The sequence below is a fragment of the Bradyrhizobium sp. Crot121 genome, assembly GCF_059512385.1.
Genome location: NZ_JCAMOR010000044.1, coordinates 1 through 56,441, shown reverse-complemented (window position 1 = coordinate 56,441; position 56,441 = coordinate 1). Strand labels below are relative to the sequence as shown.

Annotated in this window: 50 protein-coding genes, 1 pseudogene and 2 riboswitches (1 of these 53 running past the window's edge); of the genes and pseudogenes, 16 read left to right on the top strand and 35 right to left on the bottom strand. The window is 63.6% G+C overall.

Annotation, left to right across the window (positions count from 1 at the left end):
• Both AC5ZGW_RS29935 and AC5ZGW_RS29930 read right to left on the bottom strand, forming a co-directional pair.
• Positions 1-133, bottom strand: the beginning of a protein-coding gene (locus AC5ZGW_RS29935; protein ID WP_130227430.1) for an ABC transporter permease. Its footprint begins 782 nt before the window's first position; 133 of the gene's 915 nt are visible here — the first part of the coding sequence; the start codon lies at positions 131-133; its stop codon lies off the left edge, out of view.
• Complete coding sequence (locus AC5ZGW_RS29930; RefSeq protein WP_463327158.1) at positions 130-1,302, bottom strand: ABC transporter ATP-binding protein; 1,173 nt, start codon at positions 1,300-1,302, stop codon at positions 130-132. Before AC5ZGW_RS29930 ends, AC5ZGW_RS29935 begins: the two co-directional genes overlap by 4 nt.
• Positions 1,303-1,436: 134 nt before the next feature.
• On the opposite strand from AC5ZGW_RS29930, the gene AC5ZGW_RS29925 reads away from it, so the two are divergent.
• Entirely contained in the window at positions 1,437-2,762 is a 1,326-nt protein-coding gene (locus AC5ZGW_RS29925) for a tetratricopeptide repeat protein (RefSeq protein WP_165435328.1), read from the top strand.
• 14 nt (positions 2,763-2,776) lie between these two features.
• On the opposite strand, the gene AC5ZGW_RS29920 is transcribed toward AC5ZGW_RS29925, so the two are convergent.
• The 3 genes from AC5ZGW_RS29920 to AC5ZGW_RS29910 form a co-directional block, all read right to left on the bottom strand.
• Complete coding sequence (locus AC5ZGW_RS29920) at positions 2,777-3,766, bottom strand: Bug family tripartite tricarboxylate transporter substrate binding protein (protein WP_130227429.1); 990 nt, start codon at positions 3,764-3,766, stop codon at positions 2,777-2,779.
• Positions 3,767-4,023: 257 nt separating this feature from the next.
• Positions 4,024-4,233, bottom strand: coding sequence for a hypothetical protein (locus AC5ZGW_RS29915; RefSeq protein WP_130227428.1), 210 nt, complete (start codon positions 4,231-4,233; stop codon positions 4,024-4,026).
• Positions 4,234-4,417: 184 nt separating this feature from the next.
• A complete protein-coding gene (locus AC5ZGW_RS29910; RefSeq protein WP_130227427.1) occupies positions 4,418-7,108 on the bottom strand; it encodes a sensor domain-containing protein in 2,691 nt (896 codons plus the stop codon).
• Positions 7,109-7,356: 248 nt separating this feature from the next.
• Here AC5ZGW_RS29910 and AC5ZGW_RS29905 point away from each other — a divergent pair, with 248 nt between their 5' ends.
• On the top strand, positions 7,357-8,454 hold the full coding sequence (locus AC5ZGW_RS29905) for an NAD(P)/FAD-dependent oxidoreductase (RefSeq protein ID WP_130227426.1): 1,098 nt from the start codon (positions 7,357-7,359) through the stop codon (positions 8,452-8,454).
• A gap of 87 nt (positions 8,455-8,541) precedes the next feature.
• On the opposite strand, the gene AC5ZGW_RS29900 is transcribed toward AC5ZGW_RS29905, so the two are convergent.
• Positions 8,542-8,727 (bottom strand): YdcH family protein, encoded by a 186-nt coding sequence (locus AC5ZGW_RS29900; protein WP_028167009.1) that lies wholly within the window; start codon positions 8,725-8,727, stop codon positions 8,542-8,544.
• Positions 8,728-8,970: 243 nt separating this feature from the next.
• Between AC5ZGW_RS29900 and AC5ZGW_RS29895 the strand changes: the two genes are divergently transcribed.
• The 3 genes from AC5ZGW_RS29895 to AC5ZGW_RS29885 all read left to right on the top strand — a co-directional run bounded on the left by AC5ZGW_RS29895 (position 8,971) and on the right by AC5ZGW_RS29885 (position 9,986).
• Positions 8,971-9,177, top strand: coding sequence for a YdcH family protein (locus AC5ZGW_RS29895; protein ID WP_028167008.1), 207 nt, complete (start codon positions 8,971-8,973; stop codon positions 9,175-9,177).
• A gap of 352 nt (positions 9,178-9,529) precedes the next feature.
• Complete coding sequence (locus AC5ZGW_RS29890) at positions 9,530-9,721, top strand: hypothetical protein (RefSeq protein ID WP_130227438.1); 192 nt, start codon at positions 9,530-9,532, stop codon at positions 9,719-9,721.
• 16 nt (positions 9,722-9,737) lie between these two features.
• Positions 9,738-9,986 carry a hypothetical protein gene (locus tag AC5ZGW_RS29885; RefSeq protein ID WP_028167006.1) on the top strand — a complete coding sequence of 83 codons (249 nt, stop codon included), beginning with the start codon at positions 9,738-9,740 and terminating at the stop codon, positions 9,984-9,986.
• A 12-nt stretch (positions 9,987-9,998) separates the two neighbouring features.
• Here AC5ZGW_RS29885 and AC5ZGW_RS29880 read toward each other — a convergent pair whose 3' ends face one another.
• Positions 9,999-10,733 (bottom strand): GGDEF domain-containing protein, encoded by a 735-nt coding sequence (locus AC5ZGW_RS29880; RefSeq protein WP_165435327.1) that lies wholly within the window; start codon positions 10,731-10,733, stop codon positions 9,999-10,001.
• 145 nt (positions 10,734-10,878) lie between these two features.
• Between AC5ZGW_RS29880 and purE the strand changes: the two genes are divergently transcribed.
• Both purE and AC5ZGW_RS29870 read left to right on the top strand, forming a co-directional pair.
• On the top strand, positions 10,879-11,367 hold the full coding sequence (gene purE / locus AC5ZGW_RS29875) for a 5-(carboxyamino)imidazole ribonucleotide mutase (protein WP_130227437.1): 489 nt from the start codon (positions 10,879-10,881) through the stop codon (positions 11,365-11,367).
• Positions 11,364-12,461, top strand: coding sequence for a 5-(carboxyamino)imidazole ribonucleotide synthase (locus AC5ZGW_RS29870; protein WP_130227424.1), 1,098 nt, complete (start codon positions 11,364-11,366; stop codon positions 12,459-12,461). The genes purE and AC5ZGW_RS29870 overlap by 4 nt, the downstream gene beginning before the upstream one ends.
• A 54-nt stretch (positions 12,462-12,515) precedes the next feature.
• Here the strand turns inward: AC5ZGW_RS29870 and aqpZ are convergent, their stop codons facing one another.
• On the bottom strand, positions 12,516-13,238 hold the full coding sequence (aqpZ, locus tag AC5ZGW_RS29865) for an aquaporin Z (RefSeq protein WP_028167002.1): 723 nt from the start codon (positions 13,236-13,238) through the stop codon (positions 12,516-12,518).
• A 266-nt stretch (positions 13,239-13,504) separates the two neighbouring features.
• On the opposite strand from aqpZ, the gene rpsU reads away from it, so the two are divergent.
• Together rpsU and AC5ZGW_RS29855 are read left to right on the top strand one after the other, a co-directional pair.
• Entirely contained in the window at positions 13,505-13,804 is a 300-nt protein-coding gene (gene rpsU / locus AC5ZGW_RS29860) for a 30S ribosomal protein S21 (RefSeq protein WP_027579707.1), read from the top strand.
• 199 nt (positions 13,805-14,003) lie between these two features.
• Positions 14,004-14,618, top strand: a complete 615-nt coding sequence (locus AC5ZGW_RS29855) for a tetratricopeptide repeat protein (protein WP_130227423.1) — start codon at positions 14,004-14,006, stop codon at positions 14,616-14,618.
• Between the two features lie 249 nt (positions 14,619-14,867).
• Here the strand turns inward: AC5ZGW_RS29855 and AC5ZGW_RS29850 are convergent, their stop codons facing one another.
• The 12 genes from AC5ZGW_RS29850 to AC5ZGW_RS29795 all read right to left on the bottom strand — a co-directional run bounded on the left by AC5ZGW_RS29850 (position 14,868) and on the right by AC5ZGW_RS29795 (position 25,423).
• The gene (locus AC5ZGW_RS29850; protein ID WP_130227422.1) at positions 14,868-15,755 is read right to left on the bottom strand and encodes a hypothetical protein; all 888 of its coding nucleotides are present in this window, start codon (positions 15,753-15,755) and stop codon (positions 14,868-14,870) included.
• Between the two features lie 108 nt (positions 15,756-15,863).
• Positions 15,864-16,148 carry a cupin domain-containing protein gene (locus AC5ZGW_RS29845; RefSeq protein WP_028166999.1) on the bottom strand — a complete coding sequence of 95 codons (285 nt, stop codon included), beginning with the start codon at positions 16,146-16,148 and terminating at the stop codon, positions 15,864-15,866.
• Positions 16,149-16,161: 13 nt separating this feature from the next.
• Positions 16,162-17,259: a calcium:cation antiporter gene (locus AC5ZGW_RS29840; protein ID WP_130227421.1), complete on the bottom strand. Its 1,098-nt coding sequence runs from the start codon at positions 17,257-17,259 to the stop codon at positions 16,162-16,164.
• Positions 17,260-17,302: 43 nt separating this feature from the next.
• On the bottom strand, positions 17,303-18,634 hold the full coding sequence (locus AC5ZGW_RS29835; RefSeq protein WP_165435329.1) for a sodium:proton antiporter: 1,332 nt from the start codon (positions 18,632-18,634) through the stop codon (positions 17,303-17,305).
• Positions 18,635-18,731: 97 nt separating this feature from the next.
• A complete protein-coding gene (locus AC5ZGW_RS29830) occupies positions 18,732-19,532 on the bottom strand; it encodes an alpha/beta hydrolase (protein ID WP_130227420.1) in 801 nt (266 codons plus the stop codon).
• Positions 19,533-19,550: 18 nt separating this feature from the next.
• The gene (locus tag AC5ZGW_RS29825) at positions 19,551-20,948 is read right to left on the bottom strand and encodes an NAD(P)(+) transhydrogenase (Re/Si-specific) subunit beta (protein WP_028166995.1); all 1,398 of its coding nucleotides are present in this window, start codon (positions 20,946-20,948) and stop codon (positions 19,551-19,553) included.
• Between the two features lie 37 nt (positions 20,949-20,985).
• Positions 20,986-21,303 (bottom strand): proton-translocating transhydrogenase family protein, encoded by a 318-nt coding sequence (locus AC5ZGW_RS29820; protein ID WP_028166994.1) that lies wholly within the window; start codon positions 21,301-21,303, stop codon positions 20,986-20,988.
• A gap of 11 nt (positions 21,304-21,314) precedes the next feature.
• Positions 21,315-22,442 carry a Re/Si-specific NAD(P)(+) transhydrogenase subunit alpha gene (locus tag AC5ZGW_RS29815; RefSeq protein WP_130227419.1) on the bottom strand — a complete coding sequence of 376 codons (1,128 nt, stop codon included), beginning with the start codon at positions 22,440-22,442 and terminating at the stop codon, positions 21,315-21,317.
• Between the two features lie 137 nt (positions 22,443-22,579).
• A complete protein-coding gene (locus tag AC5ZGW_RS29810; protein ID WP_028166992.1) occupies positions 22,580-22,732 on the bottom strand; it encodes an aa3-type cytochrome c oxidase subunit IV in 153 nt (50 codons plus the stop codon).
• 86 nt (positions 22,733-22,818) lie between these two features.
• Entirely contained in the window at positions 22,819-23,205 is a 387-nt protein-coding gene (locus AC5ZGW_RS29805; protein WP_130227418.1) for a type II toxin-antitoxin system death-on-curing family toxin, read from the bottom strand.
• Positions 23,202-23,474 (bottom strand): AbrB/MazE/SpoVT family DNA-binding domain-containing protein, encoded by a 273-nt coding sequence (locus AC5ZGW_RS29800; RefSeq protein ID WP_130227417.1) that lies wholly within the window; start codon positions 23,472-23,474, stop codon positions 23,202-23,204. The genes AC5ZGW_RS29805 and AC5ZGW_RS29800 overlap by 4 nt, the downstream gene beginning before the upstream one ends.
• Before the next feature lie 71 nt (positions 23,475-23,545).
• A complete protein-coding gene (locus tag AC5ZGW_RS29795) occupies positions 23,546-25,423 on the bottom strand; it encodes a M3 family oligoendopeptidase (RefSeq protein ID WP_130227416.1) in 1,878 nt (625 codons plus the stop codon).
• Positions 25,424-25,559: 136 nt separating this feature from the next.
• Between AC5ZGW_RS29795 and AC5ZGW_RS29790 the strand changes: the two genes are divergently transcribed.
• The 3 genes from AC5ZGW_RS29790 to AC5ZGW_RS29780 all read left to right on the top strand — a co-directional run bounded on the left by AC5ZGW_RS29790 (position 25,560) and on the right by AC5ZGW_RS29780 (position 31,590).
• Positions 25,560-27,056 (top strand): sigma-54-dependent transcriptional regulator, encoded by a 1,497-nt coding sequence (locus AC5ZGW_RS29790; protein ID WP_130227415.1) that lies wholly within the window; start codon positions 25,560-25,562, stop codon positions 27,054-27,056.
• Between the two features lie 415 nt (positions 27,057-27,471).
• The gene (locus tag AC5ZGW_RS29785; protein WP_463327155.1) at positions 27,472-29,718 is read left to right on the top strand and encodes a L,D-transpeptidase family protein; all 2,247 of its coding nucleotides are present in this window, start codon (positions 27,472-27,474) and stop codon (positions 29,716-29,718) included.
• A 261-nt stretch (positions 29,719-29,979) separates the two neighbouring features.
• Complete coding sequence (locus AC5ZGW_RS29780) at positions 29,980-31,590, top strand: peptidoglycan L,D-endopeptidase MepK (protein ID WP_245475030.1); 1,611 nt, start codon at positions 29,980-29,982, stop codon at positions 31,588-31,590.
• Positions 31,591-31,834: 244 nt separating this feature from the next.
• Here AC5ZGW_RS29780 and AC5ZGW_RS29775 read toward each other — a convergent pair whose 3' ends face one another.
• Together AC5ZGW_RS29775 and AC5ZGW_RS29770 are read right to left on the bottom strand one after the other, a co-directional pair.
• Positions 31,835-32,104 carry a DUF2312 domain-containing protein gene (locus tag AC5ZGW_RS29775; RefSeq protein ID WP_028163653.1) on the bottom strand — a complete coding sequence of 90 codons (270 nt, stop codon included), beginning with the start codon at positions 32,102-32,104 and terminating at the stop codon, positions 31,835-31,837.
• Positions 32,105-32,396: 292 nt separating this feature from the next.
• The gene (locus AC5ZGW_RS29770; protein WP_028163654.1) at positions 32,397-32,699 is read right to left on the bottom strand and encodes a DUF1244 domain-containing protein; all 303 of its coding nucleotides are present in this window, start codon (positions 32,697-32,699) and stop codon (positions 32,397-32,399) included.
• Between the two features lie 198 nt (positions 32,700-32,897).
• On the opposite strand from AC5ZGW_RS29770, the gene AC5ZGW_RS29765 reads away from it, so the two are divergent.
• Together AC5ZGW_RS29765 and pyk are read left to right on the top strand one after the other, a co-directional pair.
• Positions 32,898-33,488, top strand: coding sequence for a DUF1036 domain-containing protein (locus tag AC5ZGW_RS29765; RefSeq protein ID WP_165435525.1), 591 nt, complete (start codon positions 32,898-32,900; stop codon positions 33,486-33,488).
• Entirely contained in the window at positions 33,485-34,921 is a 1,437-nt protein-coding gene (gene pyk / locus AC5ZGW_RS29760; protein ID WP_028163656.1) for a pyruvate kinase, read from the top strand. The genes AC5ZGW_RS29765 and pyk overlap by 4 nt, the downstream gene beginning before the upstream one ends.
• Before the next feature lie 152 nt (positions 34,922-35,073).
• Here pyk and AC5ZGW_RS29755 read toward each other — a convergent pair whose 3' ends face one another.
• From AC5ZGW_RS29755 to AC5ZGW_RS29745, 3 genes are all read right to left on the bottom strand, one after another.
• Entirely contained in the window at positions 35,074-35,748 is a 675-nt protein-coding gene (locus AC5ZGW_RS29755) for a TetR/AcrR family transcriptional regulator (RefSeq protein ID WP_028163657.1), read from the bottom strand.
• A gap of 180 nt (positions 35,749-35,928) precedes the next feature.
• The gene (locus tag AC5ZGW_RS29750) at positions 35,929-37,053 is read right to left on the bottom strand and encodes a ribonucleotide-diphosphate reductase subunit beta (RefSeq protein ID WP_130229342.1); all 1,125 of its coding nucleotides are present in this window, start codon (positions 37,051-37,053) and stop codon (positions 35,929-35,931) included.
• A 23-nt stretch (positions 37,054-37,076) separates the two neighbouring features.
• Entirely contained in the window at positions 37,077-39,953 is a 2,877-nt protein-coding gene (locus AC5ZGW_RS29745) for a ribonucleoside-diphosphate reductase subunit alpha (protein ID WP_130229341.1), read from the bottom strand.
• Positions 39,954-40,067: 114 nt separating this feature from the next.
• Positions 40,068-40,286: riboswitch (cobalamin riboswitch) on the bottom strand.
• A 132-nt stretch (positions 40,287-40,418) separates the two neighbouring features.
• A riboswitch (cobalamin riboswitch) is annotated at positions 40,419-40,619 on the top strand.
• 107 nt (positions 40,620-40,726) lie between these two features.
• On the opposite strand from AC5ZGW_RS29745, the pseudogene metE reads away from it, so the two are divergent.
• Positions 40,727-43,057, top strand: a pseudogene (gene metE / locus AC5ZGW_RS29740) (5-methyltetrahydropteroyltriglutamate--homocysteine S-methyltransferase).
• A gap of 50 nt (positions 43,058-43,107) precedes the next feature.
• Positions 43,108-43,305, top strand: a complete 198-nt coding sequence (locus tag AC5ZGW_RS29735; RefSeq protein ID WP_130229340.1) for a hypothetical protein — start codon at positions 43,108-43,110, stop codon at positions 43,303-43,305.
• Positions 43,306-43,555: 250 nt separating this feature from the next.
• On the opposite strand, the gene ftsH is transcribed toward AC5ZGW_RS29735, so the two are convergent.
• The 10 genes from ftsH to tolQ all read right to left on the bottom strand — a co-directional run bounded on the left by ftsH (position 43,556) and on the right by tolQ (position 55,871).
• A complete protein-coding gene (ftsH, locus tag AC5ZGW_RS29730; RefSeq protein WP_130229339.1) occupies positions 43,556-45,478 on the bottom strand; it encodes an ATP-dependent zinc metalloprotease FtsH in 1,923 nt (640 codons plus the stop codon).
• Positions 45,479-45,740: 262 nt separating this feature from the next.
• Complete coding sequence (gene tilS / locus AC5ZGW_RS29725) at positions 45,741-46,763, bottom strand: tRNA lysidine(34) synthetase TilS (RefSeq protein WP_130229345.1); 1,023 nt, start codon at positions 46,761-46,763, stop codon at positions 45,741-45,743.
• Positions 46,764-46,809: 46 nt separating this feature from the next.
• The gene (gene ybgF / locus AC5ZGW_RS29720) at positions 46,810-47,874 is read right to left on the bottom strand and encodes a tol-pal system protein YbgF (protein WP_463327150.1); all 1,065 of its coding nucleotides are present in this window, start codon (positions 47,872-47,874) and stop codon (positions 46,810-46,812) included.
• Between the two features lie 137 nt (positions 47,875-48,011).
• Positions 48,012-48,503 (bottom strand): peptidoglycan-associated lipoprotein Pal, encoded by a 492-nt coding sequence (pal, locus tag AC5ZGW_RS29715; RefSeq protein WP_028163665.1) that lies wholly within the window; start codon positions 48,501-48,503, stop codon positions 48,012-48,014.
• A 274-nt stretch (positions 48,504-48,777) separates the two neighbouring features.
• Positions 48,778-49,515 carry an N-acyl amino acid synthase FeeM domain-containing protein gene (locus AC5ZGW_RS29710; RefSeq protein WP_130230745.1) on the bottom strand — a complete coding sequence of 246 codons (738 nt, stop codon included), beginning with the start codon at positions 49,513-49,515 and terminating at the stop codon, positions 48,778-48,780.
• A gap of 192 nt (positions 49,516-49,707) precedes the next feature.
• Positions 49,708-52,035, bottom strand: coding sequence for a putative bifunctional diguanylate cyclase/phosphodiesterase (locus AC5ZGW_RS29705; protein ID WP_463327167.1), 2,328 nt, complete (start codon positions 52,033-52,035; stop codon positions 49,708-49,710).
• A 185-nt stretch (positions 52,036-52,220) separates the two neighbouring features.
• The gene (gene tolB, locus AC5ZGW_RS29700) at positions 52,221-53,510 is read right to left on the bottom strand and encodes a Tol-Pal system beta propeller repeat protein TolB (RefSeq protein ID WP_463327166.1); all 1,290 of its coding nucleotides are present in this window, start codon (positions 53,508-53,510) and stop codon (positions 52,221-52,223) included.
• Positions 53,511-53,620: 110 nt separating this feature from the next.
• The gene (gene tolA, locus AC5ZGW_RS29695) at positions 53,621-54,601 is read right to left on the bottom strand and encodes a cell envelope integrity protein TolA (protein WP_130230747.1); all 981 of its coding nucleotides are present in this window, start codon (positions 54,599-54,601) and stop codon (positions 53,621-53,623) included.
• A 41-nt stretch (positions 54,602-54,642) separates the two neighbouring features.
• A complete protein-coding gene (locus tag AC5ZGW_RS29690) occupies positions 54,643-55,116 on the bottom strand; it encodes a biopolymer transporter ExbD (protein WP_028163670.1) in 474 nt (157 codons plus the stop codon).
• A 41-nt stretch (positions 55,117-55,157) separates the two neighbouring features.
• Positions 55,158-55,871 carry a protein TolQ gene (gene tolQ / locus AC5ZGW_RS29685; protein WP_027579741.1) on the bottom strand — a complete coding sequence of 238 codons (714 nt, stop codon included), beginning with the start codon at positions 55,869-55,871 and terminating at the stop codon, positions 55,158-55,160.
• Positions 55,872-56,441 lie beyond the last annotated feature (570 nt).

The window sequence follows — 56,441 nt, the reverse complement described above, 5'->3', positions numbered from 1 at the left end:
GCGCAATCGCGGTCTGCGACAGGCTGATCTTCAGCACAAAGCCGAACGGCACCAGGAAAAACAGCGCCATCCAGAGATAGGGCGCGATGGCGGCATAGCGCGCCGGACGGGCAAAGATACGGCGCGTGCTCATTGCTCGAGCACCACCCCATCGTCGGGCGTGAACCAGACAGCCACGCGCTCGCTCGAACCATAGCCATCCGCGTCAAGCCGCGCGGTATTGGCCATCACCGAGCGGACCACCGCACCATTGTCGAGCCTGATCCTGTAAGCGGTGAGGCCGCCGAGGTAATTGATCTCCGCGACCTCGCCCTCGAAGCGATTGATTGCTTGCAACGCGTCGGCACCCGACGCCAGTCCACGCCGCGATAATTTGATCTTCTCGGGCCTGATCGCGACGGTCACGATCTCTTTCATCACCGATTGGCGCGGTTCGGCCACCGTGATGATCCCTGCTTCACGCGTCGTGACCTTCAGCCTGCCCTGCTCGCGCGAGATGACCTGCCCCTCGAACAGATTGACGTCGCCGACGAACTCGGCGACCCAGCGCGAGGCCGGCGCCTCATAGAGGTCGCGCGGGGTTGCGACCTGCGCCAGGCGGCCGGCGTCCATCACACCGATCCGGCTCGCCATCGTCATCGCCTCTTCCTGGTCGTGGGTGACGATGATGAAGGTCATGCCAAGGCGGCGCTGCAATTCCATCAATTCTGCCTGCGTGCTCTCGCGCAGTTTTTTGTCGAGCGCGGCCAAGGGCTCATCGAGCAGCAGCATCTGCGGCCGGCGTGCCAGCGAGCGCGCCAAGGCCACGCGCTGCCGCTGGCCGCCGGAAAGCTGGTCGGGCTTGCGTTTCTCCATCCCCTCGAGCTTGACGAGCGCCACCATCTCGGCGACGCGGGCGGCGATCTCGCCGCGCGCCATGCCGGCGCGCCGCAGGCCGAATGCGATGTTGTCACGCACCGAGAGATGCGGAAACAGCGCATAGTTCTGGAACATCATATTGACGGGCCGCTCATGCGGCATCACCTGCGCGATGTCGCGACCAGCAAGCAGGATGCGTCCCTCGTCCGGTGTCTCGAATCCCGCCAGCATGCGCAACAGCGTGGTTTTGCCGCACCCGCTCGGGCCAAGCAGGGCGAAGAATTCACCGGCGCGGATATCGAGTGAGAGCTCGTTGACCGCGGTGAAGTTGCCGAACCTTTTCGTCACGCCCTCGATGCGCAGCAGCGGCATGTCGGTCGCCCTCCGCGGCGCAGTTTTTTCCGTGGTCGAATTATTTGCGGTCTTCGCCAGTTCCTCAGCCATGATTCCCTTTAGCCCGAACGTGACCGCAAGCTAGCGGCGGATCGCCACTGGCTCAACCGCCTCACGCGGCGTCTTCCGCAATATTGTTGTCACAGGCGCCTCTGCTAGATTTCGCCTGCACGTCAGGAGGACGAATGATGAACCGGGACCGCTACGACCTGCCGCTGACGACCGCTTCCGATCGCGCCGCGGCGCTCTACCGTGATGGCATCGACTGTATCCTTGCGGCCTGGCATGGCGCGGATGCGGCCTTTGAGGCGGCCATCGCCGAGGATCCCGATTTTGCGCTTGCCCATGTGGCGCGTGCCCGCGTCCATCAGATCAACATGGAAGGCGCGGCGGCCCGCGACAAGGCGGCAAAAGCCCGGCAATTGGCCGCCGCCGCGAGTCGGCGCGAGCAGCAGCATGTCGAGATCGTAGCCTCGGTGGTTGAAAGCCAGACCAGGCACGCATTGCAAGTGGCCGAACAGCACCTGACGGAATTTCCGCGCGACGCGCTGATCCTGTCGCTGCTGCTCGGCGCCTTCGGCCTCTACGCTTTCTCGGGACGGCCCGACCATGACGCGGCACGGCTTTCGATCTGCGAGCGCTATGCTGCCGACTATGGCGAAGACTGGTGGTTCCTCACCTATCTCGGCTGGTCGCGAACCGAGGCGGGCGACGTCATCACCGGCCGCGATACCACCGAGCGCGCCTATTGGATGAAGCCGGCAAATGCCAGCGCGGCCCACGCTCTGTCGCATGCCCTGTTCGAGCAGGGTGATCCCAAGGAAGGCCGCACCTTCGTGTCCGGCTGGTTGCCGGCACACGACCGTGTGAGCTTCTTGCAGGGACATCTTGCCTGGCACCTGGCACTGATCGCGCTCGAGGACGGTGACACTGACGGCGCGCTCGACATCTACGAGCGGCATATCAGACCGCAGGGGCGGCCCTATCCGCCGCTGAACATTCTGACCGATACCACCTCATTGCTGTGGCGGGTCTCGCTGGCGGGAAGGACCGGGCTTGACTCGCATTGGCAGGAAGTCGCCGCCTACGGCGAGAAATTCTTCCCGAAAGCCGGGGCGCATTTTGCCGATGTCCATCACGCATTGGCTGCCGCGGCGAGCAACGGCGGCGCTCTGGAGCCGCGGCTTGCCGAAATGGAGGCGCGGCACGCCGAGGGCAAGCTGGCGCCCGGCGCTTCCGCGATCGGTCTTTGCCGCGGTATCCAGGCATTTGCCTCGGGCGACAACGAGGGCGCCGTGCGCATCCTCGAGCCGTTGATGCCGGAACTGGTGCGGATCGGCGGCAGTCACGCCCAGCGCGAGCTTTGGGAGGACACATTCATCGTCGCCTGTCTTCGCGCGGGGCGCGGCGAGAAAGCGACAAAGCTGATCGCCGACCGCCTGCACCGGCGGCCATCCCGCCGCGACGAAGCTTGGTCGCAGCAGGCAGATCGAAGCAGGGCGCTCAGCTAGTATCTCCAGATTGTCTAGGATGGTTCCAAGCCGAGCGCTTGCGCGCTCTCCATCCAGACCGGCAATTCCCTCTGATACAAAGCGTTGCTTTCCCTAAAGCCGAGCGCCGGGTCGAGCACGAAGGTGCTGAGAACTTCCTTCACTTTCGCATCGTTATTGGCTGCCACGCAGAGTTCCGCCAACCGGTCGACGATCGGCTGCGGCGTCGCCTTCGGCAACGCCCAGCCCGTGAAGCCGCTCACGGTGAAGAATTTCGCTGTCGCGCCTTGCTCAGGTAAAGTCTTGATGTTCGGGATCGCGTCGACCTTCTTCGAATGCACCGCGAACACAACGCCGCGATTGCTCTGCAGGACGGTTTGCGCAGCCGTGTAGCTGCCCATCGCGACATCGAGCGTGCCTTCCGCCAGCCCCGTCCACATTGGCGCTTCGCCACGGTAATGGATCGGTTCGATGTTGAGACCATACTGTTTGTTGAGCTCATTGATCGTCATGTGCGGGGCCGAGCCCGCACTATAGGTGCCGAAGTTCACCTTGCCGCTCTTGCGCGCGAAAGCGACGAATTCGTCCAACGTCTTGACGCCGGCCTTCGGGCTCGCGACCAGCAGCAGCCCTGCCCCCGGGATGATGCTGACGAGCGTCAGGTCCTTGTCCATGTCGTAGCCGGGGTTCTTCATCATGGCTCTGTTCATCACATAGGTGGTTGAGATGGAGCACAGGATCGTATGGCCATCTGGCTCCGCGCGCGCGACTTCCGCGGCGCCTATCGAGCCCGAGGCCCCCGCTCTGTTCTCTATGACGACAGTCTTTCCCACCTGCCTGGAGATGAATTCGCCGAAGGCGCGCGCGAGCAGGTCGGTCTGGCCGCCGGCCGGATAGCTGCAGATCATACGGATTTGCCGCGACGGCCACGCTTCCTGCGCCGCGGCCCTGCGCAAGAGGAACGGCATCGCTGCCGCTGTCGTACCCGCAGCAATGAATTGACGGCGATCAAGTTTCGCTGACATGGCTCCCTCCCTGAATTTTTCATCAGGGTATCGCATCGTCCGACCTCGGCCAGGGGCGAAAGACGGGACAGATTGGCGCAGAGGCACGTCAGAAGCGAACGTTTACGAACGTCCGCTTTGGTCTCTTTTGAATGTCGGCGTCAGCGTGCGGGCGTCTCTTCGTTCCACCACGCGGCACTGCGTGAGCTTGAACTTTGCCAAGGCGCTTTGGGCCGTCCGTTCGCTCGCACACACCGGATGGGATCGGAAGTCGATGCTCAGGGGCTTTTCCTGCTGACGATTCCGTCGGCTTCGAGGGCCTGAGCGATCTGCTCGAGGATTGCCTCCGTCGAATTCTCGCCCGACGCCAGAGTCTTACTTGCCAAACTGAGCTGCGCTGGCGCAGGCTGCTGGCCCAAGGACGCGTTCGCCTTTGGCACCAATTCGCCGAGTTCCTGCTCGACGCGGCTCCAATCCCGTTGATCCACGGCATCCTCCGCACTGATCAATTGCAAGACTACAGCGGGAGGTCTCGGGCGAAAAAGTAAAAGAAGCGCGATGGTTAAGACTGGCCTAAGCGGCCGCGACGAGAGCACGCCCATGCCGGAAGGTCATAGCGCTCCCACGTGAAGGAGATACAGGCGCGGGTGAAGAAAACCCGTCCAGCAAGACTTACCCGGTCTTGCGGACCAGTTCCACGACATTACCGCCGTTGCCCACCAGCGCCGCGTACTGGCCGACCGGCGCCGGCTTGCCGATCAGATAACCCTGCACCGCGTCGCATCCCTCCTTTGCCAGGAAGCCGAGCTGCTCCTCGGTTTCCACGCCCTCAGCGACGATCGACATCTGCAGGCCGTGACCGAGATCGATGACAGCGCGGACGATCGCCGCCGATTGGGGGTTGCGGCCGAGATTCATGACGAAGGCGCGGTCTATCTTGATCTTGTCGAAGGGAAACGCCTGCAGGTAGCTCAGCGAGGAATAGCCGCTGCCGAAATCGTCCATCGAGATGCGCACGCCGAGCGCCTTCAGCCGCCTGAGCAGCGCCAGGCCGCGATCGAAATCCTCGATCAGCACGCCCTCGGTGATTTCGAGCTCGAGCCTGTCGGGCCGCAAGCCCGTTTCGAGCAGGATCGAATGCACGAGGCTGACAAGGTCGCCGTGCATGAACTGCGCCGGAGAAAGATTGACCGCGATCTGCAGCGGCTGCTTCCAGGAGGCGGCCTCGCGGCAGGCCTCGCGCAGGATCCATTCGCCCATCTCGACGATCAGGCCGCCTTCTTCCGCCAGCGGAATGAAATCCGCGGGCGAAACGAAGCCGCGCACTGGATGCTGCCAGCGCGCCAGGGCCTCGAAACCGATCACCCTGCTCTCGTCCACCGTTGCGCCGGCCGCGGCCAGCGGCTGGTAGTAGAGCGATAATTCGCCGTTCCGGATCGCGGCGGAGAGATCCTGATGCAGCACGCGCCGGTCGCGGATCTGCTGGTCCATTTCCGGCTCGTAGATCGAGATCGTGCCCCGCGACTTCGCCTTCGCGCGGAACAGCGCCGCGCCGGCATTGGCGAGCAGCGAGGCGGCATCCGAGCCATTGTGCGGGAATACCGAAATGCCCGCAGTGACGCCGGTGCGGACCGATTTGCCATCGATCAAGAATTCCTGGGCGAGCGCCTCCGCCACCTGCTCGGCAAGAACGATGCCGGCGGCCGGCTGCTTGCCGTCGATGATCAGGCCGAACTCATCGCCCGAGAGGCGCGCCACCACGCCGCCGCGCGCCGAGGTCTGCAGGCGCCGGGCCACCTCGATCAGCAATTTGTCGCCGATCGCATGGCCAAACACGTCGTTGATCTCTTTCAGGCCGTCGAGGTCGACGCAAAGCACGGCGAATTCCTCGTCGGTGCCGCCACAGGCCTCGATCATCTGCGCCAGCGCCTGCAGGAAAGCGGCGCGGTTCGGCAAATCGGTCAAACCGTCGTGATAGGCCATATGGGCCATGCGGGATTCGGTCTGGCGTCGATCCGTGACGTCCTCATGCGTCTTGATCAGGTATTGCGGCTCGCCATGCTCGTCGAGCACGGTCATGCGGCGGGTCAGGAATAGCCGCAAGCCGTCCTTGGTCGAGATCGGATGCTCCTCGGTGAGCAGGCCGCGTTTCTTGATCGCAGCCTCGTCGCGCGCGATGATCAGCTTGGCCTCGCGCGGATTGAAGATGTCCGTCGCCGTCAGGCCGGTGGCATCCTCGCGCCGGCGGTTCAGGATCGTCTCAGCCGAGCGGTTGGCGAGCAAATATCGGCCGTCGCTGACGCGCTCGACGATCAGCGAGACCGGAATGTTGTCGACCACGAGTTCGAGGAACTTCTTGGCGTTCTCCAATTCCCGCGACAGCGAACGGCGGTCGGTGACATCATCGAACAGCGCGATCAGGAATTCCGGCTCGCCCTTCTCGCTGCGCGCGATCACGCGGTTGGAAGCGAGGATGCGCCGCTCCGGGCCACGTTCGACCCAGAACTCGTTGCGGAAGGAGCCTTCTGGAGCTTGAAGCGCCGCCTTGTCGGCGGCCGCGATGCTCGCGGCGCTCTCGGGACTAAAGATCTCGTCGGCGCGCTTGCCGACGATGCGATCGCGCGAGAAGCGCGAGAACCGCTCGAAGGCACGGTTGGCGAAGATGTAGCGGCCGTCCTCGATGTTCTTCGCGGCCACGCAGACCGGCACGTTGTCGAGCACCGATTCCAGGAACTGGGTGGTGGATGCGAGCTTGCGCGACAGTTGCCGCTGGTCGGTGCAGTCCTCATGCGTCGCGATCGATCCGCCATTGGGCAGCCCGAAATGTCGGACCACGACCGATTTGCCGTTGGGCAATTCCGTCACCATCCCCTCGGGGCTGGCGGCCCGGACATAGAACTCCGCAGGTGTGGCATCCATCAAACCGCGTTTGTGCCGCATTGCCAGCAGTTCGGGCCCGGTCATGTTGCGCGGTATGTCAGAGCGCGACAGGCCATAGATTTCGAGATAGCGGTCGTTGCAGAACACGATCCGCTTTTGCGCATCGGTCATCACCACGCCCTGGTTCAGATGGTTGAGGGCGGAGCTGACGAAGGCATTGCGCCGGAGTTGTATGCGCTGCACCCTTCGCAGCGCCGAAAGCACCGAGAGCGTGATCGCGCCCACGAAGGAGGCGACGACGATGCCGCCGATCAAAAGCTCCCAGACCAGGTTCGGCCCGAGCGAACCGATATCGCTCGATGGGACCAGACCGGCTGACGCTGCGAGAGCCAATGCAGCCGACGCAATGGCCACGACAAGGCAGACGACGGCCGGCGCCGGAATCAGATTCCTCCCGCTTCCCTGCGCTTTCTTGCCAGCCATTCCGTCACCTTGCGGATTTCCGCATTACAGTCTCTGGCCTTGGCAGTTTGGATCGGGTAAACGCCGCGCGATGCAACCGGAAAATGTGACTTAATTTAGGGCAATTGCCCTGACATGATTAATGCCGCACTAATGCCGGTGCGCCACGAAGCCTATTTCGAGGCAATCCGGGGCGTTGCTACCAAGGCGCGGATGGACAACAACACGCAGAACCCTATTCGCGCCGATTTCCGGGGCTTGAAGGATCCATGGACAGAGTTGATTGCGTCGTCATCGGAGCGGGTGTGATCGGGCTCGCCGTCGCACGCCGCCTCGCACAAGCAGGGCGCGAAGTGATCGTGCTGGAAGCCGCCGAGGGGATCGGCACCGTGACCTCCTCGCGTAACAGCGAGGTGATCCATGCCGGCATCTACTACCGTGCCGGCAGCCTGATGGCGCGGATGTGCGTCAGCGGCAAGCATGCGCTTTACCGTTATTGCAAGGAGCACGGCGTCCCCTATCGCAATTGCGGCAAGCTGATCGTCGCGACCACGCCGAAAGAGACCGAAAAGCTGCAATCGATCCGCGCCCATGCCGAGGCCAATGGCGTGCGCGACATGGAGCTGCTTTCGGGCGAATCCGCCCGCGCGATGGAGCCAGCGTTGAACTGCGACGCCGCACTGCTGTCGCCGTCCACCGGGATCATCGACAGCCACGCCTATATGCTGGCGCTCAGGGGCGATGCGGAGGCCGCCGGCGCCGCATTCGCCTTCCATACCCCGCTGCTCCGCGCCAAGGCGGCGGCCGGCCGGATCGAGATCGAGGCCGGTGGCGAAGCGCCGATGACGCTGGAATGCGACCTGCTCGTCAATGCCGCAGGCCTCGGGGCGCCGGCGGTCGCGCGCGGCATCGAGGGTATGCCGCTCGAATTGATCCCATGCGCCTATCTCGCCAAGGGAAACTATTTCAGTTGCAGCGCGCGGGCGCCGTTCTCGCGGCTGATCTACCCGGTGCCCGAGCCCGGCGGGCTCGGCGTGCACCTCACCCTGGACATGGCAGGGCAGGCCCGCTTCGGCCCGGATGTGGAATGGGTGGAGAGCATCGATTACGCCGTCGATCCGGCGCGCGCGGACCGCTTCTATCCGGCAATCCGCAAATATTGGCCCGGGCTGCCGGACGGGGCACTGATGCCAAGCTATTCCGGGATCCGACCGAAGATCGTTCCGCCGGCCGTGGCGACGCAGGATTTCCTGATCCAGGGGCCGCGCGATCACGGCGTCACTGGATTGATCAATCTGTTTGGTATCGAATCGCCCGGGTTGACGTCGTCGCTCGCGATCGCCGATTACGTCGGTGAGTTCGTGTGAGCAGTCGCAACATCGACCACGGATGAGCGCTTCGGCGCCCATCCGGCCTGAAGTGGTGTACGTTGCGATATGTTACCGGGGGACTGGCTAGTGGAATGTCTCGTCGACGGATTGTTTCAACCGTTCGATCTCGTCCTTGACCATCAACTTGCGGCGCTTGAGTTCGGTGATTTGCAGGTCGTCTGTAGAGAGGTGCAGGAGCGCTTCGTGTAGTTCGCTTTCGAGAATTTTGTGCTTGCGTTCCAGTTCAACCAGATGCGCCTGTATCGCCATTACGAAACCTCCTCGGCAGGTTGACCTCAATTTCGATCAGGACACCAAAGTGTACACCAGCCAGATTATCTGTCGACGGAGATTGCGAATCAGCGCTGCGACATTTTCGAATTTATCTGTAACAGAACGTGCGTATGGAACCGTCTTAACTTGCGCGGCGAGCGTGGAGGGAGGATATTTCGGCACGCAGATACCGAGCGATCCGGCCACAACTTCACCGTGCCTATTTTTTAGTACACAGCCATGACCGACGAAGATGAGCGCGAACTCCACGCAGAGCTTGCACGGCTGCAGCAGGAGCACCGCGATCTCGATGCAGCGATCGACGCGCTGCATCAGTCGCCGGCGCCGGATCTGCTGATGGTGCAGCGACTCAAGAAGCGCAAGCTGCACTTGCGCGATCGCATCGCCTTCATCGAGGATCAGATCACGCCCGACATCATCGCGTGACGCGCGCCGTCATTCCGGGGCGATACCAATGGGTCCGCGCGAAGCGCGGCCCGATGATAGGCTCCGCATCGAACCCGGAATCCATCGGGCCGCGCGTGCAAGTGGTAAAACGGATTCCGGGCTCGCGCTTTGCGTGCCTCGGAATGACGAGACGAGAGAATTTGCGCCTGGCTTTGCTGTCAGCGCATGTTGGCTAGCTGTCCCCGACATCCACAGGCAGACATCCACAGGCGCTTGGCGCGATCGGTCACAAGCCGCCGGCAAGGCGCTTCCGCCCTCTTGACTCCTCTAGAACAAAATAAGAACATTACCGCTGCCGCCAGCCAGAACCGGAAGGATCATCGCCATGCCCATGCCGTCAGTGTTCTCCGACAACAACCGCTACGAAGTGGCTTGCGACCAGGCGATCGCGATGTGCGACGGCAATCTGCGCAGCACCATCAAGGCGCTGATCATGGCCAACGAATTCCTCGAGACTGAGGTCGCGGAATTACAGGACGCGCTCGCGACCTGTTTCGCGCGGGCCAAGAACGACGCCGCGTAGGTAAAAGGAGCACGCCATGGCCGATATCACCTATTACGTTGCGCTGCCTTTCGTGCGGGACGACAGCGGTGAATTGGTCGCGGGCAATGCCGAGGAGTGTCAGAGCGCCGCGACCGCGTTGCGGCGCGCCGAGATGATGTCGCGGATGCCGGGCAGCATCGGCGCGGTCGCCTTCAGCCGCACCGGCGATCCCATGATCGGCGAATTCGGCGATGCGCACCTGCTGCGGAAATTCGGCAACCTGCCGGACGATCTCGGCCTGTGAAGCCGCTTGCCATCAACCCACCACTTCATGCCGCCGCTGCGCCTTGCGCACATACATCGCGCTATCAGCCTCTTCCAGCGCGCGGCTCGCCACGGAGTGCGGACCGAGGATCGCAACGCCGGCGGAGGCGCCCGCGCTGACGCTGCGGCCACCGAAATCGAAGGTAAGGCGATCGATCGATTGCTCCAGCGCCGCAGCCTTGGCCTTGGCGTCGGTCTCGGTCAGGTTCCACAGCAGCACCGCGAACTCGTCGCCGCCGAGCCGTCCGACCACGTCCGATGCACGCACCTGCTTCGTTACCGTCTTCACGATCGCCTTCAGCACCGCATCGCCGGCGGCATGGCCATAGGTGTCATTGATCGGCTTCAGGCGATCGACGTCGAGCATGACCAGCGCGCCGCTGGCGTGATAGCGCTTGATATAGGCGATCGAGCGGTTCAGCTCGCGCTCGAAGCCGCGCCGATTGAGGATGTCCAGCAGGAAGTCGGTCTCCGCGGATGCCTGCAGTTCCGCGATCTGCGCTTCCGCCGCGGCCAGTTCCGCCTTGAGGCGGCGAATTGTCGCCTTGGCCTCGGTCAATGCAGCCGATGGCACCTGGACAGGGGTGACTTTGGCGGGGGCGGCTTGGGCAGGCGCGGCTTGGGTGGTTGCGGCTTGGGCGCGGCGCGGCGCAACCTTGCGCGCAGCCGCGCTTTGTCTTTTCGCGGCCCCGGATGCGGCCGCCCTCTTCTTCTTTTTCATAAGCATCCTTGTTGAGGCCCGCTGATGAGGCTTGCCCGCATTCACCAAGACAGGATAGTCCATTCCAGATTCCTTGCCACGCCTTGGATCAGTGACGGGCCGCTCCTATAATCCGGCCCATGCTTCTGGATTCCCGATCAGAATTGACGATATGCCCGCCGCAATAGCCATTATCATGGGAAGCCAGTCGGACTGGGAGACCATGGGCCACGCCGCCGAAACGCTCACTGCCCTCGGGCTCGCGTTTGAGGCGCGGATCATTTCCGCCCACCGTACCCCGGACCGGCTGTACGCGTTCGCCAAGGCGGCAAAAGCGGCCGGTTTCAAGGTCATTATTGCCGGCGCCGGCGGTGCCGCGCATCTGCCCGGCATGACGGCTGCCCTGACGGAACTTCCAGTGTTCGGGGTTCCCGTCGAATCGAAGGCGCTGTCGGGCGTCGATTCGCTGTATTCGATCGTGCAGATGCCGGCCGGTATCCCGGTCGGCACGCTGGCGATCGGAAAATCGGGTGCCATCAACGCGGCGCTGCTCGCAGCGAGCGTGCTGGCGCTGAACGATCCGGCGCTGGCGACGCGTCTGGCCGCCTGGCGCAAGCAACAGACCGATGCGGTCAAGGAGCATCCGGAGGTATCGGCGTGACGGCTTCGACAACAGTGAAGCTGAAGCCGGGTGATACCATCGGAATTCTCGGCGGCGGGCAATTGGGCCGGATGCTGGCGATGGCCGCGGCGCGGCTCGGCCTCAAATGCCAGGTGTTCTCGCCGGATCCGGATTCGCCCGCCTTCGACGTGGTGCAGCACGCGACCTGCGCGGAATTTGCCGACGTCGAGGCGCTCGAACTGTTCGCCAATGACGTCGACGTCATCACCTATGAATTCGAGAACGTGCCGTCCGCGACCGCCTTGGTGCTGGCGGCGCGCCGCCCGGTGCTGCCGTCGCAGAAGATCCTCGAGACCACGCAGGACCGGCTGATCGAAAAGGATTTCATCACCAGGCTCGGCATCGGCACCGCCGACTATGCCGATGTGTCCTCGGTCGAAACGCTGCGCGCCGGCGTCGCGCGCATCGGCCTTCCCGCCGTCATCAAGACGCGCCGCTTCGGCTATGACGGCAAGGGCCAGGCGATGATCCGCGAGGGCGACGACATCGACCAGCTCTGGGAAGACCTCGGCACCAAATCCGCCATCCTCGAAGCCTTCGTGCCATTCGAGCGCGAAATCTCCGTGATCGCCGCGCGCTCCGCGGACGGCCACGTTGAATGTTTCGACGTCACCGAGAACGAGCACCGCGATCACATCCTGAAGATCTCGCGCGCGCCGGCGGCGATCCCGGCCGAGCTCGCCGTGCAGGCGCGATCGGTTGCGGAAAGAATCGCGCATGCGCTGAACTATGTCGGCGTACTCGGGGTCGAAATGTTCGTGGTCGCGGGCAACGACGGGCCGACCGTGCTGGTCAACGAGATCGCGCCGCGGGTTCACAATTCCGGACACTGGACGCTCGACGGCGCCTCGATCTCGCAATTCGAGCAGCACATCCGCGCCATCGCCGGCTGGCCGCTCGGCAAACCGATCCGCCATGGCGCGGTGACCATGACCAACCTGATCGGCGACGACATCCTGAGCTATGAGGAATGGCTGACAGTGCCCGGCGCAACCGTGCATCTCTACGGCAAGGGCCCGCCGCGGCCCGGCCGCAAGATGGGCCATGTCACTGAAGTGGCACCACCGAAGTAGCGCCGGCAGGCCACAAACAGTAGCCCGCCGGCAAAGTCTTAAATTAGAAACTGATCAAGCCTGTCGTACGCCTTCGACGACGCCGGTCGGCTCCTCGCTGAGCCAGCGATAGAGCACCCCGCCGAGCGCGCCGCCGATCAACGGCGCCACCCAGAACAGCCAGAGCTGCGCCAGCGCCCATCCACCAACGAACAATGCCGGCCCGGTGCTGCGCGCCGGATTCACCGAGGTGTTGGTGACGGGAATGCTGACCAGATGGATCAGCGTCAACGCGAGCCCGATCGCGAGCGGCGCAAAGCCCGCAGGCGCCCTGCCATGGGTCGCGCCCATGATGATGAACAGGAACATCATCGTCATCACCACCTCGGTGATGAAGCCGGACAACAGGCTGTACTGCCCGGGCGAATGCGCGTCATAGCCGTTGGAGGCAAAGCCCTTGGCGAGGTCGAAGCCGGGCGCGCCGCTCGCGATCAGATAGAGCACTCCCGCAGCAACGACCGCACCGATCACCTGAGCGATCACATAGGGCAGGATCTGGCCAACGGGGAAACGTCCGCCGGCAGCGAGACCGACGGTGACGGCCGGATTGAGATGGCAGCCGGACACGTGGCCGATCGCATAGGCCATGGTGACGACGCTCAATCCGAACGCCAGCGACACGCCGACCAGGCCGATTCCGACTTGCGGAAAGCCAGCGGCGATCACGGCGCTGCCGCATCCCGTAAATGTGAGCCAGAACGTGCCGATCGCCTCGGCGGCGTATTTTTGTGTCTCCATAGCAATTCTCCTATTATTTTGTTTCCCGGAGCCAGCAAAAGCTGCGGGAGCGGCCAAGCATTTGGCGCCGAATCACCCCAATCAAGGCCGCTAGGTGGCAATTTCGCCCTATTTCGTGGCTTTACTTGGCCCTTGCTCCCGCTTCACCGGTGGACATTTGCGATTTTGTCTGCTACATGCGCGCCCCTAGGGCTGAAGGTCTGGCCTTTTTGCCGACCTTGGCTTTTCCAGATTTCCGAACCGATCAATCGAAAAGAGGATGCCGCGTGCAGGTTCTCGTCCGCGATAACAATGTCGATCAAGCCCTGAAGGCGCTCAAAAAGAAGATGCAGCGCGAGGGCATTTTCCGCGAGATGAAGCTCCGCGGCCACTATGAGAAGCCTTCCGAGAAGAAGGCCCGCGAGAAGGCCGAAGCCGTGCGCCGCGCCCGCAAGTTGGCGCGCAAGAAGCTGCAGCGCGAAGGTCTGTTGCCGATGAAGCCGAAGCCGGTGTTCGGCGCCGGCGCGGGTGGTGACCGTGGCGCCGGTGGACGTGGCGGCCCGGGCGCTGGCCGCGGTCCGCGCTGATCGCACCTTTTTATAAAGGTCAGAAATGACAACGCGGGCCTGAGGGTCCGCGTTTTGCTTTTTGGTCGGTGCATTTTGCACCGCGGCCGGCTACCAATACGGAATTGCAGACGCGAGCATTTCCATTACGCGAGCAGTTCCGTTGATGGTGTTTCCGGCATCCCGCACCCGTTCTGGAATTTTGCCTCTCCCGCGCCTGATGGCACGGCCTGCCATTCTGCTGGCCGTTACACTTGGCATTCCCCTTGGTCTCCCCTTGGGCGGCTGCTCGTTCGATCTGGGATCATTGGGGCCCGGCAACGACAAACCCAAGCAGGCCGCCACCGACAAGCCGACCGGCAGCGTCAGTGCGCAGAACGTCAGCGACGCCAAGGAGCACGCGGCGCGTGGCCAGGAGTTCGCGCGGTCCTTCAAGACCGAACAGGCATTCGCCGAATTCGAACAGGCGCTCGCAGTCGATCCCTACAACACACAGGCGCTCTATGGCCGCGGCCTGATCTATCAGGGCCAGAACCAGCACCAGCAGGCGATCGAGGATTTCACCGCGGCCAGCGGCCTGGCGCCACAGAGCGTAGACCCGTTGCTGGCGCGCGCGAGCAGCTACCTCGCTCTCAACAAGGCCAAGGAAGCGGCCGCCGATCTTGACGAAGCGGTGCAGGCCGATCCGAACAGCGCCCAGGCTTGGACGGTGCGCGGCGAGGCCTATGAGAGGCTCGGCGACAAAGGCAAGGCAGCGATTTCGTACAGCCGAGCGATAGCATTGCGGCCTCGAGACGAGACCGCGCGCAGCGGCCTCGCGCGCACCGGCGGTTAAGATAGACGCACTCTCCTCGCCGTCGTCCCGGGCAAGCCAACGGGTCGCGCGAACGCGCGCCCGATGACAGGCTCCGCGCGACCCAGGACCCATAGCCACAGGGTTTAGTGATGTGTGAAGCTGCAACCACTTGCTCGCGCCACAACAACTCCCTGTGGTTATGCGTCCCCGCGTTCGCGAGGACGACAGCGTGTTTGTGGAGACAGCGAGATGACGCCGGCTATATCCAGCCTGCGCGATCGTACTCAGCTATTTCGGCAGGACGGCGTGGAATACCGATTTCATCGATGACAGCATGTCGTCGCCGATCGTCGGGCGCTCCTTGGCCGGCTCCGCCCCTGCTGCGTCGGCGCGCAGATCCAGCGGCGGACGTGAGGTCGGAATGTCCGCCGGCGGCGTCGGACGGTTCGGATCGTCAGCTGCGCTTGCGGCATAAGGCGGACGCGGCTGGGAGGTCTGGCCGAAGGTCTCGCTCGGCGGCGTCGAGACCATGATCGGCGGCGGCAACGGCCGCACCACTGACGGCGCGGTCGCGACGCGAGGCGCTTCCGGTGCACGTGCCGCCTCCGGCGAACGAGAGCCGCCCTCGGCGGTGCCGCGCAACCGCTCGATCGCGGCGCGCGCAAGGTCGTTGGCGTCACGATGCTCGTCCGGTACAGCCGCAGCTTCGGCTGGCGGCGAGGCGGGTGCAGCGGCGGGCACGGTAGCAGGCTGCTGCACCGGTGCCGGCGTCACCTTGGCGACGGCCTTTTCACGGGGTGCGGGCTGATGGCGACGGGGCTCGGCGGGCGGAATGCTTGCGGTCTCGGCGGGCGCTTCGGCGGCTGGTTTGTTCTCGGTCGCCTTCTCAGCCGGCTTCTCGATCACCGTGGCCTTCTCGGACGCCGTGCGCTCCATCAATGTGCGCTCGGACATGCCCTTGGCCTTCACGCCAGCTTCGGGAAGATTGGAGACCTCGGCAGGCTTTTCGACGGGTTTGCTCGCGACGGCCGCCTTCGGCTGGGCGGTCGAAACAGCGGCGGCGGCCGGTGCCTCCGGCTTGGCTACGATGTAGTGGTTAACGATGTAGGCCCCGATGACCGTCGCAGCCACCGAGGGAAAGATATCGACGACAAATTTCGTCAGGTATTTCAGCATTGCCAACCACTCCCCGCCGCGGCGTTAGATGCGGGAACTTTGAGGCACATTGAGGGATCAACTGCGTCGGATCAATGGCAACCGGCCGGTTCCGGCGATCACGGATGCTTACGGTTTGAGTTCAATCTCGAGGAAGACGATCTCCGTAGAGGTTTCATTAAGTACATCGTGCTCCACCCCCGCCTTCCGGAAATACGACTTGCCTACGCGGAGCTCGGCCTTCGACCGCTCGCCACTGGGCGCCACGATGGTCATCTCGCCGGCGGTCACGGGCACGATCACATAGTCCATCTCATGGACGTGAGGCCCGGTCGCACTGCCCGGCGCCAGCCGCCACTCGGTGACGCGGACTTCGGGGGTGTCGACCTGGACATCGGATTTCGCGGCAAGCATCGTCGTTGTCTCCCTATGGCAGGAATGCCAGGAACAAGAACACGGCAAATACCACCAGATGCACCACGCCGAACAGGATATTGGTGCGGCCTGTGCCGAAGGTCAGCATGCTCAAGAGGAAGGTCAAGAACAACAGCACCGTGCTCTGGGCGTTGAGCCCGAGGACAAGCTCCTTGCCCAGCAGGTAGGTGGCGACGCCGACCGCGGGGATCGTCAACCCGATCGTGGCAAGCGATGACCCGAGCGCAAGATTGATGCTCTTCTGCAAATCATTGTTGCGGGCGGCCGAAGCCGCGGCAACGCCTTCCGGCATGAGGATGAGAAGCGCGACCACGAGACCCGCGAAGGCGGGCGGCGCACCGATCATCGCTGCGGTGGCATCGATGACGAGCGAGAACTTCTTTGACAGCAGCACGACGGCGAGAAGCGAGACCAGCAGCAACGGAATGCTGAGCGCCAGCACGGCGCCCGATGACATCTTCGGCGCCTCAGCATCATTTGCGGACTCGGCCACGAAGTAATCGCGGTGCCGCATGGTCTGGATGTAGAGAAAGACACCGTAGAGGGCGAGCGTGACAATGTCGACAAATCCGAGTTGCATCGCCGAATAGACCGGCCCGGGCGTCGCCAATGTATAATTTGGCATGATCAGCGTTATCGTCGCCAATACGAACAACACGCTGAGATAAACGTTGGCGCCGGTAACCTGGAAATCCTGCTCGCGGTAGTGCAACCCGCCGATGAAGATGCACAGCCCAACGAGACCGTTACAAACGATCATCACAACCGCAAACACAGTGTCACGGGCCAGCGCCGGCTGCGGCTTGTCACCCAGCATGATCGTCGTGATCAGCGCCACTTCAATGATCGTCACCGCGAGCGTCAGCACCAATGTGCCGAAAGGCTCTCCGACCTCTTCGGCGATCACCTCCGCGTGATGAACCGCAGCGAACACCGTGCCGAACAGGATGGCCAGCAGGATCGCGGCCAGCAGCCATCCGCCGAGAGATGGGCTAAACACCCATCCGACGGCTGTCGCCGCAGCGAACAATCCCATCGCCAGCGCGGGGAAAATCCATGCCGTATGGGGCATCGGACCATGTGCGCTCATGAACTCCCCTTCCGCCGCTCAAAGGAGTTCCAGCATATGGCACTCAGTGAACGCTGAGAACAGGGGCGATCGGCAGAAATGTGAGAAGCAGGAACAGTGGTATCAACACGCAACCCGCAAAGAAGAGATAGCCGAAGAAGCTCGGCATCTTGATGCCACGCTCGTTCGCGATCGCCGCCACCATGAAGTTCGGTGCGTTTCCGATGTAGGTGAGCGCCCCCATGTAGACCGCACCCATGGAAATCGCCGCCAGCGTCCCCGACAATTCCCCCATCAACCGCTGCGGGTCGCCGCCGGCGACCTCGAAGAACAGCAGATAGGTCGGAGCATTGTCGAGGAACGCCGACATCAATCCGGTGAACCAGAAATAGGGAACCTCCCGTGGAGCGCCGTTCGGTTCGGTGACCGCGGACAACAGCCAGGCGAACGAGCCGTCACGCCCGGCATGGAGCATCGCCAGCACCGGGATGATCGCGGTGAAGATGGCGGCAAACAATTTCGCGACCTCCCGGATCGGCTCCCAGTTGAAGCCGTTGGCCTCGCGGTGTTCGTCCGGCGTGAGCCATAGCGAAAGCAGCGCGATTGCGATCAGAAGGCCGTCTCGCACCAGATTCTGCAGCTCCAGCCTGGTGCCGAGAACGTCGAAGGCAATTCCTGGCCGCCAGGTCGCCGACATCAGGATGCTGGCAATGATTGCGGCGATCAGCACCAGATTGATCAGGCCGCGAAGGCGGATCGGCGACGCTCCGCCGGGCGGAGCTGATGGCTCTTTGCGGAAGAGCCAGAGATCGAGCACGACAAAGACGAGCAGGAGGATGCCGGCCACGATCGCGGTCTGCAACCAGATGTTCCTCGTGGTCCAGAAGAACTCGACGCCGTGCAGGAAACCGACGAACAGTGGCGGATCGCCGAGCGGGCTGAGCGCGCCGCCGACATTGGCAACGAGAATGATGAAGAACACGATGACGTGCGCGTTATGGGGCCGCAACAGGTTGGCGCGGATCAACGGGCGGATCAGGATCATGGCGGCACCGGTGGTGCCGACGACGCTGGCCATCATCGTACCCACTGCAAGAACGGACGTATTGGTCCACGGCGTGCCCCTCAGGTCGCCGGTCACCAAGATCCCGCCGGCAACCGTATAGAGCGCGAACAGCAGCACGATGAAGCTCAGATACTCCCCGAGCATCGCATGCACGAAGCTCTCCAGCATGGCTGCACCTCCGGCGAACCAGACGAGCGAGGCGAGCGTCAGAAAGGACCAGCCAGCGGCGATCTTGCCGTAATGGTGATGCCAGAATTTCGGAAACAGCAGCGGCCCGAGCGCGATCGACAGCAGCAGACCAGCGAAAGGAAGCGCAAATGGCCAGGTCATCGCCGCGCCGTCGAGCGCTGCCGCTGCGCGCGCCTGTTCCGGCAGCAGCACCAACGTCGACAGGAGGAGCACACCACGCCATTTCTTCATTCCACACCTACGAACCGCCAATGAACTGCCGCACCGTTTCGATCGCGCCATAATAATCGAGATTGTCGTGGCCGCCGCCAGCAAAGCGAACGAGCCGCTTCGGCTCATGCGCGATTGTGAACAGACGCTCTCCGAAGACGATCGGAATCACGGGATCGTCGGTGCCGTGCATGACGAGCAGCGGCGCTGTGACGCGCGCAATGCGTTCGTCGGAACGGAACTGATCCCGCATCAGGCAGCGCACCGGCACGAGCGGGAATGCCGCACCAGCAATGTCGACCGTCGAGGTATAGGGCGCCTCCAGGATCAACTTGCCGATCGGCTGGTCAGAAGCCAGCGCGACCGCAACGCCGGTGCCGAGTGAAAATCCCCAGACGACAATTCGTTCCGCGGCATAGCGCGCCGCGGTGAAGGCGTAAGCTGCAGCGGCGTCCTGCAGAATGCCGCGCTCGCTCGGATACCCGCTCGAGCCGGCATAGCCGCGGTAGGAGAGCGCGACCAGGCCGGTACCGTCAGACGTCATCGCGCGGAAACGGCTGACTCGTCCCGCGAGAAAATCGCCATTGCCGGGAAAGTACAGGATCACGGGACGGCTGGGCTTTGCCGGCACGTGCCAGACGATGACCCTTTCGCCATCGCCTGCGGTGAGGACATGTTCCTCGGCTTCAGGAAAGCCGGCGGCTTCCGGTGAGGTTCGCTCCCGCGTCGGAATCGGAAACAGCATCTCGCGCTGCTTGACGAACAGCAGCGCGAGCGCTCCGAGATAACCGACTGCAGCGAGGATCAGGAGCCATTTCAGGACGAGCATCGCTGCCCGCAAACGGCCTCACATCGCCTTGACGATGCTCTCGGTCACCTTCTTGGCATCGCCGAGCAGCATCATGGTGTTGTCACGATAGAACAGCGGATTGTCGATGCCGGCATAGCCTGAGGCCAGCGAGCGCTTGATGAACATCACCGTGCCGGCCTTCCACACCTGCAGCACCGGCATGCCGTAGATCGGCGAGGTCTTGTCCTCTTCCGCAGCCGGGTTGGTGACGTCATTGGCGCCGATCACGAAAGCGACGTCGGCTTGGGCGAATTCGGAGTTGATGTCCTCCAGTTCGAACACCTCGTCATAGGGCACGTTGGCTTCGGCCAGCAGCACGTTCATGTGGCCGGGCATGCGGCCCGCGACCGGGTGAATCGCATACTTCACCTCGACGCCTTCCTTCTTCAGGATGTCGGCCATTTCGCGCAGCGCGTGCTGGGCCTGCGCCACCGCCATGCCGTAACCGGGCACGATGATGACCTTCGAGGCGTTCTTCATGATGAAGGCGGCATCATCAGCCGAGCCAAGCTTGGCCGGCTTCTGCTCGCCGGTCCCGCCGCCCGCCGCCGCGGTCTCGCCGCCGAAGCCGCCCAGGATGACCGAGATGAAGGACCGGTTCATCGCGTGGCACATGATGTAGGACAGGATCGCGCCGGAGGAGCCGACCAGCGCGCCGGTGATGATCAGCGCCGAATTGCCGAGCGTGAAACCGATGCCGGCCGCGGCCCAGCCGGAATAGGAGTTCAGCATCGAGATCACGACCGGCATGTCGGCGCCGCCGATCGGGATGATCATCAGCACGCCGAGCACCAGCGCGATGATGGTGATCAGCCAGAAGTCGACCGCACTGCCCGACAGCACGAGGCCAACGATGAAGAACACCAGCGCCAAAGCGAGCGCGATGTTGATGAGGTGACGGAACGGCAGGAGGATCGGTGCGCCGCTCATCCGCGCCGACAGTTTCAGGAACGCGATCACCGAGCCGGTGAAGGTCAGCGCGCCGATCGCGACGCCGAGCGACATCTCGATCAGGCTCTGGGTGTGGATGTTGCCGGGCGTGCCGATGTCGAAGGCCTCGGGCGCATAGAACGCGCCGGCGGCGACCAGCACCGCGGCCATGCCGACCAGCGAGTGGAAGGCGGCGACCAGTTCGGGCATCGAGGTCATCGGCACCCGCCGCGCGATCACGGCGCCGATCGCACCGCCAATGGCGACACCAAGTACGACGAGCAGCCAGGCGACGCCGTCCGCCGGCGGATGGCTCGCGAGCGTGGTGCCGATCGCGATCGCCATGCCGATCATGCCGAACAGGTTGCCCTGCCGCGAGGTGGCGGGGCTCGACAGCCCCCTCAGCGACAGGATGAACAGCACACCCGCCACGAGATACAACAATGCAGAGAGATTGGCGTTCATCTCAGGTCCCCGTTTGCCTCTTCCCCGAGGTGGCCGCTTACTTGGACTTCTTCTTGTACATCGCCAGCATGCGCTGGGTGACAAGGAAGCCGCCGAAGATGTTCACGCAGGCGAAGATCAGCGCCACGAAGCCGAAGCCACGCGCCCAACCCGAGCCGCTCGAGATCATGCCGACGCCGACCGCGAGCAGCGCGCCGACCACGATCACCGAGGAGATCGCGTTGGTGACGCTCATCAGCGGCGTATGCAGCGCGGGGGTCACCGACCACACCACGAAATAGCCGACGAACACGGCAAGCACGAAAATGGAAAGCCGGAATACGAAGGGATCGACGGCCTGCGCGATATGCTCCATGGCTTCTCTCCTTAGGCTTTCGGCTGGAAGTTCGGGTGGATGACGGCGCCGTCCTTGGTCAGCGCGGTGGCTTTCACCAGTTCGTCGTCCCAATTGACGGCAAGCGCCTTGTTCGCCTTGTCGACCAGCGTCTCGATGAAGGCGAGCAGGTTGCGGGCATAGAGACCGGAGGCGGAGGCGGCGACGCGGCCGGCAACATTGGTGTAGCCGACGATCTTGATGCCATCGACGTCGACGATCTCACCCGCCTTCGCGCCCTCGACATTGCCGCCACGTTCGACGGCGAGATCGACCAGCACCGAACCGGGCCGCATCGATTTGACCATGTCCGCGGAGACGAGCTTGGGGGCCGGGCGGCCTGGGATCAGCGCCGTCGTGATCACGACATCCTGCTTCTTGATGTGCTCGGCGGTGAGCGCGGCCTGCTTGGCCTGGTACTCCTTGGACATTTCCTTGGCGTAGCCGCCCGCGGTCTGCGCGTTCTTGAACTCCTCGTCCTCGACCGCGAGGAATTTGGCGCCAAGGCTCTCCACCTGCTCCTTCGTCGCCGGACGCACGTCGGTCGCGGTGACGATGGCCCCCAGCCGGCGCGCGGTCGCGATCGCCTGCAGCCCCGCGACGCCGACGCCCATGATGAACACTTTCGCGGCGGGTACGGTGCCAGCCGCGGTCATCATCATCGGAAAGGCGCGGCCGAAGGCTTCGGCGCCCTCGATCACCGCGCGGTAACCGGCAAGGTTCGCCTGCGACGACAAAACGTCCATGACCTGCGCACGGGTGATGCGCGGCATCAACTCCATCGCAAAGGCCGAAATACCGGCATCCGCCATCGCCTTCAGCGCAGCGTCATTGCCGTAGGGGTCCATGATGGCGATGACGAGCGCGCCGCGCTTGTATTTCGAGAGTTCGGACGCCTCCGGCCGCTTCACCTTGATGACGATATCGGCATCTTTCACCGCATCGGCGCTCACGGTGGCGCCGACGGCAGTGAATTCCGAATCCGGCAAGCCCGACTTGATGCCCGCGCCCGGCTCGACCGCGACCTCTGCACCGAGCGCCTTGAGTTTCTTGATAGTGTCAGGGGATGCGGCGACCCGCGGCTCGGACGGGTCGATTTCCTTGGCAACGGCAATCTTCATAAGGCCTCCGGCGGCGCGGGACAGCGCACGCAAGCAAACTTAGCGTTACTCCCGCAACGTTGGATACCGGTTTTGGGACCGGTTTGAATGCAATTTTTTTGAGCACCGCCGGCATTGGCGGCGCAGCCGGCGAGAGGTCAGAGCAGGAAGAAGGCCATCAGGATGAGAATGAGGGCGACCGTCGCGGTGCCGTATTTGACCAGCGCGATGAAGCCTTCGTAGGTCCGCTCATGCTCGATGTAGTCGTTGCCGTCGGCAGTGGTGTAAGCCACTTCGCTATGGTTCGCCATCCTTGTCCCCAGTCATCAAACGTCTGATTTTCAAGCGTGCCATAGCGCAAAGCCGCGGACAGGGCAACGCCGCCTCGCCTATCGCCTCATTCGGAACGCCAATTATCCCGGATCCAGCGGGTGAGGCCCTCTTCGTCCACCTCGCCTGCGGCGAGGGCGAGGATCATGGCGGCCGCCTCGGCCTCCGGCACATCGAAATCGATGCCGTTCACGCCGAGGAAAGTGTAGAGCGCAAGCAGCGAGTCGCGCTTGTTGCCATCGACGGATGGATGGTTGCGCGCAATGCCAAAGGCATAGGCCGCCGCCATGTCAGCCAGTTCGGCGTGCTCGTAGGACCATTTGTTCCTCGGCCGGTCCAATGCCGATTGCAGCATGCCTTCGTCGCGGAGGCCGCTCGCCCCGCCATAGATCGCGAGCTGCTCGTCGTGGATCGCTTCGATCATCTGCCGGGTGAGCCAGAACGGCTCACTCATTTGGCAAGTTCCGCCAAGGCGTTGTGGTAGCGCTTCATGCCGCGGCGCGCGACTTCCATCGCCTTCTCGAAATCCGGATCGTACCGCGTCAGGCGGAATCCGCCGTCAGGGGTCAGCGTGGCGTAGAGCGTATCGCCGACGCTGATCTGCATGCGCGCCATCACGTCCTTCGGCAGAATGATCCCGGAGGAATTGCCGATCTTCTTGATCTCCACCGTGGCGATCACCTTGCCGCGAGGGTTCGGCGGATTGTCTGGTTGGTCGCTCATGACAACGCTCCGTTATACGCAATGATAACGGAGCCGGAGATCCCGTTCAACAGAAGTTGTACGGCCTTCCCTCAGCCCATCGCCTCAAGCTCGTCGATCATGCCTGAAATCACCGACAGCCCGCCGTCCCAGAATTTCGGGTCCTTGGCATCCAGGCCGAACGGCTTGAGCAGTTCCGAATAGTGCTTGGTTCCGCCGGCTGCGAGCATGTCGAGATAGCGTTCCGCAAAGCCCTCGGAGGCGTGCTCGTAGACCGCGTAGAGCGAGTTCACCAGGCAATCGCCGAACGCATAGGCGTAAACGTAGAAGGGCGAATGGATGAAATGCGGAATGTACATCCAGAAATTCTCGTAGCCCGGCTTGATCTCGATCGCCGGCCCTAAGCTCTCGGTCTGCACGGAAAGCCAGATCTGGCCGATCCGCTCGGCGGTCAATTCGCCGTTCTTGCGCTCGGTGTGCACCGCGCGCTCGAACGAATAGAACGCGATCTGCCGCACCACGGTGTTGATCATGTCCTCGACCTTGCCGGCGAGCAGCGCCTGGCGCTGCTTGGCGCTCTTGGTCTCGGACAACAGGCGCTTGAAGGTCAGCATCTCCCCGAACACGCTTGCGGTCTCCGCAAGCGTCAGCGGTGTCGGCGCCATCAGGGGGCCGTTCTTTGCCGCCAGCACCTGGTGCACGCCATGGCCGAGCTCATGCGCCAGCGTCATGACATCGCGCGGCTTGCCCTGGTAGTTCATCAGCACGTAAGGGTGCGCCGACGGCGTGGTCGGATGCGAGAAGGCGCCTGGGGCCTTGCCCGGCCTCACCGGCGCATCGATCCAGCGGTCGGTGAAGAAGCGCTCGGCGATCGCGGCCATATCGGTGGAAAAGCCGCGATAGGCGGTCAGCACCATGCTCCGCGCCTCGGGCCAGGCAATCGTGCCGGTCGCGGCAAAGGGCAATGGCGCGTTGCGGTCCCAATGCGGCAGCTTCTTCTTTTTGAACCAGCCCGCCTTCAGCCGGTAGTAGCGGTGCGACAGCTTCGGATAGGCAGCGCGCACGGACGCGACCAACGCGTCCACCACCTCGCGCTCGACGCGGTTGTTGAGATGGCGGGAATCCGCGACATCCTGGAAGCCGCGCCAGCGGTCGGAAATCTCCTTGTCCTTGGCGAGCGTGTTGGTGACCAGCGCGAACGTGCGCTCATTGGCCTTGAAGGTTTTCGCCAGCGCTTCCGCCGCCGCCTTGCGCTTTGCGCCATCGCGGTCCTGCAGGAAGTTGAGCGTCGGCTCGATCGCGAGCTCCTTGGCGCCGACCTTGAAACGCAGGCCGGCGATGGTCTGGTCGAACAGCCGGTTCCAGGCGGAATAGCCGCTCTGCGACTTCTCGTGGAAAAGCTGCTCGATGCGATCCTCGAGTTGATACGGCTTCTCCTTGCGCAGATCTTCGATCCAGGGCCGGTAATGCGCGAGCTCTTCGGCCTGCATCGCGCGCTCGATCACATCATCGTCAATGCGGTTGAGCTCAAGCGCGAAGAACAGGAGGTGCGTCGAGGCCGCCGTCAGGCGCTCTGAAACATCGCCGTAAAATTTCGTGATCGCGGGATCGACGCTGTCGCCGGCATGCACGAGGCCGGCAAAGGAGCCGAGCCGGCCGGCGAGGTCGTCGATCGCTTCATAGCGTCGCACGGCCTCGGCGAGCCACTTTCCGCCATCTTCCCGGGCCGTATGTTCCGCAAGCTTGCCCTTGTAGTCGGTCTCAAACGCGACGCAATCTGCATCCATCTTCGCCAGGTCGCGCGCGACTTCCGGCGCGTCGATCCCGGAATAGAGGTCGGCGAGATTCCATTCCGGCAATTTGCCGGTTTTGCCCACGACCTTCTTCGCGGCGGACTTGTTGGCAGCGGATTTGGCCTTGGCCGGCTTGCGTTGGGTGGGTTTGCGGAGAGCGGAGGAGCGCGAGGTCATCTTGGCGGTAACCTGTGTTCAATCGGAGATGCGGCGGCGAAATGTGCGGGGGTGGGCAACGTTTAAGAGGGCGTTAATCGGCTTCGGCGAGAGTGCCCCGATTCGAGACAGATAAGCGTAACGTGCGGGGAAAACCATGGCTGCCACCATTTTGATTGCCGATGATGACGCAGTACAGCGCCGTCTGGTTGAAAACATGGTGCAAAAATGCGGCTACCAGCCCCTCGTAGTCGATAGCGGCGATGATGCCATCGCCGCACTCACCGCCCAGGAAAGCCAGACCATCGATGCGGTCGTGCTCGATCTCGTGATGCCCGGCCTCGACGGCCTCGGCGTGCTCGCAAAGATTCGTGACGCTGGTTTGAACGTCCCCGTCATCGTGCAGACCGCGCATGGCGGCATCGACAATGTGGTCTCGGCGATGCGCGCCGGCGCCCAGGATTTCGTCGTCAAGCCGGTCGGCTTCGAGCGGCTGCAGGTATCCTTGCGCAATGCGCTGAACACTTCTGCACTCAAGGGTGAATTGCAGCGCATCCGCCACAGCCGCGAGGGGCGGCTCACGTTCACCGACGTCATCACCCGCAGCGAAGCCATGACAAGCGTGCTGCGCACCGCGCAGAAGGCCGCTTCATCAGCCATTCCGGTGTTGATCGAAGGCGAATCCGGCGTCGGCAAGGAATTGTTCGCCCGCGCCATCCACGGCAGCAGCGAGCGCAAATCGAAGCCTTTCGTTGCGGTGAACTGCGGTGCGATCCCCGACAATCTCGTGGAGTCGATCCTGTTCGGCCACGAGAAGGGCGCCTTCACCGGCGCCACCGAACGCCATATGGGCAAGTTCGTCGAAGCCCATGGCGGCACGCTCTTCCTCGACGAAGTCGGCGAACTGCCGCTGACCGCACAGGTGAAGCTGTTGCGCGCGCTGCAGGAGGGCACGGTGGAAGCCGTCGGCGGCCGCAAGCCCGTGAAGGTCGACGTCCGCATCATTTCCGCCACCAACCGCAAACTGCTCGAGCTGGTGAAGGCCGGCCAATTCCGCGAGGACCTGTTCTATCGCCTGCACGTCCTGCCGCTGACGATTCCGCCGCTGCGGCAACGGCGCGAGGACATCCCGCATCTGCTGCGGCATTTCCTCGCGCGCTTCAACGCCGAGGAAAACCGCAACATCACCGGCATCAGCGGCGAGGCGATGGCGCATCTTTCGCAGCTCGATTGGCCCGGCAACATCCGCCAGCTCGAAAACACGGTGTATCGCGCCGTGGTCATGAGCGATGGCGACCAGCTTGACCTCGCCGACTTCCCGCAAGTCGCCGCGCATCCACTTGCTGACCCAGCCCCGACGCATGGCGAGCCGCTGATCGTCGCCCCGTCCACGGCGCCCGCGATGGTATCGGGTAGCGAAATACCCATTGCGCCGCTGCCTGCCACCAGCAATCTCTCGATGCTGACCAGCAGCGGCGATGTGCGGCCACTGGAAGAGATGGAGAACGAGATCATCCGCTTCGCGATCTCGCATTATCGCGGGCAGATGTCGGAGGTTGCGCGGCGCCTGAAGATCGGCCGCTCGACGCTCTATCGCAAGATCGACGAGGCCGCGGCAAATGACTCCGCCGACGGCACCGGCGGCACCAATTGAGCCGATCGGCATTTATGCCCCAGAGCGGGCATTGGGCCGAGGCTTCGCATGCTCAGTCCGGAACCTATTGAACCGTGGCTTGGGGGTGACAGACAAACGGGGTGCAGCGTGGCAAAAATCGCGCAAGATCGAGTGCAAGTGGTTGATCAAGGTCAGTTTGTCGTGAGTTGCCCCGCATGGCGCTGGCTGCATGAAAGGGGCGTCTATATCGTCTGCGTTGATTTGTTGCGTGCAGGCGTGAATGAGTTTTGATCGAGTGAGGCCGGCGCTTCCGCGCAATCTCAGAGCATGATCCGGGAAGATTATGCTCGAACGAATCGAGCGTGATGACGGCTCTACGAAGCGTCATCAGGCTCCAGGACCATGATTTGAGAACTGTTCCAATGCCGGGCAGTTCGCCCCAGGGGGAGTGACGATGCGAGACTGTTCGAAAGGCCGAACCGGATTCGACCGCGTGCTGATGGCCGTCGCCGCGACGTTCCTGACGGTCGCCGCGACCTCGGCGCTGGCCCAATCGGACACGCCACGCGCGAGTGCCGCAGAACTCGCGATCGACGCCGCAATCCCGCGTCCCGAGCCTGCCAACGTTCCGCCGCCGACCGCAGCCGATATCAAGCTGGACACCACCGCTTCGGTGCCGGATGCGACCAAGGACGCCATCACGTCGAGCGAACCCGACGCCGCCACCAAGACCGCAGAGCCCAAGCTGGAATCCAAGCCGGCCGATGTCGTCACCGCGCCCGCCGCCGAGCCGAAGCCGAGCGATGTGGCAAAGGACGCGCCCAAGGACACACCGAAGGAGCCGGTCAAGAACGACACCGCCACGGTGACCCCTTCAGCCGCGCCCGCCGCTCCTGCAACCGTCACTGCGCCTGCCCCGGCGACCGCCAACGCGCCTGCTGCCGAGCCCGCCAAGGAGCCGGTCAAGGCTGCGAGCAACGTGCCGGCGGAAGATCAGCCGGTTGCCGACAAGCTGCGCGAGACGCTGGCCAGCAAGACGCTGCGCACCTTCGACCGCAAGAACGAGCGCGCCGCGGTCGAGAAGTTCTACTCGGCGCGCGACTATGCGCCGGTATTCACGCAAGGCGGCAAGCTGACCGCAACCGGCAAGGGCGTGATCGCGCGGCTCAAGGACGCCGCCTCCGATGGCCTCAACCCGGAAGACTATCCGGTGCCGGAGTTTGCCTTGGCCTTGTCCTCGCCCGACGCGCTGGCGGATGCCGAGCTGAAGCTCGTCGCCAGCATGCTCGACTATGCGCGCCAGGCCCAGAGCGGCCGGATGCATTGGTCGCAGGTCTCGGCCGACATCCTCTATCCCGAGCACCCGATCGATCCGTCGGAAGTCCTCGCCAACGTGACCGGCGCCAAGGACGCCTCCGCCGCGCTCGACAGCTACAACCCGCCGCACAAGCTCTACCGTGAGCTCAAGGCCAAGCTCGCCGAGCTGCGCGGTCAGGGCGACGGCCCGGTGATCCAGATCGCCGAAGGGCCCACGCTGGCCTACAAGGCCGCCACCAAGAAGCAGCCGGGCGAGGCGCCGGAAGATCCGCGCGTGCCGCAGCTCCGCGCCAAGCTCGGCGTTGCCGAGAATCCGGACGATACGCGTTACGATGCCAAGGTCGCCGAAGCCGTGCGCAAATTCCAACGGAGCGTCGAGCTGAAGCCCACCGGCGTGCTCGACGACCGTACCGTGAAGGCGATCAACAGCCCGAAGCGCGACCGACAGATCGACACCGTTATCGTCAACATGGAGCGCTGGCGCTGGCTGCCGCGCCAGCTTGGCGCGGCGTCCCTCGGCAACGCCTATGTCATCCTCAACATCCCCGACTACACACTGCGGGTGATGCAGAACGGTGCACCGGTCTGGACCACGCGCGTCGTAACCGGCAAGCCGGGGCAGCACGCCACCCCGCTTCTGACCGAGACGATGAAGTACATCACGGTGAACCCGACCTGGAACGTGCCGCCGTCGATCATCTACAATGAATATCTGCCGGCCCTGCAGCAGGATCCGACCGTGCTGCAGCGGATGGGCCTGCGGCTCGAATACGGCCGCGACGGCTCGATTCACATCTCGCAGCCGCCGGGTGAAGCGAATGCGCTCGGACGCATCCGCTTCAACTTCCCGAACAAGTTCCTGGTCTATCAGCACGACACGCCGGACAAGAACCTGTTCGGCAGGGAAGAGCGCGCCTTCAGCCATGGCTGCATGCGCGTGCAGAACCCGGACCAGTACGCTTCCGTGCTGCTCAACATCACGATGACGGACGAGCGTTGGACGCCCGAGCGAATCCGCAGCATGTATGGCTCGAGCGAGATCGACCTGAAATTCCCGACCCCGATCCCGGTCAACATCACCTATCAGACCGCGTTCGTGGACGACGCCGGCAAGCTGCAATTCCGCAAAGACGTCTATGGCCGCGACGGCGCCATGCTGGCGCTGCTTAAGAACAACCGCGGCAAGGACCTCGAATCAGTGGTGGCGCATGCGCAGCCGAACTATTCGCGCCCGAGCCGCAACAGCCTGCCGCCCGGCGTCAGCATCGCCAGCGAGAACACCAATTCCGGCCTGAACTTCTTTGAACGGCTGTTCGGCGGCGGCCAGCCGGTGCCGCCCGCTCCGATTGGACGCGGACAACCGCGCGGGGTGTTCACCCGTTAATTTACCGCTCCCTGAGCGCGCCAGATTCCTGAGCAAAATCAACGATCCCGCCATGCGGCGGGATCGTTTACATTAACCATTATTCATCTGGTACCGCTGGCGGCTCTTTTTCGCCACAGTCAACAGTTTAGGTTGAGTTCAACTTGGGAAACGGGATGGTAAATCTCGGTTAACCGTCCCGCTTTAAGAATGCGTTCACCGCCTTTCGCCGGGGTCTGCGAAAGATAAGGTCGAACGCTCGACGATTGGGTGGGCTCATCGGTGCTGGCTGTCCGCACACGCCACTATAAACTGCTGTCTTTCCCGAAAGCCGGATGTCAGGTCGGGCTGACGTCGCTATTGCTGCTCGCAGGCGCCGGATCGGTTCACGACGCCGCCGCCCTGAACGAGACTCGCACCCTCTCCTTCCACCACACCCATTCGAACGAAGACCTCACCATCACCTTCAAGCGCGACGGCCGCTACGACGAAGACGCGTTGAAGAAGCTCAATCATTACCTGCGCGACTGGCGCACCCAGGACGAGACCACGATGGATCGTCGGCTCTTCGACATCCTCTGGGAAGTCTATCGCGATGTCGACGGCAAGCAGCCGATCAACATCATCTCCTCCTACCGCTCTCCCGCTACTAACGCCATGCTCCGCCGCCGCTCCTCCGGGGTGGCGCGCTTCAGCCAGCACATGCTGGGGCATGCGATGGATTTCTACATTCCCGGCGTGCCGCTCGAGCAGATCCGCTATGCCGGCCTGCGCCTACAGCGTGGCGGTGTCGGTTTCTATCCGACCTCCGGCTCGCCTTTTGTTCACCTCGACACCGGGTCGATTCGCCACTGGCCGCGCATGACGCACGACCAATTGGCAAGGGTGTTCCCGGACGGCCGCACCGTCCACGTCCCATCCGACGGCACCCCGTTGAAGGGGTATGAGCTTGCCCGCGCCGACATCGAGCGGCGCGGCAACGGCGATGGCTCCTCGTCCGGCGGCAACAAGATCGGCGGCTTCCTGACCGCGCTGTTCACGGGCAAATCGGCTGCCGGCAGCGACGAGGACGACGAGGGCGCGGCGCCGGCTGCCGCCGAGAAGCCCGCGCCCGTCCTGGCTTCCGCCAAATCTGCCGATTCGAAGCCGGCCGACCCCGTACCGATGCCGCGCGCAAAACCGCAATTCGCCTCGACCATCCAGCTCGCCGCGGCCGACGCCCAGATCGTCCCGGCGGCAAAGGCGAAGCCGGCTGCGCCGGCGCCAGCCGAGAAGTCCGAGCCGAAACCCGAGACGCCTGCTGACATCATCAATGCCCGCGGCTTCTGGGGCGACGATCTACCGGCAGCGAAACAGGCGACAGCCGCGCAGATCGCAGCGCTCAAGGCGCGCGAGGCGGTCGGCGCCGCCGATCCGCAGGCCACTGCCAGCGTGTCGGAGAATTTCAACAAGGCGCTCGCCTATGCCCCGGCCAACGCGCCTGTTGACCGCAACAATATCGTCGCCGCCTCTGCGCCAGTCCCGCGCAGCGCCCGACCGACCCGCAATGCCGGGGCCGTCGCGAGCGAGATCAACACCGTGGTCGCCAAGGGCACGCAGGGTCAGGGCAGCGTGATCTCGACCTCGACACGCATCTCCGCCGCCAAGGGCAACGATCTCTGGATGCGCGTGGTCATGCTGGCGCCGAGCGCCAGCAACGCCATGCAGACCACCGTGCTCGGCGATACCGACATGACCTTGATGCGCGCCCATTTCGTCAAGCCGCAGGCCGCGGTCAACATGACCTTCTCGAACGATCCGATGCTGGGCATGAGCTGCGACAGCTTCACCGGCTCGGCCACCGCAACGCTATCGACGACGTCCTTCGTCGTCCGCACCGCCGCGCTGCGCTGAGCTTTCCGTAGCCTTTCACGATTCCGATGTCGTCTCCGCGCGGGCGAAGCCCGCCGCAGTGCAGCCCCAGATCGCTGTTCGACAATTGAATCAGAAGCCTCCCCGTCATTGCGAGCGAAGCGGAGCAATCCATGCCACCACTTGAAGACATGGATTGCTTCGTCGCTTTGCTCCTCGCAATGACGGTGTCGTCCTGGGTCGCGCTTGCCCGGGACGACGAGAGTTGTGCGGCCGGACCAGCGCCTCAGATCATCCCCAGCGCCTGCATGTAGGTCTCGATGATCGTCTCCTGCTCCTGGCGCTCGTTCGGGTCCTGCTTGCGCAGGCGCACGATGGTGCGCAGGGCTTTGACGTCATATCCGTTGCCCTTGCTCTCGGCATAGACGTCGCGGATGTCGTCCGAGATCGCCTTCTTTTCTTCTTCCAGCCGTTCGATGCGTTCGATGATGGCCTTGAGCTGGTCCTTTGCGAATCGGGTCGCGGGTTCTTCTTTGACGGCTGCGGAGGTGGCCATCGGGTACTCCTGAAATGGAACTGGTGTTGAGGCGTCCTGTTGAGGCGTCTTGGCGGTATGCGCTCCTCACGGATCGCGTGTCGGAAATGACCCTCAAGTTTGGGACGGCTCCCGTCAAGGAAACGTCGCGCTCATCCACAGCGCGCCCACAGGAGATGCTGGCGTTACCCGCAACCACCGTCATTCCGGGGCAATGCGCAGCATTGAACGACGATGCGCAATTGCGCATCGGAGAATCTCGAGATTCCGGGTTCGTCCTTCGGACGCCCCGGAATGGCGGAATGCGTATGCCTCAATGCCCGGGGTGGGCCTTCTTCATCGCGGCCAGTTGCTCCGGCGTCGCCGTGCCCTGGTATTTTGCCTTCCACTCCTCATAGGGCATGCCGTAGACGGCCTCGCGGCTCTCGTCCTTGCTAACAGCCACACCCTTGGCATCGGCCTCTTCCTTCATCCAGTTGGAGAGGCAATTCCGGCAGAATCCGGCGAGGTTCATCAGGTCGATGTTCTGGACGTCGGTACGGCTCTGCAAATGCTGCACCAGGCGCCGGAAAACGGCGGCTTCCAGCTCGGTCTTGGTCTTGTCGTCAATGGTCATGGGCCGTCATCCCGGTTTGTGATTCCCACCATATTGATATCAGGTGGGATTCGTCACAGATTTTGCCACATCGCTGCGCAAAACAGCATGAAATCGGGTGGGACCGGCGGTTTTCGATGGCAGAAGTCCGCCTGCCTTCCGTTGACAGGCGCCGCCGAGCCACGCGAAATCGTCAATGATTCGGTGTAGCTTCGCCTCATGATCGTACTGGATTCCCTGCCCATCCCCCCTCGTCTGCTTGCCGGTCTTCTGCCCGTGCTCGCGCTTGCGGCGGCGTGCCTGTGGACCAGCCCGGCTGCGGCCGATTTCCGGCTCTGCAACAATACCGCCAGCCGGGTCGGCATCGCGCTCGGCTACAAGGACGCCGAGGGCTGGACCACCGAGGGCTGGTGGAACATCTCTTCGCGCTCCTGCGAGACCCTGCTGCGGGGCAATCTGGTCGCGCGCTATTATTACATCTACGCGCTCGACTATGACCGCGGCGGCGAATGGTCTGGCCAGGCCTTCATGTGCTCGCGCGACAAGGAATTCACCATTCGTGGCACCGAGAATTGCCTGGCGCGCGGCTATGACCGCACCGGCTTCTTCGAGGTCGACACCGGGGAGCAACGGGCGTGGACCGTACAACTGACGGAAGCCAACGAGCAGCCGGCGCAGAAGGTGCCGGGAATGCCGGGCGGGGTCGCACCGGGGACTCCCGCAGTGCCGGGCCTGCCCAATCCACCGGGCGGAACGCCTCCAGGCGCGTCTGGTCTACCTCCAGCCGCACCTCCCGGAAGCAAGCAATGAGAAGACTGCGTCGGATCAAGATCCTCGCGACCTTGGGTCCCGCCTCCTCCGACAGCGCAATGATTCGCAAGCTGTTCGAGGCTGGCGCCGACCTCTTTCGCATCAACATGAGCCACACCCCGCATGACAAGATGCGGGACCTCGTGAAGACCATCCGCAATGTCGAGTCCAGCTACGGCCGGCCGATCGGAATCCTGGTCGACCTGCAGGGACCCAAGCTCCGGCTCGGCGCCTTTGCCGAAGGCTCGGTGCAGCTCAACAACGGCCAGAGCTTCGTGCTCGATTCCGACAAGACGCCGGGCGACAATACCCGCGTCAACCTCCCGCATCCGGAGATCCTGGCGGCGCTGCGGCCCGGCCACGCGCTATTGCTCGATGACGGCAAGGTGCGGCTGATTGCGGAAGAGACCTCGCCCGACCGCGCGGTGACGCGCGTGGTGATCGGCGGCAAGATGTCGGACCGCAAGGGCGTCAGCCTGCCCGACACCGACCTGCCAGTGTCGGCGATGACGCCGAAGGACCGCGCCGATCTCGAGGCTGCGCTGACCACCGGCATCGACTGGATCGCACTGTCCTTCGTGCAGCGCGCCGAGGATGTCCATGAGGCCAAGAAGATGATCCGCGGCCGCGCCGCCGTGATGGCGAAGATCGAGAAGCCGCAGGCGATCGACCGGCTGGCCGACATCATCGATGCCTCCGATGCGCTGATGGTCGCGCGCGGTGATCTCGGCGTGGAGCTGCCGCTAGAGCGCGTGCCGAGCCTGCAGAAGCAGATGACGCGAATGGCGCGGCGCGCCGGCAAGCCGGTGGTGGTCGCAACCCAGATGCTGGAATCGATGATCCAGGCGCCGGTACCGACCCGCGCCGAGGTCTCCGACGTCGCCACCGCCGTCTATGAGGGCGCGGATGCGATCATGCTCTCGGCGGAATCGGCTGCCGGCAAATATCCGGTGGAAGCGGTCACCACCATGAACCGCATCGGCGAGGAGGTGGAGCGCGACCCGACCTATCGCGGCGTGCTCAATGCGCAGCGCGCCGAGCCGGAGCCGACGGTCGGCGATGCGATCGCGGATGCCGCGCGCCAGATCGCCGAGACGCTCGACCTCTCGGCGATCATCTGCTGGACCTCATCGGGCTCGACCGCGATCCGCGTCGCGCGCGAACGGCCCAAGGTGCCGGTCGTTGCGATCACGCCGAACTTGGCGACGGGCCGCAAGCTCTCGGTGGTGTGGGGCGTGCACTGCGTCGTCGCCGAGGACGCGCGCGATCAGGACGACATGGTCGACCGCGCCAACTCCATCGCATTCAGGGATGGCTTTGCCCGCGCCGGCCAGCGCGTGATCATCGTCGCCGGCGTCCCGCTCGGCATCCCCGGCACCACCAACATGGTCCGCATCGCCTCCGTCGCGCCGCAAGGGGAAGCGGAGAAGTAGGTTTCCCCGTCATTCCGGGGCGCGCGAAGCGCGAGCTATGATGTGCAATTTGCACATCAGAGAATCCATCGAGCCGCCGGCGTAGGCGGAGAAATGGATTCCGGGCTCGTCCTTCGGACGCCGGAATGACGGTAGAGAGATGGCAAACGCCCTTAGGCCCCCACCAGCGCCTTCGCGGGCGTGGTGGCCTGCACCACGAGGCCGCGGGCGCGGGCGTCCATGACGCCGACGGCGCGCAGTGCGAGTAGCGTCACGGTCTGCACGGCGTCGCGCAGCTTGACGGGATCGTCGAGATTGTCGGGCGCGAGCGGTCCGACCAGCGACTCATGCAGCGCGCCGAGCAGCGCGGTGGCGGCAAGCGCGGTATCCTGCGCCGGCAGATGGCCGGCGCGCACCGCGGCATCGATTCGGATGGCGATCTCACCGGCGATCTCGCGCCGGCTGGCCAGCCGCGAGGCGGTGACATCGACATCGACCGGCTCGGCCAGGATGCCCCAGGCGAGCTTGCGCTGCGACAGCACATGGACGGCAACCGTGGTGACCGCGGCGGCCAGCGCCGAGGACGGCCCGGGCGCGGCATCCGCGGCCCGGCGAATCGCGGCGAGCTCGTCGCGCGAGACCTCGGCGATCAATTCGGAGATCAGGTCGGCCTTGGACGGGAAATAGCGGTAGACGGTTCCCGCCGCGACATGGGCGCGGACCGCCACCGGCGCGATCTGCACCGCAGCCATGCCGCCGTCCGCCGCCGCCTCGCGCGCCGCCGCTAAAATGGCGCTGCGCCGGGCGGCCAGCCGCTTTACCACCTGATGGGTTCGCCGATAGACCATGGCGCAGTTCCCGTCCCCAAACTCCCGCCGGCTCGGGATCGGCCGAACGAGACTTCACTATTTTAGGCGATCGAGCGCAGATCGCTGCAAAAGCTGAACACCTATTCATGGCGTCTGGCAAGACGGATTTGTGCCTTCTGGAATGCACAAAAAGGAGGGGTCCCGGCCCAGCGACCTTGGTTACTCCCAGCTTAAGGCACCCCCGTTCTGGTACTCGATCACGCGGGTCTCGAAGAAATTCTTCTCCTTCTTCAGGTCCATCGCCTCCGACATCCAGGGGAAGGGGTTGTCGGCTTCATCGAATACCGGCGCGAGCCCAAGCTGGGCGCAACGGCGATTGGCGATGAAGTGCATGTAGGTTTCACAAAGTGCCGCGTTCAGTCCGAGAAAACCGCGCGGCATGGTGTCCCATCCATAGGCCGCTTCGAGCTCGGCCGCCGTCCGCACCATGTCGCGAATCTCCTCCTGGAAGGGCTTCGTCCAAAGATGCGGATTCTCGATTCGGACCTGGTTGATGACGTCGATGCCGAAGTTCAGGTGGATGGATTCATCGCGCAGGATGTACTGATACTGCTCGGCGATCCCGATCATCTTGTTGCGCCGGCCAAGCGAGAGGATCTGCGCGAAGCCGGTGTAGAACCACATGCCTTCGAAGATGACGTAGAAAGCGACGAGGTCGCGCAGGAACGCCTGGTCTGCTTCCGGCGTCCCGGTCCTGAAGTCGGGATCGTCGAGATGCTGCGTATGTTTCAGCGCCCACGCCGCCTTATCAGTGATCGAGGGCACCTCCCGGTACATGTTGAACAGCTCGCCCTCATCGAGCCCCAAGCTCTCGACGATGTACTGGAAGGTGTGGGTGTGCACGGCCTCCTCGAACGCCTGCCGCAACAGATACTGCCGACACTCCGGATTGGTCAGATGGCGATAGATCGCGAGCACGATGTTGTTGGCGACGAGGCTTTCGGACGCCGCGAAGAAGCCGAGATTGCGCTTGATCGCGCGCCGCTCATCTTCGGTCAGGCCGTCGCGCGACTTCCACAGCGCGATGTCCGCTTGCATCGAGACCTCCGTCGGCATCCAGTGATTGTTGCAGGCGGCGAGATATTTCTCCCACGCCCATTTGTACTTCAGCGGCAGCAATTGATTGACGTCGGCGCGGCAGTTGATCATGCGCTTGTCGTCGACCGAGACACGGCTGCCATGGCGATCGATCGCACCTAAGCCGGTCTGGTTGCCGGCTGCGGCGACGTTCATGAGGGGGACCGCGTGGCGCGCGGTCGTAGCGGGCTCTGACCAGTCGAGCATGGCGTTATTCCTTATTCCGCTGCTCACTGGCAGGCTTCACATTCGGGATTGTCGATCGAGCACGCGATGGCGCCGGACAAGTCCGGTGCGCTGGACATCGCGGGAGCTACGCTGACTGCGTTGAGCTTGCCGTCGGTGCCCTTCAGCGTCGACTTCTCGACATGAGTGGCGCTGCGCGAGCGCAAATAATAGGTCGTCTTCAGGCCGCGCTGCCAGGCCAGGCGATACAGCGCATCGAGTTTCTTGCCGGAGGGGTTGGCGATATAGAGGTTGAGCGACTGCGACTGGTCGATCCATTTCTGCCGCCGCGCCGCCGCCTCGATCAGCCAGGCGCTGTCGATCTCGAACGCGGTCGCATAGAGCGCCTTGAGATCATCAGAGATACGGTCGATCGCACCTAAGCTGCCATCGAAATATTTGAGATCACTGACCATCACCTCGTCCCACAAGCCGCGCGCCTTGAGGTCGCGGACCAGGAAGGCGTTCACGACGGTGAAATCGCCGGACATGTTGGATTTGACATAGAGGTTCTGGTAGGCGGGCTCGATCGACTGCGCCACGCCGCAGATGTTGGAGATGGTCGCCGTCGGCGCGATCGCCATCACATTGGAGTTGCGCATGCCGACCGTCTTGACGCGCTCGCGCAGGCCGTCCCAGTCCAATGTGCGCGAGCGGTCCATCGCGACGTCACCGCGCGCTTCCGCCAGCAGCTCGATCGAATCGATCGGCAGGATGCCCCGGCTCCACAGCGATCCCTCGAACGACGGGTAACGACCGCGCTCGGCGGCGAGATCGACGGAAGCCGAGATCGCGTGATAAGCGATCGCCTCCATGCTGGTATCGGCGAAGGCGACAGCCGCGTCGGACGCAAGCGGGATCCGCAGCACGTGCAGCGCATCCTGCAATCCCATCAACCCGAGGCCGACCGGCCGATGCCGCAGGTTCGAGCGCCGCGCCTCGGGAATGGTGTAGAAATTGATGTCGATGACATTGTCGAGCATCCGCATCGCGGTCGCGACCGTCCGCTTCAGCCTGGCCGTATCGAGCCCGCGCTCGCCGACGTGATTGAGCAGGTTGATCGAGCCGAGATTGCAGACCGCAGTCTCCTCATCCGAAGTGTTGAGCGTGATCTCGGTGCAGAGATTGGAGGAATGGATCACGCCGGCGTGGCGCTGCGGCGAACGCAAATTGCAGGGGTCCTTGAAGGTGATCCAGGGATGTCCGGTCTCGAACAGCATGGTCAGCATCTTGCGCCAGAGATCGACGGCACGGATCTTCTTGGATACCCGCATCTCGGCGCGCGCGGCCTTGTCTTCGTAGAAAGCGTAACGCTCGGCAAAGGCCTTGCCGTAGAGATCGTGCAGATCGGGCGTCTCGTCCGGCGAGAACAGCGTCCATTCGCCGTCGGCCTCGACGCGCTGCATGAAGAGATCAGGCACCCAGTTGGCGGTATTCATGTCGTGGGTGCGGCGGCGGTCGTCGCCGGTGTTCTTGCGCAGGTCGAGGAATTCTTCGACGTCGATATGCCAGGTCTCGATATAGGCACAGACCGCGCCCTTGCGTTTTCCGCCCTGGTTGACGGCAATCGCGGTGTCGTTGGCGACTTTAAGGAACGGCACGACGCCCTGGCTCTCGCCATTGGTGCCCTTGATATGGGCGCCCAGCCCGCGCACCCGCGTCCAGTCATTGCCGAGGCCGCCGGAATACTTGGCGAGCAGCGCATTGTCCTTGATCGACTTGAAGATGCCGTCGAGATCGTCAGGAACGGTGGTGAGGAAGCAGGACGACAATTGCGGCCGCAGCGTGCCGGAATTGAAGAGCGTCGGCGTCGACGCCATGAAGTCGAAGGAGGACAGGAGATTGTAGAACTCGATCGCGCGCGCCTCCCGATCGATCTCGCGCAGTGCAAGCCCCATGGCGACGCGCATGAAGAACGCTTGCGGCAATTCAATCCGGTGGCCGCGGACATGCAGGAAATAGCGATCATAAAGCGTCTGCAGCCCTAAGAACTGGAACGCAAGATCGCGCTCCGGCTTCAGTGCCGCGGCCAGCTTGTTCAGGTCGAAGCGGCCGAGTTCGGGATCGAGCAATTCGGCCCTGATGCCGGTCTTGATACAGGCCGGAAAATATTCGCCATAGCGCACCGCCATGTCCGCCTGCGACGCTGTCGTTGGCGCGCCCTGCACGAAGGACAGCACTTCAGTGCGGAGCTTGTCGAGCAAGAGGCGCGCGCTGACATAGGCGTAGTTCGGCTCCTGCTCGACCAGCGTACGCGCTGCCATCACGCTGGCGAGCGCGAGTTCCTCCTGGCTGATGCCGTCATAGAGATTGCGCTGGATTTCCGCGACGACAGGCGCAGCGTCGACACCGTCGAGCCCGGCGCAGGCCTCGCCGACGATCATCGCCAGCCGCGCATGGTCGAGCGGCACCTTGCTGCCGTCCGCGAGCGTGACGTGGACGATTGGCCCGCTCGATGCCGTTGCGGATTTAGTTGCCTGCTGTTCGGCGCGCTGCCGCGCCCGCTCCTCGCGATAGAGCACATAGGCGCGCGCCACCTTGTGATGGCCGCTGCGCATCAATGCCAGTTCAACCTGGTCCTGGATGTCCTCGATATGAAAGGTGCGGCCTTCGCTCATCCGGCGCGACAGCGCGCCGACGACTTCGGCGGTCAATTCCTCGACCGCTTCGTGCACGCGGCGCGACGCAGCCGCCGTATTCCCCTCGACCGCAAGGAAGGCCTTGGTCATCGCCACCGAGATCTTCCCGGCATCGAATTGCGACACCGTGCCATTGCGGCGGATCACCTGCATCGGCAGCCGTGCTTCCGGCGCCGCGATTGATTCGGGGCGCAGGTGGATGAGAGGTGACGCGGTGGTTTCGCGATCGAGAGAGAGTGACATCTTGCAGACCCCGTGATGTTGCTGGGGCCGGATGCCAGAGGCGACGCTGCGTGATGATGCCGGCGGCGTACCGGCATGAGCCTGCAAGCGGCCGCCGGGACACCCCGCCCGTGGACGTTATTTGCTGTCACGGCAGGTCTCCTGGCTCGCAGGTCGGCGTCACTCCCCGTCTTCCCAATGCGATGCCGCATCAGTGACGTCTAAAATCGGGAGCAACTCACTGCTTACAGTTGCGGGGGCAGCGCTGGATTCTCGCGAGAAACGCGCGATCACCAGCTTCCCTCTTAGCCACCATTCCTTGCGTCATGATGGACCGTGACAGCTACATCTGGTGCGATTTGGAGAATGCTGTCAATGGCACGTATGGGCGAAGCGCAAAAATTCCGGTCCATGCCGTTGGCGCTGTGAACAACCGGCTCCACGCGCACGTGATGTCAGCCGAGTTGACGTTCGCGCGATCTTGCCGGTAAGTGAACGCGTCGTGGTTCTTCGGAGAGATCTTTTCCGGAGCTAAGAGGGAAGCCGGTGTAAAGCCGGAGCTGCCCCCGCAACTGTAAGCGGCGAGCCGCGGTCCACAATTGCCACTGAAGCCTGCAAAGCTTCGGGAAGGCCGGACCACAGCAACGACCCGCGAGCCAGGAGACCTGCCTCGACAACATACACGTCCTCGGGCGGGGTGTCCCGGTGGTGCGGTTGCGATTCCGTGCGCACCTCGCGCAGGGAATCCAGACGTGTCACTACGGCCTTTGCCCCCAACTCATGGGGTTAAGCCAATGTCTTCCACTTCACTTGTTGTTGCGTCCCTCGGCACGCCGCGGATCGGTCCGCGGCGTGAACTGAAATTCGCGCTGGAACGCTTCTGGTCCGGCGCATCAGACGAAAAGACGCTGATCGAAACCGGCGTCGGGCTGCGCGCGGCCAATTGGGCGCGGCAAAAGAAACTCGGTATCACCGTGATCCCGTCGAACGATTTCTCGTTCTACGATCAGGTGCTCGACACCTGCGCAATGGTCGGCGCTATCCCAGAAAGCTATGGCTGGACCGGCGGCGCGGTGCCGCTTGCGACCTACTTCGCGATGGCGCGTGGCGCCAAGGCCGACGCGCATGACGAGGCCTGCGGACATGCCCATCACGCACATGGCGTGGCGGCGCTCGAAATGACGAAATGGTTCGACACCAACTATCACTACATGGTGCCGGAGCTTCGCAAGAACCAGTATTTTGCACTCTCATCACGCAAGCCGATCGAAGAGTATGAGGAGGCGAAGGCGCTGGGTTATCAGACCCGCCCCGTGCTGGTCGGCCCAGTCACGTTCCTGAAACTGGCCAAGTCCAAGGAACCGCATTTCGCCACGCTGTCGCTGCTCGACAGGCTCCTGCCGGTCTATATCGAACTATTGCGCGAACTCGCTGCCCGCGGTGCGGAATGGGTACAGATCGACGAGCCCTGTCTCGTGCTTGATCTGGACGCCGCCGCTCAGCAAGCCCTACGGCGCGCCTATTCCGAAATCGCCAAAGCGGTGCCGGACATCAGGATCATGCTGGCGACCTATTTCGGCGGGCTCGGCGGCAATCGTGCGGTCGCGTTTGATCTTCCGGTCGCCGGCCTGCATCTCGATCTCGTGCGCGCGCCCCAGCAGCTCGGCGATCTCATCGACGTTCCGAAAGAACGGGTGCTGTCGCTCGGCGTGATCGACGGCCGCAACGTCTGGCGCGCAGATCTGAGCCGGATCCTCGATCAGCTTGGGCCCGTCGTCGCAAAGCTCGGCAAGGAGCGCATTCAGATCGCGCCATCCTGCTCGCTGCTTCATGTACCCATCGATCTCGCCCTGGAAACCAAGCTCGATCCCGAGGTGAAGACCTGGCTTTCATTCTCGGTGCAGAAGCTCGAAGAGCTTGCCGCGCTGGGCGCGGCGCTTGGAAGTGGCCGGGCCCCTGCGTCCGAAGCGATCCGAGCGTCCGATGCCGCCGCGGCCGCGCGCAAGACCTCACCGCGGATTCACGATGCCAAGGTTGCCCAGCGTCTCGCCGCCATCGATGGCGGCATGCGCCATCGTGCCAGCCGGTTCGCCGAGCGTGCCGAGGTGCAGCGCGAGCGGTTCAATCTGCCACGCTTCCCGACCACGACCATCGGCTCCTTCCCGCAGACAACTGATGTCAGAAACGCACGCGCCGCACATGCCAATGGTGCACTCAGCGATACCGCATACAAGACCTATCTGCAGCATCAGACTGCGCGCGCCATCCGTTGGCAGGAGAATATCGGGCTCGACGTCCTGGTCCATGGCGAGTTCGAGCGCAACGACATGGTGCAGTATTTTGGCGAGCAGCTTTCCGGCTTCGCCTTCACCGAGCTCGGCTGAGTGCAGTCCTATGGCTCGCGCTGCGTCCGGCCGCCGATCCTCTACGGCGACGTCTCACGACCACAGGCGATGACGGTCGAATGGTGGCAATTCGCGCAGTCACTGACGGCAAAGCCGGTGAAGGCGATGTTGACCGGCCCCGTGACCATCCTGAACTGGTCGTTCGTCCGCGACGACCTGCCGCGCAGCGACGTGTGCCGACAGATCGCGCTCGCGATCCGCGACGAGGTGCGCGATCTGCAGGCGGCCGGTGCAGGCATGATCCAGATCGACGAAGCGGCACTGCGGGAAGGCCTGCCGCTGCGCGGGTCGGAATGGAAGACCTATCTCGATTGGGCGGTCGATAGTTTCCGCATCTGTTCCTCCGGCGTGCAGGACGAGACCCAGATCCACACCCACATGTGCTACTCCGAGTTCAACGACATCATCGACGCCATCGCGGAGATGGACGCCGATGTCATTTCGATCGAGACCTCGCGCTCGAAAATGGAATTGCTCGACGCCTTCCGGAACTACCGCTACCCGAACGAAATCGGTCCCGGCGTCTACGATATCCATTCACCGCGCGTGCCTGACATTGGCGAGATCACCGACCTCCTCAAGCTCGCAAGAGAGCGGCTCTCCGACACGCAGCTCTGGATCAATCCCGACTGCGGCTTGAAGACCCGCAAGTGGGAAGAGGTGCGCCCGGCGCTCGCCAACATGGTCGCCGCCGCCCGCGAATTGCGGTCGCTTGGCTAGACAGCGCCGCCCCGTCTCTTATCCTGCGGCGGCTCGAAGAGGAGAACGCCATGCGCTTCTGGATTCAATGCACAAGGTTCGAGACGGAGCAGCCCATTCACATCAATATCGCGCTCGTCGGCAGCATGTGGCGCGACGGCGAGCGCACCGTACTCGCCTTCGTCGGTGGCGATGGCGAGAGAATTGAGGTCGTCGAGACACCGGAGCAGATGTTGGACCGGCATCTCGGCACGCACGGGACCGCATGACGATATGCAGGGCGGTTGCAACATCATTGCGAAGAAGGACCCATAACCACAGGCGTTTACAGTGTGCTCCGCTACGACGGCTTGCTCGCGCCACGACAGCCGCCTGTGGAATGAGTCCCGGGCCCCGGCTACGCCCAAGGGGCTTCGCCGCGGCACGCAAGCCCGGGACGACGATGGAATGTGGAGCAATCGCCAAGGCAAAAGCCCGGCACTAGGCCGGGCTTCTGTACGTCTTGCTCTCTGATCGCGCTTACGCCTGCGGCTGCGGCTCCAGGCCGGGGTCCGGATCCGGGCGCGGACGCGACTTGCCGGCAGGCGGCACGGCGGAGGCACGTGGCGTGGTCGGCTCGAGCACGGACTCGCGGTTCGGCTTCTTACCCTTCAAGAGATCAACGATCTCGTCGCCGGTCAGCGTCTCGAACTCGAGCAGGCCTTTCGCCAGTGCTTCGAGATCGGCGCGCTTCTCGGTGAGGATTCGCGTCGCCTCGTTGTAGCCTTCCTCGACCAGGCGCTTGATCTCGGAGTCGATCTTCTGGACTGTCGCCTCCGAGGCGTTCTGGGTGCGCGACACCGACATGCCCAGGAACACTTCATCCTGGTTCTCGCCATAGGAGACGGTGCCGAGCTGTTCCGACAGGCCCCAGCGGGTCACCATCATGCGCGCCAGACGTGTCGCCTGCTCGATGTCGGAGGCCGCGCCCGAGGTGACCTTCTCGCGGCCGAACACCAGTTCTTCCGCGACGCGTCCGCCCATCATGATCGCGAGACGCGAGGTCATCTGCTCCAGCGACATCGACAGTTTGTCGCGCTCCGGCAATTGCATGACCATGCCGAGTGCACGGCCGCGCGGAATGATGGTCGCCTTGTGGATCGGGTCGGTGGCGACGACGTTGAGGCCGACGATCGCGTGGCCGCCTTCGTGATAGGCGGTCAGAAGCTTCTCTTCCTCGGTCATAACGAGCGACTTGCGCTCCGCGCCCATCATCACCTTGTCCTTGGCCTCTTCGAACTCGGCCTGCGTCACCATCCGCTTGTTACGGCGGGCGGCGGTCAGCGCGGCCTCGTTGACGAGGTTCATCAAGTCGGCACCCGAAAAGCCCGGGGTGCCGCGTGCGATGGTCTTCAGGTTGATATCGGGCGCCAGCGGCACCTTGCGGACGTGAACCTTCAGGATCTGCTCGCGGCCGACGACGTCAGGGTTCGGCACCACGACCTGACGGTCGAAGCGGCCGGGCCGCAGCAGCGCCGGATCGAGCACGTCGGGCCGGTTGGTGGCGGCGATCAGGATCACGCCCTCATTGGCCTCGAAGCCGTCCATCTCGACCAGCAACTGGTTCAGCGTCTGCTCGCGCTCGTCATTGCCGCCGCCGAGGCCGGCGCCACGATGGCGGCCGACCGCGTCGATTTCGTCGATGAAGATGATGCAAGGCGCGTTCTTCTTCGCCTGCTCGAACATGTCACGCACGCGCGATGCACCGACGCCGACGAACATCTCGACGAAGTCGGAGCCGGAAATGGTGAAGAACGGCACGTTGGCTTCGCCCGCCACCGCGCGCGCGATCAGCGTCTTACCGGTGCCGGGAGGGCCGACCAGCAACACGCCGCGCGGAATGCGTCCGCCCAAACGCTGGAATTTGCCGGGGTCGCGCAGGAATTCGACGATCTCCTGCAGGTCCTGCTTGGCCTCGTCGACGCCGGCGACGTCCTCGAACGTCACCCGGCCATGCGCCTCTGTCAGCATCTTGGCGCGCGACTTGCCGAAGCCCATCGCCTTGCCGGCGCCGCCCTGCATCTGGCGCGACAGGAAAATCCACACGCCGATCAGCGCGATGAAGGGCAGCCAGGAGACCAGCAGCGAAACGAACCACGGCACGTTGTCGCCCGGCGGCTTCGCAGTGATCTGCACCTTGCCGTCATAGAGGCGCTTCACCAGCGTCGGGTCGTTCGGCGCGTAGGTCTGGAAGCTCGAGCCGTTGGTGAAGGTGCCATGGATTTCCGGCCCCTGGATCACGACGTCGCGGACATGGCCCTGGTCGACTTCGCTGAGGAGCTGCGAGAACGAGATGTCCTGCGAGGACGCGCGCTGACCCGGATTCTGGAAGAGCGTAAACAACGCCAACAGCAGCAAGACGATAATGACCCAGAGGGCGAAATTCCGCAGATTGGCGTTCATTGATCTTCCTTCGTGGTCGCGCGGATCGCGGCCTCAAAACTATCCTCGGGCGGCCTCAGGCAGGGCACTTCAGGAAATCCCTGGGAATCCCCCCTTAGCGACTGCATACAATTTAGGTGCCACGGGAGTATATGCCAAGGGAACTGCACAGGACTATTTAGCGCATCCTAGCCCGATTCCCGGTCAAATAATGGCGCAAAGATCCGGGTTTTTCGGGGGTAGTTAAGCGGATATGACGGGAATTTTCCTATTCGGCTGAATATCAGCGGGCCCGGCTCCTGCGCGGCGGTGCCGGCTCGACCCGGATCCGCCCATTGGCGAGCCCAATGACCGCGCCGGCGAGCGTCTGCTTCAGCTTGCCCGCCCTCTGCGTAACCGCCTGATCGAGTGCGGCCAGCAGGGCCTCGATCTTGCCCAGTTCGGCCGGCCCCTCATGGCCCACGCGGTCGATCGCGCGCTTGAGCAGGCGCAGCCGGACCTCCTCGGGAAGGGCCACAAAGGCCCCGGCATCGAATCCGGGGCGCGCCGCATTGCCATCGCGCAGCGCAAGGTAGCGCTCGGCACCATCAGCCAGCACTTCCACCGCGGCATTGGCCCGAGCGAGCCGCGCTGCCAGCCGCGCCAGGTTCCGGGCATCGCCGCCCTCTGCAGCCAGTGCCGGCATCAGCGCACGCAGCCGCGGACGCGTGAACGCAGTGTCACGATTGGTCGGATCGACCGCATAACCGATCCTGGCTTTCTCCAGGGTAGCGATCAGCCGCGCCTTTGGAACAGCGAGCAGCGGCCGCGCCAATCTCACCCCTTCGCGCTCGGTCTCGCGCGCCATCGCGGCGAGGCCGGCGATGCCGCTGCCGCGCAGCAGCCGCATCAGAAGCGTTTCGGCCTGGTCGTCGCGGGTGTGGGCCGTGAGGATATGCGTCGCCCCGCCCGCGCGGGCCGCTTCGGCCAGCAGGCGATAGCGCGCCTCGCGTGCCGCCTCCGGCAGGCCGCTGTTCGGCTTGGTCCCGGTCCAGCGCAACGTCCGATGGGGCAGATCGAGGGTGCCCGCAAGGCGCTTGACCTCACGCGCTTCGCGCGCGGCCTCCCGGCGCAGGCCGTGGTCGACAGTGACTGCAATCAGCCGCGGCCCCTGCTTGAGTGTCCGGCGCCAGCGCACCGCGAGCCACATCAACGCCACCGAGTCCGGACCGCCGGACACGGCCAGAACGATCGCTGGCGCGCGCTTCCAGTCGTCTAACAGACGTTTGGCTTCTGTCGCGGAGATCGCCCTGCTGTCATCGGACATGGCGGTGCCATTGGTCGCGGAGCCGATCGGCTCCTGCGGCACCGGTTTAGCACTTGATCCGCTTCTGCTCACGGTCAACGGCGGTCTTGACGCCCGCGGAAGCCCGCGGATATTTCCGCGTCACTTCGCCGAGCGCGGCGCAGGCGGCTTCCTTCTCCTTCAGCGCCGCCAGTGACTGGCCAAGCCGCAGCAGCGCGTCCGGCGCCTTGGCCGACTTGTCGAATTTCGTGGTCACACCGAGGAAGGACTCGGCGGCGTCACGATACTGCTGACGCTGAAAGTAGCTCTCGCCGAGCCAATATTGCGCATCCGGGATCAAGGGGTCGCTCGGATATTTCTGCGAGAAATTCCGCATGGTTTCCTCGGCGAGCGCATAGTCCCTGCGCTGCATATAGCCGATGCCAAGATCGAACTCGTCCTTCGATGTCGCCGATGGCGGCAAGGTGGTCAGTGCGGCGGTGGCGCCACCCCCCGCCGGTGCGCCGGCATTGCGTGGGCTGGTGTTGCCGAGGTCGAGCGGTTCGCCGGCGCCACGTCCGCCGGGCGCGCCGACCGCAGCATCCGGTGACATCGGCATCTGGCCGCCACCGAGTGCGCGCGGCGCCCCCGGGGCGTTCGGGTTCTGGTTGGGATCGAAGGCATCGCCACGGCCGCGGCGCCCTCCCGCCGCTGGCGCTGCCGGCTCCTGAACGATTGGAGCGGGAGCTGCGATCTGGGTCTGGTCGTAGCCGCCCTGCGATTGCCTGTAACCCGGCTGCGGTTGCCCATAGCCCTGTTGCGGCTGTCCATAGGACGGCTGGCCGCCTTGCGGCGGGTAGGACTGTGCAGGCTGTGCGGCCGGCGGCATGGCGGCAACGCCGGGCTGGGCGGCCTGGGGCTGGCCGCCGGGGCCGGACGGCGCAGCGCCGAGCTGACGCAGGCGCTCCTCCAACTGGCGGTTACGATACTGCAGTTCCTCGTTCTGGCCGGTCAGCTGCCGAAGCTGGTTCTCCAGGTGCTGGACCCGCATTTCGAGGTCGGCATCGTCGGATTGTGCGAAGGCCGGTGCGGAAATGGCCAGTCCCGCGGCAACCGCCGCGGCGCGTGCAACTCTAAGAAATCTGGATGACATCTTGCCCTGACGACGAAAATCGACGCGGAACCACACTGAGGCAGGGAGTACGCCGGAATTGTGACTGAAGCAAATCAACGTTTAAACAAAACCGGCGCCTCTCGGCGCCGGCGGCAAATCGCAGAGTTTTCGAAAGCTCACGAACTCGCGTTCAGCACCGTGACGGCGCGGCGGTTCTGCGACCAGCAGGAGATGTCGTTGCAGACCGCCACCGGACGTTCCTTGCCGTAAGAGATGGTGCGCATCCGGCTCGGATCGATGCCGCGCGAGGCGAGATAGGAGCGAACCGCCTGGGCACGACGCGCACCGAGCGCAATATTGTATTCGCGGGTGCCGCGCTCGTCAGCATGGCCTTCAATGGTAAAGCTGTAACGGTTGTAGCTCTGCAGCCACTGCGCCTGCTTGTCCAGGGTCGCGATCGCCTGCGGGGTCAGGTCGGTCTGGTCGCTCTCGAAGAAAACACGGTCGCCGACGTTCACGACGAAATCCTGCTGGCTGCCCGGGGTCGCCGCGTTCGCCATCGCGCCATCGGCGCCGAGATTATTCTTGGCGCATGCACCCATCGATAGCGCGACCGCCACCACCGCGGCGAGCTTCAATCCCTGGAGGATTCGCATCTGATATTTCATTCCCGGAGCCTCCACGCTCACGTTCTCGAACTCTCATCCGATCTACAGGGCGATGGTTAAGCGAACGTTCCGTCAACCTTGATGGGACCTTGCCAGACCCGATCAAATGCGGACGAACGGCGAAAAGCGCCCCCGATGGTTAATGGGTTGTAAATGTGGCGCGAGGGTGAAGACAAGCGCGGAGGCCGCCGGAATCGCCGATTTCCCGGCTTTACCGGGAAGAATCGGCGCAGAGTGCGGGACTTCAGCGACAGTTCGGGCGAAGCCGGACTATTCAGGAACTTGGAACGATCGACGCTTGCGCGAAGGAGGGCCGGACATCAGTGGTACCAGATTGACCCCGCCCCCGCTCGAACAGCATCCTTCGTTCGAACGCGCTCGAGCGCAGGAACGGATAGCGGGCGAGCACCCGCTCAGACACGTTCGGCAGGTGTGCGGCCATCAATCCGACCGGCTTGACCAGGCCCGGATAGAGGCGGGGCTGGGACCAGACCTCGTGCAGGAATACCCGACGGTAGAACGCCATGTGCTCGGCACGAACGATGGCCAACCCGTAGTCCGCATTGAAGTGAACGCCGGCAGTCGAGCCGAGCCGCACCGTGACATAAGGCAGTTCCGGAAAATTCCGCGCCTTTTCAGGGTCGGCGACAAAGCGCGTTGAATCGATGAAGACGAGGCCCTGATCGAGCTTGGGATGAAGCACGTCGCCGAACAGCTCAACTGAGGGCGACATCCGCCACTCGGACGTCAGCACGCTGATCCGGATAGAGCTGTAGAGTTCGCCGTGAACGTACACGCCAAACGTCCAGGCGTTCGGAGCGTCCTCATATTGATCGACGACGCGCTCGTCGGCCGAAGGCTGGATTGCGCCTTCACGGAGATAGGCGCGATAGCGGAGTCGGTAGATCTCGTCCTTTTCCTCAGGGGTCTCGGCGAGACGGTAATCGACTCGATCCAGCGGGTCCGCAAGCCGTCCTGTAGCCGGCTTGATGGCTTCGGCTGCGGACCTCATGGGCTACTCCAAAAAACTATCACCAGCACACACAACTTTTGCGCGCGGTAAACCTTTACGCGCATTTGAATAAATTAACAGCTTCTTAACTGGTGTGCAAAGCGATCGCGGCATTACGGTTAACCGCTACGCGCACGGCTTGTACGCCGACCATGCGTCGGTACGCCGGTAAGACTACGGTATCGGGTGATCTCAGGCGATCGAACGCGAGGCAACCACGAACGGCTGATCGTCGGTATGGCGGCTGTGGGAAGCCTTCAACAACTGGCGGATGCGCACCGCAGGAACGGGGCGGCTGAATAGATAGCCCTGCGCCTCGGTGACCGCACCATCGGCGCCGACCAGCTCGAGCTGCTCGTTGGTCTCGATGCCCTCGACCACGACCAACATGCCGAGATCGGCCGACAGCCGCGCCACGCCGCGCAGCAGCGTCAGCGGGCGGTCGGTATCGATACCTTCGAGGAACGAGCGGTCGATCTTGACCTTCTGCAAGGGGAAGTTGTGCAGATAGCTCAGACTCGAATAGCCGGTGCCGAAATCGTCGAGCGAGATCCGTACACCCAGCGCATGCAGCTGCGACAGCACGTCGTGCGTCACTTGCGTATTGCGCAACAGTGAGGACTCGGTGATCTCGATCTCAAGACGTCGCGCTGGCAGGCCCGAAACCTCCAGCGCATAGCGGACCTCGCTCAGCACGTCGCGCTGATGGAATTGCTGCGGCGACAAATTGACCGCGACGCTGACGGATTCGGGCCAGGTCATGCATTCCATACAGGCCTTTCGTAGAATCCAGCGGCCGAGATCGACGATCAACCCCATGTCCTCCGCTACCGGAATGATCTCGATCGGAGAGACCGTGCCGCGCACCGGATGATTCCAGCGCAATAGCGCCTCGCAGGTCGTGATCCTGCCGGTCTTGAGATTGACCAGCGGCTGGTAATAGAGCTCGAACTCCTCGTTCGCCAGCGCCTTGCGCAGGTCGAGCTCGAGGATGCGGCGCGCTTCGACGATCTGGGCCATCTCGTCGCGGAAAAAGCAGAACGTGCCGCGCCCGTCAGCCTTGGCGCGATAGAGTGCCATATCGGCGTTCTTCAAAAGCGTGTCGGCGCTGACGCCCGGCGACGTCATGGCGATGCCGACGCTGGCCCCGATCTCGACCAGGTGATTGTGAATCTTGTAGCGCTCGCTCAGACGATCGACGATGCGACGTGCAAGGCTGGCCGCATCCTCATGTGATTTGATGTCCTGCTGGAACACCACGAACTCGTCGCCGCCGAAGCGCGCCACGAAATCTTCCGGCCGCAGCATTTCGCGGAGCCGGCCGGCTACCGCGCAGAGGAGCTGGTCGCCGCAGGGATGGCCGAGCGTGTCGTTGACCTGCTTGAATTGGTCGAGGTCGACGAACAGCAGGGCCGACAGTTGCGCGGCGCCCTGCTGGCCGGCTAGGAGGCGACCGATCTCGTCCCGGAAATGGACACGGTTGGGCAACGCCGTGAGTTCGTCGTAGCGCGCCAGATGGTTGATCCTGGCCTCGGCATTGCGCCGCTCAGTGATGTCCTGCAGCAGCGCGACGGCGCCACCGCCGGTCATCGGCTGGAACGTCCAGGACAGCGCGCGGCCGCGCGTGGCGTCCGGATCGTTGGTAACCATGTCCCGCGTCTCGGTGTGTTCGATCTCGGCGAGAATCTTCCTGCCACTTGCATCGGAGATCGAACCGGAGCTGACGCAGGCTGCGATGATGTCGGCCGCGCTGGCGCCGCGCTGCACCAGATCTTCCGACAACTGCATCATCTCGCTAAAGCGATGATTCATGACGGCCAGCCGGCCATCGGCGCGGAACATGCACAGGCCGTGCGGCATGTTGTTCAGCGCGGTGTCAAACTGGCTAGCCAGCGCGGCCTCGCGCTCGCCCGCCACCAGCGCCTGCACGAAGATCCGCTGCAAGTTGGTCGATATCTGTTTCAGGGCGAGGAAGAACACCGCGGCCACGATCGCCATCCCGATATAGTAAGGCGTTCCCTTCATCGCGAGCGCGATCGAGGTCGGACCACAGGCGAGCGCGATCTGGACATGGAATATCCACGGCCGGCCGTAGGTGCGGCCCGCGCCGGCCGCCACATAGCCTGTTGTGACGGACAGGCAGATCATGTGCGCGACCGCATCGTCGCTGCCGAGCAGCGTGACCGTACACCAGACGCCGAGCGCGATCGCATAGGCCATCGCGCCGATCTGATAGCGGACATCCCAGCGCGCCACCTCCTCGGTGGTCAGGACCGACCTGCGCGACATGTACCAGTGCATGTCGACCGCGCGGGCGGCGCCGGTGATCACCAGCAGTGCGACACAGGGCCAGAGCCAGAGCAGCTGCGTCTTCATGGCGGTCAGCACTGCCGCCATTGCCACCAGCGCAGCACCGGCGAACAGGGGCGCCGGATTCTGGAACAGCGAATCGATCAGTGCCGCGTAGATCGACGGCGACACCTTCTGGTCGGAATCCGCGCTCTGGTTGGCGAGCTGCATGCTGCTCATACACGTCCTGTTGCAACGTGCAGTTCTACCCGGCGCTGATGAAGTCTTTCTGAGGGAATATCGTTACCAAGACCTTGTTTCGAGTTTTATTCAGAAGAAATCCTCTTTTAGTTTCAATGGACTGGGAAAAATTTTCCGGTTAACGGGAATGGTTACCCGCTTAAGCCCCCGGCAATTTACGACAATAGCGGCGACCACGCCGGATCTGACGCGAAGCCCGGCGTCGGCACACGCAGTTCGTTGCGGCCGGAAACGTCGACGGTGAAGAGCGACGGTCCCTGGCCGGGATCGCGGAAGAACATCACAACGCGCCCGTTCGGCGCAAAAGTCGGCCCCTCATTGTGATAGCCCGAGGTCAGGATCCGCTCGCCCGAGCCATCGGGCTTCATGATGCCGATCGCGAACTGGCCGCCGCCCTGCTTGGTGAAGGCGATGTAGTCGCCGCGCGGCGACCACACCGGCGTCGAGTAGCTGCCGTCTCCAAAGGAGATGCGCTGCGCCTGCCCGCCGTTTGCGGCCATCACATAGATCTGCGGCTTGCCGCCACGATCGGACTCGAAGCAGAGGCGCGTTCCGTCGGGTGCAAAGGACGGCGAGGTGTCGATCGCCGGGGTGTCGGTCAGCCGCGTCATCGATTTCGAACGCAGGTCCATCACGAACAGGTTCGAGTTGCCGCCCTGCTGCAGGCTCATGATGATGCGCTGGCCGTCCGGCGAGAACCGCGGCGAGAACGACATGCCCGGGAAATTGCCGACGATCTCGCGCTGGCCGGTCTCGATGTTGAGCAGATAGACGCGCGGGTCGCCCTGGCCGAACTCCATATAGGTGATTTCCTGGGTCGACGGTGAAAAGCGCGGGGTCAGCACCAGGTCGGAGCCGCGGGTCAGGTAGCGTACATTGGCGCCGTCCTGGTCCATCAGCGCGAGCCGCTTGACGCGGCGCTCCTTCGATCCGGTCTCGTCGACGAAGACGATACGGGTATCGAAATAGCCCTTCTCGCCGGTCAGCCGTTCATAGATCTGGTCGGAGATGATGTGCGCGATGCGCCGCCAATATTCGGCCGAGGTGTCGTATTGCTGGCCGGCGAGCTGCTGGCCGGTATTGACGTCCCAGAGGCGGAATTCCGCCTTCACGCGCCCGTTGTTCTGCCGGGTCATGCGTCCGGTGACCAGCGCCTGCGCGTTGACCGACTTCCAGTTCTGGAAGTTCGGCGCGGCGTCGATATTGATGTTCTTCTCCAGATAGGCGGCCTGGTCGATCGGCGCGAACAGACCGCTTCGCTTGAGATTGTTGGTGATGACCTGGGTGACGCCGGCACCGACCTCGGTATCGCCGGGGGTACCGGCCGTGAAATTCGGGATCGCGATCGGCAGCGGCGCGAACTCGCCGTCGGGAATCTGCACGCGCTTCGGCCCTTGCGCGAATGCGCCACGCGGTGAGGCGGCAATGGTGCCGAGCGCGGCCATGCTGGAAATGATCTGGCGGCGGCTCGGGCGGAAAAACGTCTCAAACGATTTGTTCTGATTGGTCATCGTTGGCGAACTTTGCTTTATGGGACCTCAAGCGCACATCGCGCTCAGGTCTTTCGTTCGGTGAACACGGGCGAAAAATATTTCCATTCGTCGAAGAAGGCCGCCGGCAGATTGTACGGCTGGCATTCGATGATCGCGCGCAACGCGCTCTCCTGATAGACGCGCAAATAAGGCGTCGCTGCCGTGCCTTCCGGCACCGGCATGCCCTCGAGCGTGCCGTCGCGCTTCAGGCGGATCACGAAGGCGGCTTCCGTCTGCTGCGCCTCGATGCCGCCATAGGGCTTCTTCCAGCACCGCTCCACCTGGCTCTTGAACATCGCGCCCCAGGTCGCCGAATTGTCGGCGGCCTTGCCATGGGAAAGGCCGAGCGCTGCGTTGGAATTGAGCGTATCGCCGGCTGCCGCCTGGCGCGTCGGATCGCGCTTGTCGAGCAGGGCTGCGATCTTCGACTGGTCGAACACGCGCTCCTTCAGCTTCTGCTCCGGCGGCGGCTTGGCAGCCTGCTGTTGCGGCTTCGGCGGCGGCTTCTTCTCTTCCTTCTTGATCGCCTCGGCAATCGGATCGGGCTTCACGGGGTCCGGCTTCTTCTCGGCCTGCTTCGGCTCCTGCTTTGGCTCTTCCTTCTTGGCCTCTTCCTTTTTCGGCTCTTCCTTGGGCTTGGTCTCTGCGACTGGCTTCGGGGGATCGGGCTTCTTCTCGACCGGCTTCTCTTCCACCTTCGGGGTCGGCGGCGGCGCGGTGTCGGTGACGACGGGCGGCTTCTTTTCCTCGATCTTGCCGACGGCGTCGTCGACCGGCTTGGCCTCGGCGACCTTCTCGACGAGCGGCTTCGGATTTTCCTTCTTGCCGGTCCTCTGGCCCGCCATCACATGGGCAAGCTGGTCGGAAGAAATGACGTCGACCGCGACGGTCTCCTCGTCCGGCAGGACGTAGGCCTTGGACGAAAACGACACGAGGCCCCATCCCAGCACGAGCACGTGCAGGGCGATCGATGCCACCAGTGTCTTGTCGACCTTGACCTTCAATTTTCCCTGCAACTTACCCTGCTCTGCCACAGCTTAAGATCTCAAGATCCCCCCTCCGGGATGATGACGATGTTGGCCTTGAAGCCGGCGGTGCGAATCTGGCCCAGGAGCTTCATCATATCCGTGTAACAGACGTCCTTGTCCCCGCGCAGATATACCACGGCATCGTTATCCGACCGGGTCTCCCGGATAGCCTTGATTTTGGGCAAGAGGTCGGCAGCCGAGATCGGGGCGTCCCCGAGATAGAGTTCCACGTTCGAATTGCAACTCCCGCCGGTGCGCTTGACCGACAGCGTCAAGGGCGGGGTGTTCTGGGCAATAGACTTGCCGCCGCTCGCGATCGGCAGGTCGATGTCGATATTCGACGTCATCAAGGGCGCTGCGACCATGAAGATGATGAGCAGCACCAGCATCACGTCGACCATCGGCGTGACGTTGATTTCCGCCATCACGGCGGCGCGGCGCCGGCCACGGCGGCCACCGCCACCAGACGAACCGGCCATGCTCATCGCCATGGCCTAAAACCCACTACTTGCGTTCATCACTTGCTGCCTCATCAGGCCCGTTCGTCGATCTGGCGCGACAGAATCGCGGAGAACTCGTCGGCAAAGCCTTCCAGCCGCTGGGCCTGTCGGTTCACCTCGGAAATGAACTTATTGTAGAAAATAGTCGCCGGAATTGCGGCGATCAGGCCGATTGCGGTCGCAAACAGCGCCTCCGCGATTCCCGGCGCCACCACCGCCAGTGAGGTATTCTTTGATGCCGCAATCGACTGGAAGCTCGACATGATGCCCCAGACGGTGCCGAACAGGCCGACGAAGGGGCCGGCCGAGCCGACGGTCGCGAGCACCAGCAGCCGCCGTTCCAGCCGCTCGACCTCGCGCGCGATCGACACATTCATGACCTTCTCGATCCGCATCTGAAGGCCGCCAAAGGAGCGCGAATGGCTCTCGAAGGAGCGCTTCCATTCGCGCATCGCCGCCACGAAACAGGCCGCCATCGACTGGGTCGGCTTGGCCGACAGCGTGCGATAGAGTTCCTCGATCGACTGCCCTGACCAGAACGCCTGCTCGAACCGGTCCATCGCGCGGCGGGTGCGCGAATACAGAAAGATCTTGTCGATCGCGATCGCCCAGACCCAGACCGAGCAGGCGAGCAACCCGAGCATGACCGCCTTCACGACCCAGTGGGCCTGCAGGAACAGCGCGATCAGCGACACGTCGCTCGAGGCCATGGGCAGCGCTGCCTGCGCCACGTCGGCGGGATTCATCGGCAATATCCTTTCAACGCAAAGATCCTCTGTCCTTCCCGGAGCAAATGGCTGCCGGTCCCGGATTTTCGTTTCGACGCGTTTTCCTCACGCGAACCGGTCTCCACCTCGCTTGAGCCGCCCCTCGCAGCCGCGCGCCCAGCGCGGCGGTAAGCGCCAGCCGCGAAAAGCTTTCATCTGTCGCATGGGAGGGCCGTCCAAGGCCGGGCCCTGCTTCCTCCGCCAACATGTCAAAACAAGGGCTGTTCGCGCGTCATTTCCGTCCCTCACCTGACTCTAACCGTGGTTAAGGCGAGGTTACCAAAGCCCGGTTTGGCGGCTGGAAATGCAGGAAATCCGGCCGGTTACGGGAATGGGCGGGTTCCCTGCTGCTTGTTCCCCATCCTAAGGAGATAGGCTGGCTTCAATTGTCAAACAGCGAAGGGGATATGACTCCGCATTCTCGCGGCATGACCTGCCCGAGCTTTGCGTTCGTTTCGCCCTCTCATTGAATAGAGGGCGCAGGGAAAGCCGGGTGCCGGTTGCACCCATGGGTCCCGTGCAACAAAAAGCACGGGGGTAGGACCACAG

What these genes read in the sequence shown, in the direction of transcription:
- AC5ZGW_RS29930 (WP_463327158.1), bottom strand. Translation starts at nt 1,302, where the DNA reads ATGGCTGAGGAACTGGCGAAGACCGCAAATAATTCGACCACGGAAAAA.
- AC5ZGW_RS29925 (WP_165435328.1), top strand. Translation starts at nt 1,437, where the DNA reads ATGATGAACCGGGACCGCTACGACCTGCCGCTGACGACCGCTTCCGAT.
- AC5ZGW_RS29920 (WP_130227429.1), bottom strand. Translation starts at nt 3,766, where the DNA reads ATGTCAGCGAAACTTGATCGCCGTCAATTCATTGCTGCGGGTACGACA.
- AC5ZGW_RS29910 (WP_130227427.1), bottom strand. Translation starts at nt 7,108, where the DNA reads ATGGCTGGCAAGAAAGCGCAGGGAAGCGGGAGGAATCTGATTCCGGCG.
- AC5ZGW_RS29905 (WP_130227426.1), top strand. Translation starts at nt 7,357, where the DNA reads ATGGACAGAGTTGATTGCGTCGTCATCGGAGCGGGTGTGATCGGGCTC.
- AC5ZGW_RS29900 (WP_028167009.1), bottom strand. Translation starts at nt 8,727, where the DNA reads ATGGCGATACAGGCGCATCTGGTTGAACTGGAACGCAAGCACAAAATT.
- AC5ZGW_RS29895 (WP_028167008.1), top strand. Translation starts at nt 8,971, where the DNA reads ATGACCGACGAAGATGAGCGCGAACTCCACGCAGAGCTTGCACGGCTG.
- AC5ZGW_RS29890 (WP_130227438.1), top strand. Translation starts at nt 9,530, where the DNA reads ATGCCGTCAGTGTTCTCCGACAACAACCGCTACGAAGTGGCTTGCGAC.
- AC5ZGW_RS29885 (WP_028167006.1), top strand. Translation starts at nt 9,738, where the DNA reads ATGGCCGATATCACCTATTACGTTGCGCTGCCTTTCGTGCGGGACGAC.
- AC5ZGW_RS29880 (WP_165435327.1), bottom strand. Translation starts at nt 10,733, where the DNA reads ATGCTTATGAAAAAGAAGAAGAGGGCGGCCGCATCCGGGGCCGCGAAA.
- purE (WP_130227437.1), top strand. Translation starts at nt 10,879, where the DNA reads ATGCCCGCCGCAATAGCCATTATCATGGGAAGCCAGTCGGACTGGGAG.
- aqpZ (WP_028167002.1), bottom strand. Translation starts at nt 13,238, where the DNA reads ATGGAGACACAAAAATACGCCGCCGAGGCGATCGGCACGTTCTGGCTC.
- AC5ZGW_RS29855 (WP_130227423.1), top strand. Translation starts at nt 14,004, where the DNA reads ATGGCACGGCCTGCCATTCTGCTGGCCGTTACACTTGGCATTCCCCTT.
- AC5ZGW_RS29850 (WP_130227422.1), bottom strand. Translation starts at nt 15,755, where the DNA reads ATGCTGAAATACCTGACGAAATTTGTCGTCGATATCTTTCCCTCGGTG.
- AC5ZGW_RS29845 (WP_028166999.1), bottom strand. Translation starts at nt 16,148, where the DNA reads ATGCTTGCCGCGAAATCCGATGTCCAGGTCGACACCCCCGAAGTCCGC.
- AC5ZGW_RS29840 (WP_130227421.1), bottom strand. Translation starts at nt 17,259, where the DNA reads ATGAGCGCACATGGTCCGATGCCCCATACGGCATGGATTTTCCCCGCG.
- AC5ZGW_RS29835 (WP_165435329.1), bottom strand. Translation starts at nt 18,634, where the DNA reads ATGACCTGGCCATTTGCGCTTCCTTTCGCTGGTCTGCTGCTGTCGATC.
- AC5ZGW_RS29830 (WP_130227420.1), bottom strand. Translation starts at nt 19,532, where the DNA reads ATGCTCGTCCTGAAATGGCTCCTGATCCTCGCTGCAGTCGGTTATCTC.
- AC5ZGW_RS29825 (WP_028166995.1), bottom strand. Translation starts at nt 20,948, where the DNA reads ATGAACGCCAATCTCTCTGCATTGTTGTATCTCGTGGCGGGTGTGCTG.
- AC5ZGW_RS29820 (WP_028166994.1), bottom strand. Translation starts at nt 21,303, where the DNA reads ATGGAGCATATCGCGCAGGCCGTCGATCCCTTCGTATTCCGGCTTTCC.
- AC5ZGW_RS29815 (WP_130227419.1), bottom strand. Translation starts at nt 22,442, where the DNA reads ATGAAGATTGCCGTTGCCAAGGAAATCGACCCGTCCGAGCCGCGGGTC.
- AC5ZGW_RS29810 (WP_028166992.1), bottom strand. Translation starts at nt 22,732, where the DNA reads ATGGCGAACCATAGCGAAGTGGCTTACACCACTGCCGACGGCAACGAC.
- AC5ZGW_RS29805 (WP_130227418.1), bottom strand. Translation starts at nt 23,205, where the DNA reads ATGAGTGAGCCGTTCTGGCTCACCCGGCAGATGATCGAAGCGATCCAC.
- AC5ZGW_RS29800 (WP_130227417.1), bottom strand. Translation starts at nt 23,474, where the DNA reads ATGAGCGACCAACCAGACAATCCGCCGAACCCTCGCGGCAAGGTGATC.
- AC5ZGW_RS29795 (WP_130227416.1), bottom strand. Translation starts at nt 25,423, where the DNA reads ATGACCTCGCGCTCCTCCGCTCTCCGCAAACCCACCCAACGCAAGCCG.
- AC5ZGW_RS29790 (WP_130227415.1), top strand. Translation starts at nt 25,560, where the DNA reads ATGGCTGCCACCATTTTGATTGCCGATGATGACGCAGTACAGCGCCGT.
- AC5ZGW_RS29785 (WP_463327155.1), top strand. Translation starts at nt 27,472, where the DNA reads ATGCGAGACTGTTCGAAAGGCCGAACCGGATTCGACCGCGTGCTGATG.
- AC5ZGW_RS29775 (WP_028163653.1), bottom strand. Translation starts at nt 32,104, where the DNA reads ATGGCCACCTCCGCAGCCGTCAAAGAAGAACCCGCGACCCGATTCGCA.
- AC5ZGW_RS29770 (WP_028163654.1), bottom strand. Translation starts at nt 32,699, where the DNA reads ATGACCATTGACGACAAGACCAAGACCGAGCTGGAAGCCGCCGTTTTC.
- AC5ZGW_RS29765 (WP_165435525.1), top strand. Translation starts at nt 32,898, where the DNA reads ATGATCGTACTGGATTCCCTGCCCATCCCCCCTCGTCTGCTTGCCGGT.
- pyk (WP_028163656.1), top strand. Translation starts at nt 33,485, where the DNA reads ATGAGAAGACTGCGTCGGATCAAGATCCTCGCGACCTTGGGTCCCGCC.
- AC5ZGW_RS29755 (WP_028163657.1), bottom strand. Translation starts at nt 35,748, where the DNA reads ATGGTCTATCGGCGAACCCATCAGGTGGTAAAGCGGCTGGCCGCCCGG.
- AC5ZGW_RS29750 (WP_130229342.1), bottom strand. Translation starts at nt 37,053, where the DNA reads ATGCTCGACTGGTCAGAGCCCGCTACGACCGCGCGCCACGCGGTCCCC.
- AC5ZGW_RS29745 (WP_130229341.1), bottom strand. Translation starts at nt 39,953, where the DNA reads ATGTCACTCTCTCTCGATCGCGAAACCACCGCGTCACCTCTCATCCAC.
- AC5ZGW_RS29735 (WP_130229340.1), top strand. Translation starts at nt 43,108, where the DNA reads ATGCGCTTCTGGATTCAATGCACAAGGTTCGAGACGGAGCAGCCCATT.
- ftsH (WP_130229339.1), bottom strand. Translation starts at nt 45,478, where the DNA reads ATGAACGCCAATCTGCGGAATTTCGCCCTCTGGGTCATTATCGTCTTG.
- tilS (WP_130229345.1), bottom strand. Translation starts at nt 46,763, where the DNA reads ATGTCCGATGACAGCAGGGCGATCTCCGCGACAGAAGCCAAACGTCTG.
- ybgF (WP_463327150.1), bottom strand. Translation starts at nt 47,874, where the DNA reads ATGTCATCCAGATTTCTTAGAGTTGCACGCGCCGCGGCGGTTGCCGCG.
- pal (WP_028163665.1), bottom strand. Translation starts at nt 48,503, where the DNA reads ATGAAATATCAGATGCGAATCCTCCAGGGATTGAAGCTCGCCGCGGTG.
- AC5ZGW_RS29710 (WP_130230745.1), bottom strand. Translation starts at nt 49,515, where the DNA reads ATGAGGTCCGCAGCCGAAGCCATCAAGCCGGCTACAGGACGGCTTGCG.
- AC5ZGW_RS29705 (WP_463327167.1), bottom strand. Translation starts at nt 52,035, where the DNA reads ATGCAGCTCGCCAACCAGAGCGCGGATTCCGACCAGAAGGTGTCGCCG.
- tolB (WP_463327166.1), bottom strand. Translation starts at nt 53,510, where the DNA reads ATGGCCGCGCTCGGCACCATTGCCGCCTCACCGCGTGGCGCATTCGCG.
- AC5ZGW_RS29690 (WP_028163670.1), bottom strand. Translation starts at nt 55,116, where the DNA reads ATGGCGATGAGCATGGCCGGTTCGTCTGGTGGCGGTGGCCGCCGTGGC.
- tolQ (WP_027579741.1), bottom strand. Translation starts at nt 55,871, where the DNA reads ATGAATCCCGCCGACGTGGCGCAGGCAGCGCTGCCCATGGCCTCGAGC.